Annotated in this window: 54 protein-coding genes and 1 tRNA gene; 38 read left to right on the top strand and 17 right to left on the bottom strand. The window is 68.8% G+C overall.

The genetic code is table 11. The annotated features are described in order from the left end of the window. Positions 1-77: 77 nt before the first annotated feature. Both ACFWQC_RS23290 and ACFWQC_RS23295 read right to left on the bottom strand, forming a co-directional pair. Positions 78-254 (bottom strand): DUF6104 family protein, encoded by a 177-nt coding sequence (locus ACFWQC_RS23290; RefSeq protein ID WP_183543693.1) that lies wholly within the window; start codon positions 252-254, stop codon positions 78-80. A gap of 12 nt (positions 255-266) precedes the next feature. After that, a complete protein-coding gene (locus ACFWQC_RS23295) occupies positions 267-953 on the bottom strand; it encodes a TetR/AcrR family transcriptional regulator (protein ID WP_378683557.1) in 687 nt (228 codons plus the stop codon). An 86-nt stretch (positions 954-1,039) separates the two neighbouring features. Between ACFWQC_RS23295 and ACFWQC_RS23300 the strand changes: the two genes are divergently transcribed. Next, positions 1,040-3,211 carry an MMPL family transporter gene (locus ACFWQC_RS23300; RefSeq protein ID WP_378683560.1) on the top strand — a complete coding sequence of 724 codons (2,172 nt, stop codon included), beginning with the start codon at positions 1,040-1,042 and terminating at the stop codon, positions 3,209-3,211. Positions 3,212-3,377: 166 nt separating this feature from the next. Here ACFWQC_RS23300 and ACFWQC_RS23305 read toward each other — a convergent pair whose 3' ends face one another. Continuing rightward, positions 3,378-7,121: a multifunctional oxoglutarate decarboxylase/oxoglutarate dehydrogenase thiamine pyrophosphate-binding subunit/dihydrolipoyllysine-residue succinyltransferase subunit gene (locus ACFWQC_RS23305; RefSeq protein ID WP_378683563.1), complete on the bottom strand. Its 3,744-nt coding sequence runs from the start codon at positions 7,119-7,121 to the stop codon at positions 3,378-3,380. A 292-nt stretch (positions 7,122-7,413) separates the two neighbouring features. On the opposite strand from ACFWQC_RS23305, the gene ACFWQC_RS23310 reads away from it, so the two are divergent. After that, positions 7,414-8,007, top strand: coding sequence for a hypothetical protein (locus ACFWQC_RS23310; RefSeq protein ID WP_378683566.1), 594 nt, complete (start codon positions 7,414-7,416; stop codon positions 8,005-8,007). Next, positions 8,004-8,951: an LCP family protein gene (locus tag ACFWQC_RS23315; protein ID WP_378683569.1), complete on the top strand. Its 948-nt coding sequence runs from the start codon at positions 8,004-8,006 to the stop codon at positions 8,949-8,951. Before ACFWQC_RS23310 ends, ACFWQC_RS23315 begins: the two co-directional genes overlap by 4 nt. A gap of 1 nt (position 8,952) precedes the next feature. Here ACFWQC_RS23315 and ACFWQC_RS23320 read toward each other — a convergent pair whose 3' ends face one another. Further along, entirely contained in the window at positions 8,953-9,801 is an 849-nt protein-coding gene (locus ACFWQC_RS23320; RefSeq protein ID WP_378683572.1) for an alpha/beta fold hydrolase, read from the bottom strand. Between the two features lie 51 nt (positions 9,802-9,852). On the opposite strand from ACFWQC_RS23320, the gene ACFWQC_RS23325 reads away from it, so the two are divergent. Next, complete coding sequence (locus tag ACFWQC_RS23325; RefSeq protein ID WP_378683574.1) at positions 9,853-10,629, top strand: lysophospholipid acyltransferase family protein; 777 nt, start codon at positions 9,853-9,855, stop codon at positions 10,627-10,629. 31 nt (positions 10,630-10,660) lie between these two features. On the opposite strand, the gene ACFWQC_RS23330 is transcribed toward ACFWQC_RS23325, so the two are convergent. Genes ACFWQC_RS23330 through ACFWQC_RS23340 form a run of 3 tightly spaced genes read right to left on the bottom strand, consistent with a single transcriptional unit; the run spans position 10,661 to position 12,005 of the window. Beyond that, positions 10,661-10,948, bottom strand: coding sequence for a MazG-like family protein (locus ACFWQC_RS23330; protein WP_378683577.1), 288 nt, complete (start codon positions 10,946-10,948; stop codon positions 10,661-10,663). A 54-nt stretch (positions 10,949-11,002) separates the two neighbouring features. Next, a complete protein-coding gene (locus tag ACFWQC_RS23335) occupies positions 11,003-11,350 on the bottom strand; it encodes a VOC family protein (RefSeq protein WP_378683579.1) in 348 nt (115 codons plus the stop codon). A 49-nt stretch (positions 11,351-11,399) separates the two neighbouring features. After that, positions 11,400-12,005: an acetoacetate decarboxylase family protein gene (locus tag ACFWQC_RS23340; RefSeq protein WP_378683581.1), complete on the bottom strand. Its 606-nt coding sequence runs from the start codon at positions 12,003-12,005 to the stop codon at positions 11,400-11,402. 106 nt (positions 12,006-12,111) lie between these two features. Here ACFWQC_RS23340 and ACFWQC_RS23345 point away from each other — a divergent pair, with 106 nt between their 5' ends. After that, positions 12,112-12,318 carry a DUF4287 domain-containing protein gene (locus tag ACFWQC_RS23345; protein WP_355019021.1) on the top strand — a complete coding sequence of 69 codons (207 nt, stop codon included), beginning with the start codon at positions 12,112-12,114 and terminating at the stop codon, positions 12,316-12,318. 26 nt (positions 12,319-12,344) lie between these two features. On the opposite strand, the gene ACFWQC_RS23350 is transcribed toward ACFWQC_RS23345, so the two are convergent. The 4 genes from ACFWQC_RS23350 to ACFWQC_RS23365 form a co-directional block, all read right to left on the bottom strand. Further along, entirely contained in the window at positions 12,345-12,980 is a 636-nt protein-coding gene (locus tag ACFWQC_RS23350; RefSeq protein WP_378683583.1) for a mobile mystery protein B, read from the bottom strand. Further along, positions 12,977-13,357 (bottom strand): helix-turn-helix transcriptional regulator, encoded by a 381-nt coding sequence (locus tag ACFWQC_RS23355; protein WP_378683586.1) that lies wholly within the window; start codon positions 13,355-13,357, stop codon positions 12,977-12,979. Before ACFWQC_RS23355 ends, ACFWQC_RS23350 begins: the two co-directional genes overlap by 4 nt. A gap of 94 nt (positions 13,358-13,451) precedes the next feature. Then, positions 13,452-14,120 (bottom strand): HAD family hydrolase, encoded by a 669-nt coding sequence (locus ACFWQC_RS23360; RefSeq protein ID WP_378683589.1) that lies wholly within the window; start codon positions 14,118-14,120, stop codon positions 13,452-13,454. Positions 14,121-14,211: 91 nt separating this feature from the next. Next, positions 14,212-14,284, bottom strand: a tRNA-Arg gene (locus ACFWQC_RS23365). 86 nt (positions 14,285-14,370) lie between these two features. Here ACFWQC_RS23365 and argS point away from each other — a divergent pair. Both argS and lysA read left to right on the top strand, forming a co-directional pair. Next, positions 14,371-16,035 (top strand): arginine--tRNA ligase, encoded by a 1,665-nt coding sequence (gene argS, locus ACFWQC_RS23370; protein WP_378683591.1) that lies wholly within the window; start codon positions 14,371-14,373, stop codon positions 16,033-16,035. After that, positions 16,035-17,420: a diaminopimelate decarboxylase gene (gene lysA, locus ACFWQC_RS23375; RefSeq protein ID WP_378683594.1), complete on the top strand. Its 1,386-nt coding sequence runs from the start codon at positions 16,035-16,037 to the stop codon at positions 17,418-17,420. The genes argS and lysA overlap by 1 nt, the downstream gene beginning before the upstream one ends. A 19-nt stretch (positions 17,421-17,439) precedes the next feature. On the opposite strand, the gene ACFWQC_RS23380 is transcribed toward lysA, so the two are convergent. Next, positions 17,440-18,012, bottom strand: coding sequence for a hypothetical protein (locus ACFWQC_RS23380; RefSeq protein ID WP_378683597.1), 573 nt, complete (start codon positions 18,010-18,012; stop codon positions 17,440-17,442). Between the two features lie 177 nt (positions 18,013-18,189). On the opposite strand from ACFWQC_RS23380, the gene ACFWQC_RS23385 reads away from it, so the two are divergent. From ACFWQC_RS23385 to prfA, 8 genes are all read left to right on the top strand, one after another. Next, a complete protein-coding gene (locus ACFWQC_RS23385; protein ID WP_378683599.1) occupies positions 18,190-18,756 on the top strand; it encodes a hypothetical protein in 567 nt (188 codons plus the stop codon). Positions 18,757-18,826: 70 nt separating this feature from the next. Beyond that, positions 18,827-19,771, top strand: a complete 945-nt coding sequence (locus ACFWQC_RS23390; protein ID WP_378683601.1) for an alcohol dehydrogenase catalytic domain-containing protein — start codon at positions 18,827-18,829, stop codon at positions 19,769-19,771. A 75-nt stretch (positions 19,772-19,846) separates the two neighbouring features. Beyond that, positions 19,847-21,160: a homoserine dehydrogenase gene (locus tag ACFWQC_RS23395; protein ID WP_378683604.1), complete on the top strand. Its 1,314-nt coding sequence runs from the start codon at positions 19,847-19,849 to the stop codon at positions 21,158-21,160. Then, positions 21,160-22,263, top strand: a complete 1,104-nt coding sequence (thrC, locus tag ACFWQC_RS23400; RefSeq protein WP_378683607.1) for a threonine synthase — start codon at positions 21,160-21,162, stop codon at positions 22,261-22,263. Before ACFWQC_RS23395 ends, thrC begins: the two co-directional genes overlap by 1 nt. Before the next feature lie 5 nt (positions 22,264-22,268). After that, positions 22,269-23,246 (top strand): homoserine kinase, encoded by a 978-nt coding sequence (thrB, locus tag ACFWQC_RS23405; protein WP_378683609.1) that lies wholly within the window; start codon positions 22,269-22,271, stop codon positions 23,244-23,246. Positions 23,247-23,459: 213 nt separating this feature from the next. Then, positions 23,460-25,283 carry a transcription termination factor Rho gene (gene rho, locus ACFWQC_RS23410; protein WP_378683611.1) on the top strand — a complete coding sequence of 608 codons (1,824 nt, stop codon included), beginning with the start codon at positions 23,460-23,462 and terminating at the stop codon, positions 25,281-25,283. Between the two features lie 132 nt (positions 25,284-25,415). After that, a complete protein-coding gene (rpmE, locus tag ACFWQC_RS23415) occupies positions 25,416-25,628 on the top strand; it encodes a 50S ribosomal protein L31 (protein ID WP_350832694.1) in 213 nt (70 codons plus the stop codon). An 87-nt stretch (positions 25,629-25,715) separates the two neighbouring features. After that, positions 25,716-26,795: a peptide chain release factor 1 gene (gene prfA, locus ACFWQC_RS23420; RefSeq protein ID WP_355019010.1), complete on the top strand. Its 1,080-nt coding sequence runs from the start codon at positions 25,716-25,718 to the stop codon at positions 26,793-26,795. A 66-nt stretch (positions 26,796-26,861) separates the two neighbouring features. Here the strand turns inward: prfA and ACFWQC_RS23425 are convergent, their stop codons facing one another. Next, positions 26,862-27,791: a hypothetical protein gene (locus tag ACFWQC_RS23425; RefSeq protein ID WP_378683615.1), complete on the bottom strand. Its 930-nt coding sequence runs from the start codon at positions 27,789-27,791 to the stop codon at positions 26,862-26,864. A gap of 175 nt (positions 27,792-27,966) precedes the next feature. Here ACFWQC_RS23425 and prmC point away from each other — a divergent pair, with 175 nt between their 5' ends. The 15 genes from prmC (at position 27,967) to ACFWQC_RS23500 (ending at position 41,095) form a co-directional block, all read left to right on the top strand. Continuing rightward, positions 27,967-28,824 (top strand): peptide chain release factor N(5)-glutamine methyltransferase, encoded by an 858-nt coding sequence (prmC, locus tag ACFWQC_RS23430; protein ID WP_378683617.1) that lies wholly within the window; start codon positions 27,967-27,969, stop codon positions 28,822-28,824. After that, positions 28,821-29,567: an L-threonylcarbamoyladenylate synthase gene (locus ACFWQC_RS23435; protein WP_378683619.1), complete on the top strand. Its 747-nt coding sequence runs from the start codon at positions 28,821-28,823 to the stop codon at positions 29,565-29,567. Before prmC ends, ACFWQC_RS23435 begins: the two co-directional genes overlap by 4 nt. 161 nt (positions 29,568-29,728) lie before the next feature. Next, positions 29,729-30,904 carry a glycosyltransferase family 4 protein gene (locus ACFWQC_RS23440; protein ID WP_378683621.1) on the top strand — a complete coding sequence of 392 codons (1,176 nt, stop codon included), beginning with the start codon at positions 29,729-29,731 and terminating at the stop codon, positions 30,902-30,904. A 162-nt stretch (positions 30,905-31,066) separates the two neighbouring features. Next, a complete protein-coding gene (locus ACFWQC_RS23445; RefSeq protein ID WP_378683624.1) occupies positions 31,067-31,435 on the top strand; it encodes a hypothetical protein in 369 nt (122 codons plus the stop codon). Between the two features lie 113 nt (positions 31,436-31,548). Further along, positions 31,549-32,355 carry a F0F1 ATP synthase subunit A gene (gene atpB, locus ACFWQC_RS23450; protein ID WP_378683627.1) on the top strand — a complete coding sequence of 269 codons (807 nt, stop codon included), beginning with the start codon at positions 31,549-31,551 and terminating at the stop codon, positions 32,353-32,355. 85 nt (positions 32,356-32,440) lie between these two features. Continuing rightward, the gene (locus ACFWQC_RS23455) at positions 32,441-32,647 is read left to right on the top strand and encodes an ATP synthase F0 subunit C (RefSeq protein WP_091047785.1); all 207 of its coding nucleotides are present in this window, start codon (positions 32,441-32,443) and stop codon (positions 32,645-32,647) included. Between the two features lie 26 nt (positions 32,648-32,673). Further along, a complete protein-coding gene (locus ACFWQC_RS23460; protein WP_378683630.1) occupies positions 32,674-33,210 on the top strand; it encodes a F0F1 ATP synthase subunit B in 537 nt (178 codons plus the stop codon). Further along, complete coding sequence (locus tag ACFWQC_RS23465; RefSeq protein ID WP_378683632.1) at positions 33,210-34,022, top strand: F0F1 ATP synthase subunit delta; 813 nt, start codon at positions 33,210-33,212, stop codon at positions 34,020-34,022. The genes ACFWQC_RS23460 and ACFWQC_RS23465 overlap by 1 nt, the downstream gene beginning before the upstream one ends. Positions 34,023-34,103: 81 nt before the next feature. Further along, positions 34,104-35,744, top strand: a complete 1,641-nt coding sequence (gene atpA, locus ACFWQC_RS23470) for a F0F1 ATP synthase subunit alpha (protein ID WP_378683635.1) — start codon at positions 34,104-34,106, stop codon at positions 35,742-35,744. A gap of 3 nt (positions 35,745-35,747) precedes the next feature. Next, a complete protein-coding gene (locus tag ACFWQC_RS23475) occupies positions 35,748-36,674 on the top strand; it encodes a F0F1 ATP synthase subunit gamma (RefSeq protein WP_350659686.1) in 927 nt (308 codons plus the stop codon). A 26-nt stretch (positions 36,675-36,700) separates the two neighbouring features. After that, the gene (atpD, locus tag ACFWQC_RS23480) at positions 36,701-38,137 is read left to right on the top strand and encodes a F0F1 ATP synthase subunit beta (protein ID WP_350659687.1); all 1,437 of its coding nucleotides are present in this window, start codon (positions 36,701-36,703) and stop codon (positions 38,135-38,137) included. Beyond that, positions 38,137-38,529 carry a F0F1 ATP synthase subunit epsilon gene (locus ACFWQC_RS23485; protein ID WP_045547377.1) on the top strand — a complete coding sequence of 131 codons (393 nt, stop codon included), beginning with the start codon at positions 38,137-38,139 and terminating at the stop codon, positions 38,527-38,529. The genes atpD and ACFWQC_RS23485 overlap by 1 nt, the downstream gene beginning before the upstream one ends. Positions 38,530-38,580: 51 nt before the next feature. Beyond that, entirely contained in the window at positions 38,581-38,997 is a 417-nt protein-coding gene (locus ACFWQC_RS23490) for a DUF2550 domain-containing protein (RefSeq protein WP_355019000.1), read from the top strand. Positions 38,998-39,111: 114 nt separating this feature from the next. Then, entirely contained in the window at positions 39,112-39,729 is a 618-nt protein-coding gene (locus ACFWQC_RS23495; RefSeq protein ID WP_378683640.1) for a DUF1707 domain-containing protein, read from the top strand. A gap of 205 nt (positions 39,730-39,934) precedes the next feature. Further along, positions 39,935-41,095, top strand: a complete 1,161-nt coding sequence (locus tag ACFWQC_RS23500; protein WP_378683643.1) for an MFS transporter — start codon at positions 39,935-39,937, stop codon at positions 41,093-41,095. Positions 41,096-41,185: 90 nt separating this feature from the next. On the opposite strand, the gene ACFWQC_RS23505 is transcribed toward ACFWQC_RS23500, so the two are convergent. Beyond that, positions 41,186-44,356, bottom strand: coding sequence for an SNF2-related protein (locus ACFWQC_RS23505; protein WP_378683646.1), 3,171 nt, complete (start codon positions 44,354-44,356; stop codon positions 41,186-41,188). 378 nt (positions 44,357-44,734) lie between these two features. On the opposite strand from ACFWQC_RS23505, the gene ACFWQC_RS23510 reads away from it, so the two are divergent. Beyond that, positions 44,735-45,730 carry a helix-turn-helix domain-containing protein gene (locus tag ACFWQC_RS23510; RefSeq protein WP_378683649.1) on the top strand — a complete coding sequence of 332 codons (996 nt, stop codon included), beginning with the start codon at positions 44,735-44,737 and terminating at the stop codon, positions 45,728-45,730. A gap of 12 nt (positions 45,731-45,742) precedes the next feature. Here ACFWQC_RS23510 and ACFWQC_RS23515 read toward each other — a convergent pair whose 3' ends face one another. Next, entirely contained in the window at positions 45,743-46,315 is a 573-nt protein-coding gene (locus tag ACFWQC_RS23515) for a cob(I)yrinic acid a,c-diamide adenosyltransferase (protein WP_045547381.1), read from the bottom strand. 162 nt (positions 46,316-46,477) lie between these two features. Here ACFWQC_RS23515 and ACFWQC_RS23520 point away from each other — a divergent pair, with 162 nt between their 5' ends. From ACFWQC_RS23520 to ACFWQC_RS23545, 6 genes are all read left to right on the top strand, one after another. Further along, complete coding sequence (locus ACFWQC_RS23520) at positions 46,478-46,786, top strand: STAS domain-containing protein (RefSeq protein ID WP_091047808.1); 309 nt, start codon at positions 46,478-46,480, stop codon at positions 46,784-46,786. A gap of 92 nt (positions 46,787-46,878) precedes the next feature. Beyond that, positions 46,879-48,906, top strand: coding sequence for a protein meaA (locus ACFWQC_RS23525; RefSeq protein ID WP_378683653.1), 2,028 nt, complete (start codon positions 46,879-46,881; stop codon positions 48,904-48,906). Positions 48,907-49,027: 121 nt separating this feature from the next. After that, on the top strand, positions 49,028-49,465 hold the full coding sequence (locus tag ACFWQC_RS23530; protein WP_378683656.1) for a DUF6069 family protein: 438 nt from the start codon (positions 49,028-49,030) through the stop codon (positions 49,463-49,465). Positions 49,466-49,488: 23 nt separating this feature from the next. Next, a complete protein-coding gene (locus tag ACFWQC_RS23535; RefSeq protein ID WP_378683659.1) occupies positions 49,489-50,382 on the top strand; it encodes an NAD(P)/FAD-dependent oxidoreductase in 894 nt (297 codons plus the stop codon). A 21-nt stretch (positions 50,383-50,403) separates the two neighbouring features. Continuing rightward, on the top strand, positions 50,404-50,580 hold the full coding sequence (locus tag ACFWQC_RS23540) for a hypothetical protein (protein ID WP_008362162.1): 177 nt from the start codon (positions 50,404-50,406) through the stop codon (positions 50,578-50,580). 80 nt (positions 50,581-50,660) lie between these two features. Then, entirely contained in the window at positions 50,661-52,496 is a 1,836-nt protein-coding gene (locus tag ACFWQC_RS23545) for a bifunctional metallophosphatase/5'-nucleotidase (protein ID WP_378683662.1), read from the top strand. Between the two features lie 24 nt (positions 52,497-52,520). Here ACFWQC_RS23545 and ACFWQC_RS23550 read toward each other — a convergent pair whose 3' ends face one another. Further along, positions 52,521-52,769, bottom strand: coding sequence for a hypothetical protein (locus ACFWQC_RS23550; RefSeq protein ID WP_350659698.1), 249 nt, complete (start codon positions 52,767-52,769; stop codon positions 52,521-52,523). An 89-nt stretch (positions 52,770-52,858) separates the two neighbouring features. Then, complete coding sequence (gene nucS, locus ACFWQC_RS23555) at positions 52,859-53,533, bottom strand: endonuclease NucS (protein WP_378683669.1); 675 nt, start codon at positions 53,531-53,533, stop codon at positions 52,859-52,861. An 88-nt stretch (positions 53,534-53,621) separates the two neighbouring features. Here nucS and ACFWQC_RS23560 point away from each other — a divergent pair, with 88 nt between their 5' ends. Further along, a complete protein-coding gene (locus tag ACFWQC_RS23560; protein WP_378683672.1) occupies positions 53,622-54,803 on the top strand; it encodes a 3-hydroxyacyl-CoA dehydrogenase NAD-binding domain-containing protein in 1,182 nt (393 codons plus the stop codon). Positions 54,804-54,899: the final 96 nt, after the last annotated feature.

Below are 54,899 nucleotides of genomic sequence, written 5' to 3' on the forward strand. Positions count from 1 at the left end.
GTCGAGTTGGCATCTGACTGCCAACTCGACCGACCTACGTGACGTCTCGGCCTGCGTAGGTGACGTCTCGGCGGGGGTCAGTCCTCGGGGTCGTCGAGACGGGCCAGCCAGGTGGCGAGGCGCTCGATGGGGGTCTCGTGCTCGGGGTGTACGTCGACGAAGGCCTGGAGCTGCTCGGCCAGCCAGGCGAGGGTGACCTCCTCGTCGCCCCGACGGGTGACGAGCTCCTCGATGCCGCGGTCGGTGAAGTACATGGGCTCAGTCTTTCATTCTGCGTTCAGTGGTGCGTCGGAGGCCGGACCTCCGGAGAGGCCGCGTACGACCATGCCGAGGGTGACGTTGATGAGGCGATCACGCTCGGAGTCTGGGCAGGTGCGGTAGGGCCCGTCGATGAGCAGGACCGCGAGGCCGTGGACGGCGGACCAGGCTGCCGTCTCGGCCTCGGGGCGTAGCTCCGGGGCCAGCCAGCCGGCCGCGACAAGGTCGTCGAGAGCCGTGGTGAGGAAGGCGTAGGGCGGGGCTTCGGCGAGGATCGCGGACATCTCCCCGGGCGGGTGTGGGTCTCCGTCGTGGGGACGGAGGAAGGCGGTCCGGAACAGGCCGGGCTGGGCGAGCGCGAAGCGGATGTAGCCGCGCCCGGCCGCGGCGAGGCGCTGCACCGCGGCCTCGGCCGGATGCGGTGCAGTCTTCTCGGCAGCCAGGAGGTCGAGGATCGTCGCGGCCAGCCGGTCCATGGCCTCGTGCTTGGCGGCGACGAGCAGGTCTGCCTGGTTGGCGAAGTGGCGGTAGGTCGCGGTCGGGGTCACGCCGACCGCGCGGGCTGCGGCTCGGATGGTCACCGCGTCCGGGCCGCCTTCCTCGGCAAGCGTCGCGGCCGCATCGACCAGCGCGTTCCGGAGGTCGCCGTGGTGGTAGGGCCGGGCGCCCTCGTCCGAGCTCTCTGAGGGTTTCACGGAATTCATGTTGACACCTGCCCACATCAAAGGGAAAGTTAACACCTGCAAAGTTTACGCCTGCACACATTCATTCTGGAGGAATCGTGTTCCACCGACTCGGCACCCTCGTGGTGCGAAATCCGCGCCGGGTCATGGTGATCGGCCTGGTCGCCCTGCTCGGCGCGATCTATCTGGCCACCTCGGCCTTCGGCAAGCTCGACGACGCCGGCTTCGACGACCCCGCCTCGGAGAGCAGCCGCGCGGCCACCGCGCTGGAGGAGGGCTTCGGCAACGGGGCCGGCTTCCTCCTGACCGTCAGCGCCGCCGATGGCGCGGTGACCGAGGGCGCCGCCGCGAAGGACGCTCAGGCGCTCGTCGACCGCCTCCGAGCCGACGACGACCTGACCGACGTCGTCTCCTACCTCGACGCCCCTGGTCCCGGCATGATCTCGGACGACGGCTCCCACGGCCTGATCTCGGTCGGCGCGAAGGACCCGGACACGGTCGACGCCGCCGCGGTGATCGACCGCTACACCGACGAGACCGCAACCGGAGATGCCACGACGGTCCACGTCGGCGGCCAGCTCGCGACCTTCGAGGAGGTCGGCAGCCAGATCGGCGCAGACCTCGCCCTTGCCGAGGCGATCGCGATCCCGCTGATGATCGCGCTGCTGGTCCTCGCCTTCGGCAACGTCGTCGCCGCCCTCGTCACCATCGGAGTCGGCGGGTTCGCCATCGCCGGCACCTTCGCCGAGCTCTCGGTGCTCGGCAACTTCACCGACGTGTCCATCTACGCCCTCAACCTGACGACCGGCCTCGGGCTCGGCCTCGCCGTGGACTACGGCCTTCTGATGGTGGCGAGGGTCCGCGAGGAACGAGCCGCTGGAGTAGAGCACGCCGATGCCGTCGTGCGCGCCGTGGAGACCGCCGGCCGGACGATCGTCTTCAGCGCCACCACCGTCGCGGTCTCACTGGCCTCGCTGCTCGTCTTCCCGCTCTACTTCCTGCGCTCCTCGGCGTACGCCGGCATCGGGGTCATGGTGATCACCGCCGTCGTCGCGGTGGTGCTGCTCCCCGCCACGATCGCCCTGTTGGGCGACCGGATCGACGCCCTCCGTGTCCCGGGCGTCCGCGGTCTCCGCGGTGGCGCCGCCCCGTTCTGGACCCGACTGGCAGGCTTCGTCACCAGGCGGCCGTGGGTTGCGCTCCCGGTCGTCGCCGTCCTGCTCGCGATGGCCGCGCCGCTGGTAGCCATCGAGTTCGGTACCCCCGACGACCGGGTCCTCCCGGCATCGGCGGGGAGCCGTCAGGCCGGCGACCTGCTGCGCGAGGAGTTCGACGGCGACGGCACCAGCCCCATCCGCGTCGTGACCACCTCGACCGTCGATGACGAGAGCCTGGCGATGTACGCCGCCGACCTCTCGCGGGTCGACGACGTCGATCGTGTCGACACCCGCGTCGGGACGTACGTCGACGGCACCCTCGCCTCGAAGACACCGGCCCTCCCGCCCGGCGACGGCGCGGACGAGCTCGCCGTCGTCAACCAGCTCGACCGCCAGTCCGAGGAGGCGCGTGACCTGGTCCGCGACGTACGCGCCGTCCCGTCACCAGCCGGGACAGACGCGCTCGTAGGTGGCGGCGCCGCGGAGCTGCTGGACTCCCTCGACGCGATCGGCGCCAAGCTTCCGTACGCCGTCGGCGGACTCGCGATCGCGATGGTCGTGATCCTGTTCCTGTTCACCGGCAGCCTGGTGCAGCCGCTGCGGGCGCTGGTGCTCAACGTCATCGGTCTCGGCGCGACGGTCGGGACGACCGTGTTGATCTTCCAGGAGGGATTCGGCGCCGATCTGCTCGGCTTCACCGCGATGCCGCTGAACGTCTCGATGGTCGTCCTGCTGCTGGTGATCGCGTTCGGGCTGTCGATGGACTACGAGGTCTTCGTGCTCGGCCGGATCACCGAGATGCGCCGGCGCGGCCTCGGCAACGTCGACGCGGTCGTACAGGGGCTGGCTCACACCGGCCGGATCGTCACCACGGCCGCCGCCCTGATCGCGACCAGTTTCTTCGCGTTCATGGTCAGCGACATCAGCTTCATGAAGTTCTTCGGCCTCGGGGTCGGGCTGGCGATCCTCATCGACGCCGTCCTGATCCGCGGCATCCTCCTCCCGGCAGCCATGCGGGTGCTCGGGGAGGCGGCCTGGTGGGCGCCGCGGCCGCTGCGGCGCCTGCACCGCAAGGTCGGCCTGAGTGAGGAGCCGGTCCCGGTCCCCGCCTGAGCCAGGACGTACGAAGCCCCCTCGGCCTTGTGGCCAAGGGGGCTTCGCGTGTGCTGATGTGTGGGTTTCGACTCGCGGTCACGGCCTCGCAAGCTCGGCCGTGCGCTCGCTCAACCCGCCAGGCCTACGCGGAGCGCTCCTGCGTCGCGCTCCGCTGGCCAGGCGATCAGGAGAAGGCGCGGTCGATGAGCTCCTTCTGCTCGACCGTGTGCCGCTTGATGGTGCCGACGGCGGTGGTGGAGGAGGCGGTGCGGGTGATCGGCTCGACCTCGCGGCCCAGCTCGGGGACCACGTTGAGGTAGTAGCTCGGCCACGGGCCCTGGTTGAAGGGCTCGTCCTGGACCCACTTGACCTTCGCGTTGGGGTACTTCGCGAGCTCGGTGGCCAGTGGGTCGGTCGGCCACGGGTAGAGCTGCTCGACGCGGACGATCGCGACGTCGTCGCGGTCCCGCTTCTTACGCTCGACCGTGAGGTCCCAGGTCAGGCGGCCGGAGACCAGCAGGACGGTGCTGACCTTCGCGGCGTCCGCCTCGGTGTCGGGGATGACCGGCTGGAACGAACCCGAGGTGAAGTCGGCCGGCTGGGAGGCGGCCTCCTTGCGGCGCAGCATCGACTTCGGGGTGAAGACGATCAGCGGCCGGTGCTCGGCACCGAGGGTGTGCGTACGAAGCAGGTGGAAGTAGGAGGCCGGCGAGGACGGCTGCGCCACGACCATGGCCTCGTCGGCGCACAGCGTGAGGAACCGCTCGATGCGCGCCGAGGAGTGGTCGGCACCCTGGCCCTCGTAGCCGTGCGGCAGCAGCAGCACGACACCGGAGTCCTGGCCCCACTTGGTCTTGCCCGCGGAGATGTACTCGTCGATCACCGACTGGGCGCCGTTGACGAAGTCACCGAACTGCGCCTCCCACAGGACCAGCGAGTCCGGCCGTGCGACCGAGTAGCCGTACTCGAAGCCGAGCGCGGCGTACTCCGAGAGCAGCGAGTCGTAGACGTAGAACTTCGCCTGATCCTCGGTGAGGTTGTTGAGCGGCGTCCACTCGTCGGCGTTCTTGCGGTCGATCATGGTGGCGAAGCGCTGCACGAAGGTGCCGCGACGCGAGTCCTGACCGGCCAGACGCACCGGGCGACCGTCCATCAGGAGCGACCCGAACGCCAGCGTCTCGCCCGTGCCCCAGTCGATGCCGCCGTCGATGATCTGGGTCGCGCGACGCTGCAGCTGCGGCATCACCTTCGGGTGGACCGTGAAGCCCTCCGGCGGGGTGACGTACGCATCCGCGATCCGCTTCAGCACATCGTTGGTGATCGCGGTGACGGTCTCGCCGGCAGGCTTCTCGGGGTAGTCCGGGACGGTCTCCCAGGCCTGCGGCATCTTGTCGGCCTCGCGCACCTCGGTGAAGACCTGCTCCAGGCGAGCCTGGTAGGCGGCCAGCACCTGCTCCGCCTCCTCGATCGTGATGTCACCACGACCGATCAGCGACTCGGTGTAGAGCTTGCGGACCGAGCGCTTCTGCTCGATCAGGTCGTACATCATCGGCTGGGTGAACGACGGGTCGTCGCCCTCGTTGTGACCGCGGCGGCGGTAGCAGATGAGGTCGATGACGACGTCCTTGTTGAACGCCTGGCGGTACTCGAAGGCGAGCCGCGCGACGCGCACGCAGGCCTCCGGGTCGTCGCCGTTCACGTGGAAGATCGGCGCCTGCACCATCCGCGCGACGTCGGTGGCGTAGAGCGAGGAGCGCGACGAGCCCGGCGAGGTGGTGAACCCGACCTGGTTGTTGATGACCAGGTGGACGGTGCCACCGGTGCGGTAGCCACGCAGCTGGGACAGGTTGAGCGTCTCCGCGACCACACCCTGGCCGGCGAACGCGGCGTCACCGTGGACCAGCAGCGGCAGGACCGGGAAGACCGCGCCCTGGTCGAGCACGTCCTGCTTGGCGCGGGCGATGCCCTCCAGGACCGGGTCGACGGTCTCGAGGTGGGACGGGTTGGCGGCGACGGAGACCTTGATCGTGTCGCCCAGGTCGGAGAGGAACTCGCCCTCGGCGCCGAGGTGGTACTTCACGTCACCGGAGCCCTGGACCGTGCGCGGGTCGATGTTGCCCTCGAACTCGCGGAAGATCTGGTTGTAGGACTTGCCGACGATGTTGGCGAGCACGTTGAGACGGCCGCGGTGGGCCATCCCCATCGTGACCTCGTCCAGACCGGCCTCGGCGGCGGCCTCGCAGACCTCGTCGATGACCGGGATCGCGGTCTCGCCGCCCTCGAGGGAGAACCGCTTCTGGCCGACGAACTTCGTCTGCAGGAAGGTCTCGAAGGCCTCGGCCTCGTTGAGCTTCGACAGGATCCGGAGCTGCTCCTGGCGCGGGGTCTTGTCGTAGGGCCGCTCGACGCGGTCCTGGATCCACCGGCGCTGCTCGGGGTCCTGGATGTGCATGTACTCGATGCCGGTGGTGCGGACGTAGGAGTCACGCAGGACACCGAGGATCTCGCGCAGCTTCATGAACGGCTTGCGGCCGCCGGCGAAGGAGCCGACCGGGAACTCGCGGTCGAGGTCCCACAGGGTCAGCCCGTGCGACTCGATCTGCAGGTCGGGGTGCGAACGCTGCTTGTACTCCAGCGGGTCGGTGTCGGCCATCATGTGACCGCGCACGCGGTGGGCGTGGATGATCTCGCCGACCTTGACCTGCTTGGAGATCTGGTCGTCGTGGGTGGTGTCGATGTCCTGGTTCCAGCGGATCGGCTCGTAGGGGATCCGCAGCGACGCGAAGATCTCGTCGTAGAAGTCGTTCTCACCGAGCAGGAGCCGGTGGACGGTGGCCAGGAACTCGCCGGACTGGGCGCCCTGGATGACCCGGTGGTCGTACGTCGAGGTCATCGTCATGATCCGCGAGACGGCGTTCTGGGCGAGCTTCGAGGGGGAGGCGCCCTGGAACTCGGGCGGGTAGTCCATCGAGCCGACGCCGATGATCGCGGCCTGGCCCTGCATCAGCCGCGGCACCGAGTTGTTGGTGCCGATGCCGCCGACGTTGGTCAGGCTGACCGTGGTGCCGGAGTAGTCGGCCATGGACAGCTTGTTGTCCTTGGCCTTGCGGACGATGTCCTCGTACGCGGTCCAGAAGCCGGCGAAGTCCATCAGCTCGCAGCCCTTGATGGAGGGTGCGACCAGCTGGCGGGTGCCGTCCTTCTTCTGCTGGTCGATGGCCAGGCCGAGGTTGATGTGCGGCGGGGTCACCTGGGTCGGCTTGCCGTCGACCTCGGCGTAGGTGTTGTTCATCGCCGGCATCGCCTTGATCGCCTTGATGATGGCGTAGCCGATGAGGTGGGTGAAGGAGACCTTGCCGCCGCGAGCGCGCTTGAGGTGGTTGTTGATGACCGTGCGGTTGTCCCACAGCAGCTTGACCGGCATGTTGCGCACGGAGGTCGCGGTCGGCACCGCGAGCGACACGTCCATGTTCTTGGCCGTGGCGGCGGGGATGCCGCGAAGGGTGGTGTAGGTCGGCTCGTCGGTGACGGCGACGGCGGTCGGCTTCGGGGCGTCCTTGGGGGTGGGCGTCGCGGTGCCCTTGGCCGGCTCGGCGGCCTGCGCGGCAGGGCGCGGCTTCGCCTTGGGGGCCGGAGCCGCCTTGGAGGCCGGCGCCTCTGCGGAGGCGGGGGTGGTCGGCGCGGGCGCGGTGGCCGGCGCGGGGGAGACCGGAGCCTTGGCGGGCGCGGCGGCGGGCGTCGCCGGGGCGGCGGCGCCGTTCGGCGACGCGCCAGGCTGTCCGTTGGTCTCGAAGAACTTCACCCACACGGGGTCAACACTGCTGGGATCCTTCGTGTACTGGTCGTACATCTCCTCGACCAGCCACTCGTTGGCGCCGAATTCCGCTGGGATGTCGGCAGTGTTGGGGGACGGGGTGCCTGAGGACACGGCTTGATTCGCCTCTTCCGAATTTTCGCACTGTAAGAAATGGGTTGCCCACGGGCAAGGCTATCCCCCCGAACACGCAAATGCCCGATGCAGGTTCTCCCTGTGGACAGGATGTAATCCGTCCCACATCTTGCGTTACCGACCGGGTGTACGCGCAACCCGGGTCGGTGTGCGTACAGTGGCCCGGTCCCGGAGCAGGTCTATGAGGCGGAATCCCCACATGACGAGCAGCAGTACGAGGCGCCTTTCGCGCGTCGCAACGGCACTCACGGCGGCGGCCCTGAGCAGCACCTTGGCACTCACCGGGTGCGGTCGCGAGTCCGACGAGCCGGCCGCCTCGCCGTCCCCGTCGCCGACCCCGGCGGCCACGGTGAAGTCGGCCGCGAAGCTCGTCCACGTGCAGGGCAAGTTCCCCAAGAGCCGGCGCCAGGCGGTCTCGGCCAACGTGGCCAAGGTCGTCGACCGGTGGCTGCAGGCGGCGTACGTCGGGGGTGACTACCCGCGCGCGACCTCGACCTTCACCGCGAAGTCCTTTCCGGGCTTCTCCAAGGTCACGATCGCTCAGGCGGGCAAGCAGATGACCCAGATGAGCAACGCCACGATCGCTCCTCAGATCGACGGGGTCGAGGTCGTCGCCAGCGACGTCCACGTCGATCTGCTGGCCAACAACAACTACCCGGTCGGCGCGGTCGCCCGGGTGCGGCTGGTCTACGACACCACGGGGGACCGGGAGTCACGCCAGACCGTCCGCGGCACCCTGGACATGGTGCCGACCAAGACCTCCTGGGCCGTCTTCGGCTTCAACATCACTCGCGAGGAGAAGCTGGCGCCGGACCCGTCCTCGGCGCCGTCCGCCTCGCCGAGCCCCTCGGGAGACAAGTCATGAGCCGCCTGACGACGCCCGTTCGCCGCCGCCTCCTGACCACGCTCGCGCTGGGCGTGGTGCTCGCGCTGACCGCGGTCCTGGTGCCTGACGCCGAGGTCGCCGAGCCACGCGCGGAGCTGATCGCGACCAAGTGGGCCAAGGGTCTCGACGTCGCCAAGTTCACCCGTAAGGGCGGCACGATCTGGGTCCTCGCGGTCGGTTCGGACGCCCGCCCCGGCCAGAAGGTCACCCGCAGCCGCGGCGACGCGCTGCACCTGATCGGCTTCAACCCGTCGTCGGGCTATGCCACCGACATCAGCATCCCGCGCGACTCCTACGTCAACATCCCCGGCCACGGGCGCGACAAGATCAACTCGGCGCTGCTCTACGGCGGCCCGAAGCTGATGGGCCGCGCCGTCGGCAGCCTGGTCGGCGTACAGCCGCAGTACGTCTTCGTCACCTCCTTCTCGGGCATGAGCGACATGGTGATCGGGGTCGGCGGCGTCGACGTCGACAACCCGCGTGCCTTCAGCGATCCGTACGTCGCGCGCTACGGCTTCAAGAAGGGCCGGATCCACATCAGCGGCCCGCACTCGGTCGACTTCGCGCGGGCCCGCAAGACGCTGCCCGGCGGTGACTTCGACCGCTCGGCCAACCAGTCCCGCGTCATCCGCGGCATCCACCGCAAGATCGTCGCCCGGCAGTACGACATCGGCTTCAAGGCCAAGGGCGTCTCGCTGGTGATGAAGAAGATGCACACCACCGGCCTCTCCGGCCGCGACCTCTACCAGCTCGCCAACGCCGTCGCCGCGATCAACCCGGGCAAGGTCCGCACCTGCGTCGTTCCCGGTGGGATCGGCAACGCCGGCGCCGCCAGCGTCGTCTTCCCCAACGTCGGGGCGGCCCGGGCGATGGGCAACGACGCGCGCAACGACGGCCGACTCAACCGCGGCTGCCGCGGCTGAGTCACTCGTGCGCGACGACGAAGTCGCGCACCAGCGGGGCGATCCGCTCGGGATGATCGGCGACCACCCAGTGTGAGCCGGCGACCTCGCGGATCGTCAGGTCCGCGACGTACGGCTGCGGGGCCTCGGTCGCCAGCGCCCGGCTGACGTAGACGTCACCGGTCGGGGCGATGACCTGGACCGGGACGGTGACCGGTCGCGGCTGAGGATGCCCCATCCGGGCGATCGCGTTGGCGCGGTAGAGCTCGAGGCCGTTGATCCGATCGGCCTGGGTGCGGTCGACGGCCGAGCCGCCGACGATCCGGTCGAGGAACCCGGAGCGCCATGCGAGCTCGGGGAGCAGCGGCGCCTGGAAGAAGCCGATGTAGGTCGACTCGGCACCCTGCTTGAGACGCTCGAGGACGCCGCGGGCGGTCCGTGCCGGCGTACGCAGCCAGGTCCCGGTCTGGTCGAGGCTCGGCCCCGAGATCGAGGTGAACGACGCGATCCGCTCGGACGGCACGTTGCCGGCGACGGCCTCCCACGTCTGGGTCGAGCCCCAGTCGTGGGCGAGCAGGTGCACCGACGCCGACGGGCTGACCGCGTCGATGACGGACTGCAGATCCGCGTTGAGCTGCTCGATCAGATAGCCCTCGCGCGTGGCCGGAGCCTGCGAGCTGCCATGGCCGCGTACGTCGTAGGTCACGATCCGCAGCTCGCTGCCGAGGATCCTCACCAGCGGGAGCCAGACGCTGGCGTTGTCGGGGTAGCCGTGAACGCAGACCAGCGTGGGGCGGGTGTCGCCGGGAGACCCGAAGTCGGTGACGGCCAGCCTGAGCCTGTCGGTCGTCGCCACGTCGAGGGTGCTCACCCGCCCGAGGGTAGTCCGGCGCCGTTCACGCCGACGTGACACGATTCGCCCATGGACATCAGCTATCCGGTCACGATCGCCGCGGCTCGCACCTGGTTCAAGCTCGGCGACATCAAGATCAACATGACCGGTGCGGAGCACATCCCCGAGTCGGGTGGTGCCCTGCTGGCGGTCAACCACCTCTCCTTCGTCGACTACGTCATGGCCGGGTTCCCCGGGGCCGAGCGCGGCCGGCTGACCCGGTTCATCGCCAAGAAGGAGGTCTTCGACCACCCCGTCGGCGGCCCCGTGATGCGCTCGTTCCACCACATCCCGATCGACCGCAGCTACGGCGCGGCCGGGATGAAGAAGGCCGTCGACTACCTCCAGGACGGTGAGGTCGTCGGGATCTTCCCCGAGGCCACGATCTCGCGCTCGTTCCTGATCAAGGACCTCAAGACCGGCACCGTACGCATCGCCGCCGACGCCGGCGTCCCGCTGATCCCCGTCGTGCTGTGGGGCACCCAGCGGATCATGACGAAGGGTCAGAAGGTCGACCTGTCGCGCCACAAGACGATCGGGATCGAGATCGGCCCGCCGCTGCCGGTGACCGGGGAGGACCCGGCCGCCGAGACCGCTGCGCTCAAGGCGCAGATGGAGGCGATGCTCGACCGGCTGATCAAGGCGCACCCCGCCGAGGAGCAGCCCCCGGGCTCGTGGTGGCTGCCGGGGGCGTACGGCGGCTCGGCCCCCACGCTCGAGGAGGCCGAGGCGATGTACGCCGAGGAGCGCAGGCTTCGCGCCCAGCGGAAGGCCGCGAAGCGGCTGGCCAAAAAGGGCAGGGCCTGAGGACTCTCCTGAGCTTGTCGAAGGGCGCGACCTAGGTCGGAGCGCCGGCGCGCTCGGCGCCGGCCATGTGCTCGACCGCGGTCATCGCAACATCGAGGAGCCCATCGACGACGTCGTCGTAGCTGTGGGTGTTGCCCACGAATGGATTCAGTCGGGGATCCTGGCCGGTGGCTCCGATGATTGCGGCGATGGCTTCGCCTGCCTCTTCGGTCACCTTCGCGACTCTCCCCCAGAGAACGGCTTCGGCGTCGCGATCGCCCTGGGACTCATCGAGCCACCGGGACAGATACGCGAGCAGAGCCGGCGTAGCGTCGGTCATGCGGTCGGAGTCTAGGGCGCTCCCGGTAATTCGGTCGAGCCTTAGGTTTAAGGGCTACTCAGCAGGCTGATAGACCCCGAGCCGATTTCCGGACGGGTCGGTGAAGATGAACCGACGCCCACCGGGGTAGTCGTAGGGCGCTTCGGTGATCGTGCCGCCGGCCTTCTCGACGGCCGTCACCGCGGCCTCCAGGTCGGTCGTGCGGATCAACGGAAGCGGGGCGACGGGGGCCTCGGAGGCGTACATCCCGCCGTTCTCGTCCTTGCCGTCGGGCCCGACGATCCCGGCGTACATCCCGCCGTAGTCGTTGAAGGACCAGCCGAAGGCGGACTCGTAGAACGTGCGGGAGCTCGGGAGGTCGGTGACCGCGAGCTCGAGGTAGTCGATGTGGAGTGCATTCATGCCCATCGACGCTACCCGCGACCGCCGACACTCTCGCTCGGTCGAAGGCTCAGCCGAAGGCGATCTCGAAGCCCTTGCCGCGGAAGGAGCCGAGCTTGGTGGCGTCGCGGAGGTAGGCGAGCGGGCCGTCGGGGTCGAAGACCCAGGTGCCGTGCGCGGGCAGGAGCTTGGCGCGGCCCTTCATGGTGAGCCAGGCGGTGTCGGGGTGCTCCTCGATGCCGGGCTGCTCGACGTTGCCCCGCATCGGCACGCGCGGGGCGAGCTGGGTGACGTCGTTGAACTTCGCCGTCGCGATCGGGCCGTCGTCGTGGCTCGCCTCCCAGGTGTGGGTCGACAGCGGCCCCTTGGTGGACGACCCTCCGCTGAACTTGGCCAGTCCCTTCGGGATCGCCCACAACGTACGCCCGCCGGCAACGGAGTCGGGGGAGTCCACCCAGATGTCGACGACGCTCACCGCCTTCTTCCCGTTGGACGCGGTGATCACCCGGGCGGAGAGGAGCTCGTGGTAGGTCAGCGGGCTCGGCTCGGTGTAGTCGACCAGGGCGACCGCGTAGATACCCTTCGGGCGCAGCTCGTCGACGTCGTGGGCGAGCCGGTAGACCGAGAGCCACATCGATCCGTGCATGTGCCAAGGGGCTGGGGGATAGCTGGTCACGTGGGTCTCCCGAATTTCTGTTGTGGTCCGTGTCGAAGCGGTCATGCTCGGTTCGACGCGTAGGCGTGTGGCGATCGTCGCCACGCTTTACCCAAGGAGACCAGAGATGACCGACCAGGTGAAGGGCCCCGCCGCCTACTTCCCGTCCATCGAGAAGAAGTACGGCCGCCCGATCGCGGAGTGGCAGCAGATCATCCGCGACAGCGGGATCACCAAGCACATGGAGCTCGTGACGCATCTGAAGACCGAGTACGCCCTCGGGCACGGTCACGCCAACGCCCTCGTCGCCCACACCCTCGCCGAGGGTCTCTGACCCGATGGTGAGAGCGGGCTGACGGGCTACGAGCCCGCAGGACGTAGCGCCAGTTCGACCAATACTCGGTAGTCGCCTCCGTCTGCCGTGTGCAGCGCGTCGAGATACGCCCTGCGGGACGACTCGCGCTTGGCGGGCGTGGCATCGAATCCCCACTCGTAGCGGTATCGCCCAGGGGTAGAGAGCCCGAGCGACTCGGCCAGTTTGTTCGCGGTGACGCGCGCATGGCGACCGTTACCGTTGGTGAACGGGTGGATTGACGCGAGCCGATGGTGAAGTCGTACGCAGATCTCATCGGGCGAGTAGGCCTCGTACTCGATCCAGCCTCGTGCCTGATCGAGAAGTTGGGCCCAGCGTTCGGTGATGACGCCGGGGTCGACTCCGATATTGGTCTGCCTGGTGCGATTCCTGCCTGCCCAGGTCCACACCCGGCCGAACATGTTGCGATGCAGATCGCGAAGGAACCACTGGTCGAGGACCTCCTCCGCCTGAAGGTGGCCAGCCCGGTTCAACCACCTGATACCGAACACGATGTTGGTCGCCTCGGCGAGGTTCAACTCGTCACGAGTGGTGATGTGTGCGTAGGCGGGCATAAGAAACTCCCGATCGTCCTCATCGATCGGGGTCTCGCCGTCTTGGGTCTCGTGTATCTGGGTGTTCACGCTGCTGAGTGGGCTTGGCCATCAGCGGTGAGCCGCTCGCGCACGATGCCTGTCAGAAGGCGGTCCTTGGCGTTCTCGGTGAGGTGTTGACCTTCAAGGCCCATGTTGATCACGACGGTACGCAGCAGGGCATGGTCCTCGGCTGTGGCGAGGTCGTTCCAGGTCGGTGTCTGTCGAGTGGTGAACGAGATCCCCACGGCGTTGGCGGCGCGAAGTGCCTTGTCGAGCTCGACCCTGGGCGCGCCGGCCTCAAGGCGACCGATCCACTCGCGTGTCGTGCCGATCTGGGCGGCGAGCTCTGCCTGCGAAAGGCCGCGCCGGACCCGCTCGTCGCGGATTGCGGCGCCGAGGTCAGCAGTAGCGGTGTGGGTGGTCATGACACAAGGCTACCACTCGCATGCGACAGAACTGTCGCATCCAACTGTCTTGAAACTGATGCTGCAGCCGTCGGTGCAGCCGTGCGCGAAAGGGTCAGGGGCGTACGCCGTGTGCTGCCAGCTGTTCGCAGAGCGCGGCATGACTGATGTGGTCGGCTGGTGCATCGGTGCCCGCCGCGGAGGCCTCTGGGTGGGAATCGAACGTCCAGTGGACAGTGGCCATGCCGATAGATCGGGCTGAGGCGACGTTGCTCGCCTTATCATCGACGAAGACGATCTCGTGCGGGTCGGCGCCGATCCGCGCGGCGGCGCGGTGGAAGAACTCAGGCTCGGGCTTGGCCACGCCGAGGTCGAAGGAGTAGCAGCTCACGTCGAAGAGGTCGTCGTGCCCGAGCGCGGTGCGCATGAAGGTGCCGCGGTGCGCGGCCTGGTTGGTACCGAGGTGCACGCCGTAGCCAGCTGCTCGCAGCCGACGTACGACATCGGCCGACTCCGGGTGGACCTCCACCCGGTTCCACACCGCGGCATACACCTCCTCGGCAGACGCGGTCGCGCCGAACTCGTCCAGCAGGTCGGCGAGGATGGCGAGAAAGTCGCCGTCCGCGCCGGCTTGCAGCGGAGCCTCCTTCGCCCACGCGGCAAGGAAGAACTCTTCTGCGCGGTCCCCGAGGAATGGCTCGGCCGCTGCGTACCAACCTCCGGGGAGATGTTGGAGGACACCGTCGGCGTCGAATAGAACGTGGCGTATTACTACTGTTTCCATGCTGCAGGCAGCGTGACATACCCGCCCGAATGCGCACCGCAGGTTCCGGTGGAAATAAAAGAAACCGCTGGTCACCCAGCGGTTTCTTCTGTGCCCCCGGCAGGAATCGAACCTGCGGCCTACGGTACCGGAAACCGGCGCTCTATCCCCTGAGCTACGGAGGCAGTGCACCGCCTGAGCAGTGCAGATGGAACCCTACAGGCTGGGACGGATAACGGTGAAACCGACTGGCGCTTATACGCTGGACCTCGTGACTCCTGAGCAGCTTTCCACCGCGGTCGTCGATGTCCTCACCGCGCTCGTCGATGAGGGTGCGATCACCCTTCCCGACGGCGTTCCGAGCACTGTCACGGTGGAGCGACCCCGGCAGAAGGGGCACGGCGACTACGCCACCAACGTGGCGCTGCAGCTGGCCAAGAAGGCGGGGATGAACCCGCGTGCGCTGGGCGAGCAGGTCGCCGAGAAGCTGAAGGCGACCGACGGGATCGCGGACGTCGAGATCGCCGGTCCGGGCTTCCTGAACATCTCCGTCGAGGCTGGTGCCCAGGGCAAGCTGGCGGGCGAGATCGTCGCCGCGGGGGCTGCGTACGGCAACAACAGCTCCTTCAACGGCCACAACATCAACCTGGAGTTCGTCTCCGCCAACCCGACCGGCCCGCTGCACCTCGGCGGTGTCCGCTGGGCCGCGGTCGGGGACGCGCTCGGTCGTGTCCTGGAGGCGTCCGGCGCCGAGGTCACCCGGGAGTACTACTTCAACGACCACGGCGGCCAGATCGACCGCTTCGCGCGCTCGCTCCTGGCGTGGGCCCAGGGCCAGCCGGTCCCGGAGGACGGCTACGGCGGCGCGTACATCGAGGAGATCGCCAAGCAGGTCCTCGCCAAGGAGCCCAACGCGCTCGAGAGCGACGACCCGCAGGAGGTCTTCCGCTCGATCGGCGTGGAGCTGATGTTCGCCGAGATCAAGCAGAGCCTGCACGACTTCAACGTCGACTTCGACGTCTACTTCCACGAGGACAACCTCCACAAGTCCGGAGCCGTGGAGCGCGCCATCGAGAAGCTCCGCGAGCTCGGCAACGTCTATGAGAAGGACGGCGCGATCTGGCTGGCGACCGAGAAGTTCGGTGACGACAAGGACCGCGTCGTCATCAAGGCCGACGGTCAGGGTGCCTACTTCTCCGGCGACCTCGCCTACTACCTCGACAAGCGCGAGCGCGGCTTCGACCGCTGCTTCATCATGCTGGGCGCCGACCACCACGGCTACGTCGGCCGGATGATGGCGATGTGCGCCGCCTTCGGCGACACGCCCCACGAGAACCTCGAGATCCTGATCGGCCAGATGGTCAACCTCCTCAGGGACGGCCAGCCGATGCGGATGTCGAAGCGTGCCGGCACCGTGGTCACCATCGACGACATCGTCGAGGCGATCGGGGTGGACGCGGCCCGCTACGCGCTGGCGCGCTACTCCAGCGACTCCAACATCGACATCGACCTCGACCTGTGGGCCAAGGCCGACAGCGCCAACCCGGTCTACTACGTGCAGTACGTCCACGCGCGCACCTGCCGGATGATGGCCAACGCGGCCGACCTGGGCATGCAGATCGACCTCGACACCTTCGAGCCGGAGCTGCTCACCCACGAGCGCGAGGGCGAGCTGCTGCGGGCGCTGGCCGAGCTGCCGCGCGTGGTCGCGACCGCCGCCGAGCTGCGCGAGCCGCACCGCGTCGCCCGCTACCTCGAGGACACCGCCGGGATCTTCCACCGCTGGTACGACGATGACGACTGCCGCATGCTGCCCAAGGGCGACGAGCCGGTGGCGCCCATCAACCTGGCCCGGCTGGCACTCGTCTCCGCCGCCCGCACCGTCTTCGCCAACGGCCTCGGGCTGCTCGGCGTCTCGGCCCCGGAGCGCATGTGATGACGTCCCACGCATCGCCGGGCTCGTTCACCGGCACCTCCCCGGTATGGCTGAAGACCCCCGACGACGTCAACGCCCTCGTACCGGCGCTGTGGTCGGCGACGGCCGAGAAGACCGACGGTGTCCTCACCGTCGGGGGTGTCGCGGTGCCCGACCTGGTCGCGAACATCAACACCCCTGCGTACGTCCTGGACGAGGCCGACTTCCGCGAGCGCGCCCGCGCGTTCCGTGACGCCTTCACGGGCTATGACGTCTATTACGCCGGCAAGGCGTTCCTGTGCACCGAGGTGGCGCGCTGGGTGGCGCAGGAGGGGCTCTGCCTCGACGTCTGCTCCAACGGTGAGCTCTCGGTCGCGCTGCGCGCCGAGGTGGACCCGGCCAAGATCGGCTACCACGGCAACAACAAGACCCCGATGGAGCTGCGCCGGGCGATCGTCGCGGGCGTCGGGCGGATCATCGTCGACTCCTTCGACGAGGTCGAGCGGGTCGCCGCGATCGCCGCCGAGACGGGTATCACCGCCCGGGTGATGGTGCGGGTGACCGCCGGCGTCGAGGCCCACACCCACGAATACATCGCCACCGCCCACGAGGACCAGAAGTTCGGCTTCTCGATCTCGTCGGGCGACGCCTTCGAGGCCGTACGCCGGCTGCTGGAGGCCCCGAACGTCGAGATGCGCGGGCTCCACTCCCACATCGGCTCCCAGATCTTCGACTCCTCCGGCTTCGAGGTCGCCACCCGGCGGGTGCTCGCGCTGCAGGCGCGGATCCGGGACGAGCTCGGCACCGAGCTTCCCGAGATGGACCTCGGTGGTGGCTTCGGCATCGCCTACACCACCCAGGACGACCCCTCGACTCCCAAGGCGCTGGCCGAGGAGCTCACCGCGATCGTCGAGCACGAGTGCCGTGGCTTCGGTCTCGCGGTGCCGCATCTCTCGATCGAGCCGGGTCGCGCCATCGTCGGCCCCTCGATGTGCACCGTCTACACGGTCGGCACGGTCAAGGAGGTCGCCCTCGACGGCGGCGTCACCCGCACGTATGTGAGCGTCGACGGCGGGATGAGCGACAACATCCGCACGGCTCTCTACGACGCCGACTACTCCGCCACCCTCGCCGGCCGGTCCTCGTCCGCCGGTCCCGTGCTCGGCCGCGTCGTCGGCAAGCACTGCGAGGCCGGCGACATCGTGGTCAAGCACGAGTTCCTGCCTGGTGACATCGCTCCCGGTGACCTGATCGCGGTCCCGGGCACCGGCGCCTACGGCCGCTCGATGGCCTCCAACTACAACCACGCCCTGCGGCCCCCGGTCGTCGCCGTACGCGACGGTGAGTCCCGGGTGATCGTCCGGCGGGAGACCGAGGACGACCTCTTCGCGACCGACCTCGGCTGATCGGGCGCGAAGGGACAGCTCAAGCCCGCAACGCCCGCAGCACCGCCCGCCCGCGCGGTGAGAGGCGGTAGCCGACCGGGAGGGACTCGGTGAGCCCCAGCTCCTTGAGCCGGCGGATGTCGGCCTTGAACGGCTTCTTCTCCCGCCCGATCGAGGCCGCGATGGTCTCGGCCAGCTCACCGGGCCGAGCCTCGATGAGCTCCAGGTGCTCCCGAGTCCACGGTCCCCGGCGGCTGCGCTGGTCCATGTCGGCCAGCTTCGCGACCAGCGCGGCGGTCGCGGTCTTTCCCGGGCGCTTGGTGCGCAGCGCGACCCGCTCGTCCTCCCCGGCGTAGCGCATCTCGATCCGGTAGACCTCGCCGTCCTTGCGGGACAGGAAGGCGAGCAGGTCGTCCAGGGTGGTGCCGGCCCGGCGGGCGTCCTCGTCGGTCAGCGTGTCGCAGGACACGGGTGAGACGGAGACGAACTCGACCACACCCATCCGGGTGCGCTGGCGGCCGCCGGCGACATGCATCGGACGTTTCCAGCGGCGGAAGGCGAGGTCGACCTCGCCGGTGCGGATGCGCTCGAGGTCGGCGTTGGGGAACAGCACGCACCCATCAAACCGCGTGGCGTACGAAATTCGGTTTCGCCTTCCCGAAATCCCTGGGTCCGTGAGCCTACGATGGGGCGCATGCCGAGGGGGGTCTACTCAGAGAGACCGCTCGCGACGCCGTCCCAGGTGCCGCGAGCGTCTGTCGCCCGGCTGACGAAGGAGCGGCGGGACAGCGTGTCCCGAGCGGCGCACACGTTCGGCTGGCAGGTGGTCACCGGCAAGGCCGCCGCGCAGCGGCCGGTGCGGTGGGAGGTGCTGGGGCCGGACGTACGCGCCGAGCGCTGCGACCTCGTCGTCGACGGCACCTGCGACGGGATCCTGGTCGAGTACTGGCACGGCAAGGCGTCCCCCGGGAAGGGGCCCTGGCGTCCGGCGCGCTGGGTGGTGGTGCGGGTCCCCGCCCACCTGCCGAAGACGGCCGCGATGATCGGGCTCTCGCCGGGTTCGGGCAACACCGGCACCGGCCGGGTGCCCACGCCGATCTTCTTCCCGCCGGAGTTCCGCGCCAAGACCAACGTGACCACCCCCGACGGTGCCGTCATCGCCGCCGACGAGGAGCATGCGCGCTCGCTGTCCCGGTTCGCCAGCCATGTCGTCGACGAGCGGCTGTGGGTGGTGGCCCGCGACGATGCCATCACGGTCACCACCGACGTGGAGCCGGACGCGGAGGAGCTGCTCCGTCGCGTACGTCTGGCGCGTGATGTCGCCGCGGTGCTGCGGCCGATCCCGGAGCTCGCCTGACGGCTGAGCTGATCCAAGGCTTGGGGAAAGCCCTTGACCTCAAGTGAGCTTGAGCATGTTGACTCGAGTCATGCGAGCGATCAGACAGCACGAGTTCGGCGGCCCGGAGGTCCTGCGACTCGGGGAGGTGCCCGACCCGACACCAGGTCCGGGCCAGGTACGCATCAGGGTGGAGGCCGCAGGGATCCACCGTCTCGACACCTCGATCCGAGCGGGCGACCTGCCGGCGACGATGCCGCGACCGGAGCTCCCGATGACTCCCGGCCGCGAGGTCGCCGGCGTGGTCGACGAACTCGGTGAGGGCGTCGACGAGACCTGGCGGGGCGCGAGGGTCGTCGCGCATCTCGGTCCGGGAAGCAGCGGCGGCTACGCCGAGCTCGCGGTTGCCGACGCGACCCGGCTCTACCGACGTCCCGACGGGCTGGAGTCGGCCGAGGCCGTGGCTGCGATCGGCACCGGTCGCACCTCGGCCGCGGTGCTCGAGGCCGCCCAGATCGGTTCCGACGACGTCGTCGTGGTCACCTCGGCCGCCGGTGGCATGGGCGCGATCCTGCTCCAGGGCATCCGAAACGCGGGCGCCCGCGCGGTCGGGCTCGCGGGCTCTGACGCCAAGCTCGAGATCGCCCGCGGCTTCGGCGCGCAGACGGCGATCGACTACCGCACGGACGGCTGGCTGGAGCGGCTTCGCGCGGAGGAGCCCCGGATCACGGTCCTTCTCGACGGGCTCGGCGGTGACGTACCCAGGCGGGTCCACGCCCACCTCGAGCCGGAGGGACGGATGGTCCGGTTCTCCGGCGACCAGGACGGCTACGAGGGTGCCGCGAAGATCATCGACATCCTCGGACCTTGGGTCCAGGGCCGGATCAAGGAGTTCGAGCAGGCCTCGCTCGAGGCTGCCGCGGACGGCGCCCGCAGGCCGTACGTCGGCACCGTGTTCCCGCTGGCCGAGGCGGCGGCCGCCCATCGTGCGCTCGAGGCCCGGGAGACCACCGGCAAGGTCGTGCTGCTGACCTGAGCCGAAACCCGGCGGAGGTGTCCGCGCCTAGAGCGGAAGTCGGACCCCGGAGCCTGTCCCGGATACCCTTGGCGCGTGAGCAGCAACAAGACGACCGCGCACGCCGTCGATCCCTTGGGCGTCGCCGTCCTCGGCTGCGGTGTGGTGGGGTCCCAGGTGGTCCGGCTCCTGCTCGAGGGCGATGCGGATCTCGCCGCCAGAGTGGGTGCGCCGCTGGAGATCAGGGGCGTGGCCGTACGCCGCCTCGACGCCCCTCGCGACGTCGAGGTGCCTGCGGAGCTGCTCACCACGGACGCCCAGGGCCTGGTCGCCCGCGATGACATCGACCTCGTGGTCGAGGTGATCGGCGGCATCGAGCCGGCCCGCGGCCTCATCCTCACCGCGCTGGAGAACGGCGCCAGCGTCGTCACCGCCAACAAGGCGCTGCTCGCCGAGGACGGCCCGACGCTCTACGAGGCCGCCGAGAAGGCCGGCACCGACCTCTACTACGAGGCCGCGGTCGCCGGCGCGATCCCGATCCTGCGCCCCCTGCGCGACTCGCTCGTCGGCGACCACGTCACCAAGGTGATGGGCATCGTCAACGGCACCACCAACTACATCCTCGACAAGATGGACACCTACGGTGCCGGCTTCGAGGAGGCCCTCGCCGAGGCCCAGGAGCTGGGCTACGCCGAGGCCGACCCGACCGCCGACGTCGAGGGCTTCGACGCCGCCGCCAAGGCCGCCATCCTGGCGAGCCTCGCCTTCCACACCCGGGTGACCGCCAGCGACGTCTACCGCGAGGGCATCACCGAGGTGACCGCCGGCGACGTCGCCTCGGCTAAGGCCATGGGCAGCGTCGTCAAGCTGCTCGCGATCGCCGAGCTCGAGGACGACGACGTCTCGGTGCGCGTCCACCCGGTGATGATCCCGCGCACCCACGCGCTGGCGACCGTACGCGGCGCCTACAACGCCGTCTTCGTCGAGTCCGCCTCGGCCGGCGACCTGATGTTCTACGGCCAGGGCGCGGGCGGAGATCCCACCGCGAGCGCCGTCCTGGGCGACCTGGTCACGATCGCCCGCAACAAGGTCCTCGGCACCCGCGGCTTCGGCGAGTCCGCGTACGCCGACCGCGCGGTGCGCCCGATGGGCGAGACCGTCACCCGCTACCACGTCAGCCTGGACGTGGCCGACAAGGCCGGTGTGCTCGCCGCCGTCGCGACCGCCTTCTCCGAGCACGGCGTCTCGATCAAGGCCGTACGCCAAGAAGGCAGGGGAGAGGACGCCCAGCTCGTCGTCGTCTCCCACGAGGCCCCCGATGCCGCGCTCGCGGCGACCGTGCAGCACCTGCGCGAGATGGAGTACGTCCGCGACGTCGCCTCGGTGATGCGCGTAGAAGGAGCAGTCTGATGGCCGAAGCGAAGCCCGAGGCAATGAACAGAGTCGGCCCGACAAAGCAGTGGCGAGGCGTGATCGAGGAGTACCGAACCCTCCTCGACATCCCCCAGGACACCCCCGCGGTCACGCTCGGCGAGGGCGGCACCCCGCTGGTCCACTCCGAGTGGCTCTCCGGCGCCACCAAGGGTGAGGTGTGGCTGAAGGTCGAGGGCCAGAACCCGACCGGCTCGTTCAAGGACCGCGGCATGACCGCGGCCATCTCCGTTGCCGTCCACGAGGGCGCCAAGGCCGTGGTCTGCGCCTCGACCGGAAACACGTCGGCCTCGATGGCCGCGTACGCCGCCAAGGCCGGGATCACCCCGGTCGTGCTCGTCCCCAACGGCAAGATCAGCGCCGCCAAGATGGCCCAGGCGCTGGTCCACGGCGCCGAGGTGGTCAAGGTACGCGGCAACTTCGACGACTGCCTCAAGCTGTCTCGCGCCCTCGCCGACAGCTACCCGGTCGCGCTGGTCAACTCCGTCAACCCGGTCCGTCTCGAGGGCCAGAAGACGGCGTCTTTCGAGGTCGTCGACCGCCTGGGCGACGCCCCTGACTACCACCTCATGCCCATCGGCAACGCCGGCAACCTCTCCGCCTACTGGCTCGGCTACGAGCAGTACGCAGCGGCCGGCCACGCCACCAAGACCCCGGTCATGCGGGCCTTCCAAGCCGAGGGCGCCGCGCCGCTCGTGCTCGGCCACCCCGTCGAGCACCCCGAGACCAAGGCGACCGCGATCCGCATCGGCAACCCGGCCTCGTGGCAGCTCGCCGAGGCCGCGGCCGCCAAGTCCGGTGGCCGCTTCCGCGCGCTCTCCGACGAGCAGATCCTCTCCGCCCAGTCGCTGCTGGCCCGCAACGACGGCGTCTTCGTCGAGCCCGCCTCGGCGGCCGGTGTCGCCGGGCTCCTCGCCGACCTCGAGGCGGGGGAGACCTACGCCGGAGCCACCACGGTCATCACCGTCACCGGCCACGGTCTCAAGGACACCGCCACCGCGCTGGAGTTCTTCGGTGAGCTGCCCGAGACCATCATCGACGCCGACCTCGAGGCCGCGGCGGCCGCAGCCGGGCTCGTGTAGCACCGATGACGTTCGTAGAAGGCCCGGTGACCGTCACCGTCCCGGCCACCTCCGCCAACCTCGGCCCCGGCTACGACTCGCTGGGGCTGGCGCTCGACCTGCGTGACGAGCTCACCGGCGAGGTGATCTCGACAAGCTCGATCCACCGCGTGCCGGGCGGGACGTTGGAGGTCACCGTCGAGGGTGCGGGCGAGGGTACGGTCCCGCTCGACGAGTCCCACCTCGTCGTGCGCTCCATGCGGGCCGCCTTCGAGATCATCGGCAAGCAGCCGGCCGGTCTGCGGCTGCACTGTCGCAACCGGATCCCGCACGCGCGCGGCCTGGGCTCGTCCTCGGCCGCGATCATCGGCGGCCTCGTGCTCGCTCGCGCCCTGGTCGCCGGGGGAGAGCTGATCCTCGACGACGACACCCTGTTCCAGAAGGCGGCCGAGATCGAGGGCCACCCCGACAACGTGGCGCCCGCATTCCACGGCGGCTTCACGATCGCGGGTGACGACGACGTCTCGCCGACAGGCCCTTCGACAAGCTCAGGAGGGTCCGCAGGACAGCACTGTTTTGCTGTCCGCACCGCCGTCGACCCGAGGGTCAGCGTCGTGGTCTTCGTCCCCCCGACCGGCGTCGAGACCAAGGCCGCCCGCGGGCTGCTGCCCGACACCGTCCCGCACTCCGACGCGGCGGCCGACGCGGGACGTACGGCTCTGCTGGTCGCGGCTTTGAGCGATGCACCCGAACACCTGCACCGCGCAACCCGCGACTTCCTGCACCAGGAGTACCGCCGACCCGCCATGCCGGAGTCGCTCGCCCTGGTCGACGAGCTGCGCGCCGACGGCGTCGCGGCGATCGTCTCGGGCGCGGGGCCCACGGTCCTGGCGTTCAGCAGCGGGGTCGAGTCCGCCGAGACCAGCAAGCTCGCCGCCCGCTGCCCCGAGGGCTGGGCCTGCCATGCGTTGAGCGTCGACATGGACGGCGTACGCATCCTCTGACCCGCGTTCCGGGCCCCTGCTGTGAGGGGTGCCATGCGTGTTAGCCTGGGGATACATCCGTTGGGCCGTTCAGGTCTGCGAATGTGCGATCCCCCTTTCGTGCCGTGCCACTTCGTTTGGCGCGCATCGGCGCGTCAGGGGTTCTGACAAACGAGCCGTCGGCGTCGTACGCCGATCGGCGATACGTGGGAAAGGACTCACGTGACTGAAACCATGGAATCCACTGCGCCGGAGCCGAACGGAGCCCCGAAGAAGCGCGGTGGCCTTGGCGGAATGCTCCTCGCCGACCTCAAGGCGATGGCGAACGGTATGGGTATCACCGGGGCGAACTCGATGAAGAAGGCCCAGCTGATCGACGCGATCAAGGCTGCACAGAGCAGCCGGGCGCAGTCGGCGCCGGCGGAGCGGGCCGAGAAGCCTGTCGCCGCCGAGAAGCCTGCCGCTGAGAAGCCTGCCGCTGAGAAGCCTGCGGAGAAGACCGCAGAGAAGCCGGCCGAGAAGCCGGCCGAGAAGGCCGAGAAGCCCGCGGAGAAGTCCGCCGAGGCTGCTGACGCCGGTAACGAGGGCACCCAGCGCCCGCGTCGCCAGCGCAACCAGAACAAGACCGGCGGCCAAGGCCAGGGCGGTCAGTCGGGTCAGTCCGGCCAGTCGGGTCAGTCGGGTCAGTCCGGTCAGTCCGCCGGTGGTGGCCAGAACAAGGGTCCGGCCAAGGCCGGCCAGCCTGCCGCCGAGAAGAAGAACGAGGACGCCCAGAAGGAGCGGCCGGCCGACTCGGCCGACGACGCTGGCGATGACGACGGCGAGGGCGGCAGCCGCCGAAACCGGCGCCGTCGTGGCCGCGACCGCGACCGCAGCCGCCCGGGTCGCGGCGAGCCGGACACGACCGTCCTCGAGGACGACGTGCTCGTGCCCGCGGCGGGCATCCTGGACGTACTCGACAACTACGCCTTCGTCCGCACCTCCGGCTACCTGCCCGGACCCGACGACGTCTACCTCTCCCTGTCGCTCGTCAAGCGCCTCGGCCTGCGCCGTGGTGACGCGATCGTCGGTCAGGTGCGCCAGCCCCGCGAGGGCGAGCGCAAGGAGAAGTACAACCCGATGGTGCGCATCGACTCGGTCAACGGTGCCGACCCCGAGGTCGCCAGGCACCGCGTCGAGTTCGACAAGCTCGCCCCGGTTCACCCCGACCAGCGGCTCCGCCTCGAGGGTGGCTCCGACCCGGTCACCGGCCGGGTCATCGACCTGGTCGCGCCGATCGGCAAGGGCCAGCGTGGCCTGATCGCCTCGCCGTCGAAGGCCGGCAAGACGACCGTCCTGCAGGCGATCGCCGGAGCGATCACCGCCAACAACCCCGAGTGCCACCTGATGGTGGTGCTCGTCGACGAGCGCCCGGAGGAGGTCACCGACTTCGAGCGCAGCGTCAAGGGCGAGGTCATCGCCTCCACCTTCGACCGGCAGCCCGCCGACCACACCGTGGTCGCCGAGCTGGCCATCGAGCGGGCCAAGCGCCTGGTCGAGCTCGGCCACGACGTGGTCGTCCTGCTCGACGGACTCACCCGCCTGGGCAAGGCGTACAACCTCTCGGTCCCGGCGTCGGGCCGGATCCTCGGTGGCGGCGTCGACTCCGCGGCGCTCTACCCGACCAAGCGGTTCTTCGGTGCGGCTCGCAACGTCGAGGACGGCGGTTCGCTGACCATCCTGGCCACAGCCGCGGTCGAGACCGGTTCCAAGACCGACGAGATCATCTTCGAGGCCTTCAAGGACACCGCCAACTCCGAGCTGCGCCTGAGCGAGGAGTACGCGGAGGCCGGAATCTTCCCCGCCGTCGACGTCAACGCCTCCGGCACCCGCCGCGACGACCTGCTCTTCACCGGTGGCGAGGGTGACGCGGTGCGCAAGCTGCGCGCCTCGCTGGCCACCCTCGAGGGCGCCAAGGCCGCCTCGGTGCTGGTCGAGAAGGTCGCCGGTTCGGCCACCAACATGGTGCTGCTCAACGAGGTCATCTCGACGAGCTCGACACAACGCGCCAAGAGCTGATTGCGATGTGCGTCGGGGCCGCCGGGAATTATTGGCGGCCCCAGGCGTTCACATACACTGAATCCTCGGTGCCGGTTCACGTCTCGCAACCTGCGGTGGCGACCCGGAACCCAATGTCTTGAGAGGAACCTCATGAAGACCGACATCCACCCGACTTACGTCGAGACCCAGGTCACCTGCACCTGCGGCAACTCGTTCACCACCCGCAGCACCGTGGCCGAGGGCGCCATCCGCGCCGACGTGTGCTCCAACTGCCACCCGTTCTACACGGGTAAGCAGAAGATCCTCGACACCGGCGGTCGCGTGGCTCGCTTCGAGGCTCGCTTCGGCAAGCGCAACAAGTAGCTGCTTCTCAGCGCCGGCCCCTGCATCCGCGGGTGGCCGGCGCTGGTGTGTTTGAAGGGTTTCACAGGCGTACGAAGCGAGGCGGAGATGTCACAGTTCGAAGCGGTCGAAGGGCTGATCGAGGAGCACGAGGGCCTCGAGAAGCGGCTTGCCGAGCCCGAGACCCATGCCGACGCGCGCCTGGCGAAGAAACTCAACCAGCGGTACGCCGAGCTGAGCTCGATCATCGACGCCTACCACTCCTGGCAGCAGCTCGGTGACGACATCGAGGCCGCCCGTGAGCTGGCGGGGGAGGACCCCGCGTTCGCCGAGGAGGCCGACGCGCTGGTGCCTCAGCGCGAGGAGGCCGAGGAGCGGCTGCGTCGCCTGCTCGTGCCCCGCGACCCGACCGACGACAAGGACGCCATCCTCGAGGTGAAGTCGGGGGAGGGCGGTGAGGAGTCGGCGCTGTTCGCCGGGGACCTGCTGCGGATGTACACGCGCTATGCCGAGCGTCAGGGCTGGAAGCTCGAGTTTCTCGATGCCAACGAGTCCGACCTCGGCGGCTACAAGTCGGTCACCGTCGCGGTGAAGGCGAAGGGGACCTCCGAGCCCGGCCGGGCGCCCTACGCGCTGCTCAAGTTCGAGGGCGGCGTACACCGTGTCCAGCGGGTGCCGGTCACCGAGTCGCAGGGCCGCGTGCACACCTCTGCCGCCGGTGTCCTGGTGGTTCCCGAGGCCGAGCCCATCGATGTCGAGATCAACGACAACGACCTCCGCATCGACGTCTACCGCTCTTCGGGCCCCGGCGGCCAGTCGGTCAACACCACCGACTCGGCGGTCCGGATCACCCACATCCCCACCGGCATCGTCGTCTCGATGCAGAACGAGAAGTCGCAGCTGCAGAACAAGGAGCAGGCCATGCGTGTGCTCCGCTCGCGCCTGCTCCAGGCGGCCCAGGACGCTGCCGACGCGGAAGCCTCCGACGCCCGCCGCTCCCAGGTGCGCACGGTCGACCGCTCCGAGCGCATCCGCACCTACAACTTCCCGGAGAACCGCATCTCCGACCACCGCACCGGCTACAAGTCCTACAACCTCGACCATGTCCTCGACGGCGACCTGGAGCCGGTGATCGGCAGCGCCGTGGACGCCGATCTGGCGGCCCGCCTGGCCTCGCTCGACTCCTGAGGCCTTTCGCAAACTCGAAGGTCGCAGTCACCGGGTGACTGCGACCTTCGATTGTTTAGCGGTGGATCAGGCGTTGGCCTTCTTCTTGAAGCCCACGACGAAACCGGCGGCCTCGGCGGAGGCCTCGCTGTCGAACCAGACCTCGGGCTGGGTCCGCTTGAAGGCCGTGCTCGCGGAAGTGTGGTAGCGCTTCGCGCCGTCCTTGCGGATGTTGCCCTTCACGACGTACGCCGGGTGCGGGCTGGAGCCGTCCTCGAGCGGGTCGGCGCTGCCTGCGCCGTAGCTGCTCGCCGGCGGCAGCGGCTGGTCGGTCTCGGCGGTGTCGGCCTTCTTGCTGCGGTCGTAGAAGTCGCTGCTCGCCCCGATGAACCCGGCCGCCTCGGCCGACTCCACGGAGTCGAAGTAGACGGCTGCCTTCGTACGGCCGTAGTAGGGGCTCGCCGTCGTGTGGTACTTCTTCCCGCTGCTGCCCTTGATGTCGTACGCCGCGTCCGAGCTGCTTCCATCAGCAGCCGGCAGCACCGCGCCGGGGTAGGGAGCGTCCTTGGTCGCGGCGGGCGCCTCGGCGGCCGGGGCGGCCTCCGGCTCGGCCGCAGCGGGGACATCCTCTTCCGGAGCCTCGGTCGCGTCAGCGGCGGCAGCGGCCGCGGTGACGCTCTCGGCCTCCGCGACGACAGCCGCGGTGTCCGCTTCGGTCACGTCGGCCGTGGCGGTCTCGGTGACCTCGGCCTCGACGGCAGCCTCGGTGGACTCTTCGGCTGCGGGCTCCTCAACCGCGGGAGCCTCGGTAGCAGGAGTCTCGTCAGCCGGCTCGGCCACGGACGCCTCGGCGGGGACGGCGGCAGCGGCGACGGGCGCGCTGGTGTCCTCGGCGGTCGGGTGGTCCTTGTCGACTCGGTGTGCGGCCTTGGCGTCCTTGCGGATCGGGCGTCCGAAGAAGAACCAGATCAGGAGGGCGAGGACGAGGATGAGTGCAAGCAGCAAAAGCCACTTCATGGGGTGATGTTTCCTTCCGGGGGAGATCTCGGGTGTGATGGTGGGGCAGCACAGCGCCCGACGAGGTGTGCGGCCAGTCCCGCGTTCCCCGATATGACCGGAAGAACCGTTGAGGCGCCCGAACGTTACCCTCAGCCGGGTAAAGCATGACTAACACATTCAGGAGCAGTTGCCCATGACCGCCCCGCGAACACTTCTGGCAAGTGCCCGAAAGCAGCTCGCAGATGCCGGAGTCGAGAGCCCGGACGCCGATGCGGCCATCTTGTTGGCCCATGTCCTCGACACCGACCGCAACCGCCTCTTCCTCGTCGACGACGTGGCGGAGCACCAGGAGAAGGCCTACGCGGACCTGCTCGCCCGCCGCGCGGAACGCGAGCCGTTGCAGCACCTGACCGGGGTCGCGTACTTCCGGCACGTCGAGCTCGCGGTCGGTCCGGGCGTCTTCGTGCCGCGGCCCGAGACCGAGCTGCTCGCCGGCTGGGCGATCGACCGGGCCACCGCGATCGACGCACCCGTCGTCGTCGACCTCTGCACCGGATCGGGAGCGATCGCCAAGAGCATCGCCGACGAGGTCCCGAGCGCCGAGGTGCACGCGGTCGAGCTCTCCGAGGACGCCTACCCGTGGGCCGTACGCAACCTGACCGGCACCGGCGTGGACCTCCGGCAGGGCGACATGGCCGACGAGTTCGCCGACCTGGACGGCAGTGTCGACGTGCTCGTCTGCAATCCGCCGTACATCCCGCTCGAAGCCTGGGAGTCGGTCGCCGCCGAGGCGCGCGACCACGACCCCGACCTCGCGCTCTTCTCCGGACAGGACGGGCTGGACGCGATCCGCGTCCTGGAACGGCGGGCAGCCGAGCTGCTCAGGCCCGGGGGAGTGGTCGGCTTCGAGCACGCCGACGAGCAGGGCCCGGACGGTCACAACGGTGGCGCTCCGGCGGTCTTCGCCGCCACCGGAAGATGGCAGGATGTACGCGATCATCTCGATCTGGCAGGCCGTCCGCGCTTCACGACCGCACAACTGGCAACATGAGCACTGTGACTGAGCGCTACCCGATCGCGACCGAGGACGAGCAGACCGAGGCGATCGATGCTGCTGTGGCTGCCCTTCAGGCCGGCGAGCTCGTGGTCGTGCCGACCGACACGGTCTACGGCATCGCCGCCGACGCGTTCGACAAGGGTGCCGTGGCCGGTCTGCTCGCCGCCAAGGGCCGCGGCCGCTCGATGCCGCCGCCGGTGCTGATCTCCAACGTCGCCACCCTCGACGCCCTCGCGACACGGATCCCCGACTGGGCGCGCAGTCTCGTCGAGGAGCTGTGGCCCGGCGCCCTGACGGTCGTGTTCCACCAGCAGCCGTCGCTGCAGTGGGACCTCGGCGAGGCCCGCCAGACCGTGGCCGTACGCATCCCCGACTCCGACATCCTGCGCCGCATCATCGACCGGGTCGGTCCACTGGCGACCAGCTCGGCCAACCGCACCACGAAGCCCGCTGCCACCAACGCCGACCAGGCCGACGAGATGCTCGGCAAGATGGTCAAGGCCATCATCGACGGGGGCGAGTCGCCGGTCGGTGAGGCGTCCACGATCGTCTCCGCCACCGGTGACGAGCCGAAGGTCCTGCGGGAGGGTGCGATCAGCATCGACCGGATCAACGAGATCCTCGCCAAACATGACGTCGCCATCCGTCGGCCGGGCGATCCGGACCCCGCCAACATGCCCGAGACCGACGGTCCCGAGACCGACCTGCCCGCCACGGACGCCGACACAGAAGTGTGACCCGAACCCATGACCAGCCACCTGCTACGCGCCGCCATGCACGCACGCTCGCGGCGTTGCCGCCGCTCGACGGTGCAACCAGACCGCCTTCGCAGCGGCGCCTTGCGAGCGTACGCGCCTGACGACGCTCGCGACGGCGGCTGTTCACGGGTTCGGGTCTGATGCGCGCCTACGTCCTCCTCTTCCTGGTCGCCGCCGTGGTGACCTACCTGCTCACCGTCGTCGCCCGCGAGTTCGCGATGCGCACGGGGGCCGTCGCGAAGGTCCGCGACCGCGACGTACACGCCGTTCCGATCCCCTACATGGGCGGTGTGGCGATGCTGGGTGGGCTGGTGGCCGCCTACCTGGTCGCCCGTGAGCTGCCGTTCCTGGCCGATGCTCCGGACTTCGTGCTCCAAGACACCGGCGTCGTGATCCTCGCCGGCGCGCTGATCTGCATCGTCGGCGTCGTCGACGACATCTTCGAGCTCGATGCCCTCACCAAGCTGGGCGGCCAGGTGCTGGCGACCGCGATCCTGGTGGGCTTCAACCTGCAGTACAGCCTGATCACCTTCCCCGACGGCACCCAGTTCTCGATCGACCCCGCCCAGGGCGCTCTGCTCACCGGGCTCGTCGTGATCACCGTGGTCAACGCGGTCAACTTCATCGACGGTCTCGACGGTCTGGCCGCGGGCGTCGTCGGTATCGGCGCGCTGGCGCTGTTCCTGTTCTGCTACCAGTTCACCCGGATCAACGACATCGGCCGCGCCTCGACCGCCGCTCTCCTGACCGTCGCGCTCGCCGGAGCCTGCGTCGGCTTCCTCATCCACAACTGGCATCCTGCCCGGCTGTTCATGGGCGACAGCGGCTCGATGCTGATCGGCCTGATCCTCGCCGCCAGCGCGGTCACCCTCTCGGGCTCCTACAACGCCGGCGGCCTGAACGTGAACGCCTTCGACGCCTCCACCGCGCTCCTGGTCACCTTCCTGCCCCTGCTGCTCCCGCTGACGATCCTGGTGGTCCCTCTCGTCGACCTCGTGCTGGCCGTCGTACGCCGCACCCGCGCCGGCCGGTCACCCTTCGCCGCGGACAAGAAGCACCTCCACCACCGCCTCCTGGAGATCGGCCACTCCCAGCGCCGTGCCGTGTTGATCATGTGGCTCTGGGCCGGCCTGATGTCCTTCGGCTCGGTCTTCGTGACCCTCTACCGCGGCCCCGTCGTCATCGTCGGCGTCATCGTCGCCACCGCCCTCATCGTGCTCCTCACCTTCGCCCTCCCCAAGATCCGCGGCGAGCGCACCGACAAGCTCCTCGAGGTCCCCGAGGACATCACTCCGCTGGAGAACCAGACTCACTAGTGGTGCCTTGATCGATCAATTAGGGCACCCAAAGACGCTTGTGATAGTTTTCACGAGCGTTCAGGACACGCTCCTGAACGCGTGAAATGCCCCCAGAGAGAACGGCCGCCGACGATGACGACCGCAACCAGCAAGTCCAAGGTGCTGCGAGGTTCTGCCGCAGTGTCCGCAGTTGCTGTGCTCGCGGCCCTCGTGGTGGCCTTTGTTCTTGCCGGGACTGATGGTCTGACTGGTGCTGCGATCGGATCGATCGCCACCGTTGTCGTGCTGGCGGTCGGCTCTTGGGCGATGTTCTGGATCGCGGCGAAGTCGCCCGCGATGTCGTTGCCCGCGGCTGTCGGTGTCTTCACGCTGTCAGGCATGGTTCTCTTCGTTGTCCTGCTGGTCGTTTCGCAGACCGGGGGAGACGCTGTCGTACGTCCGGCAGCCTTCTCGGTCATGGCGCTCACCGTCGCATGGACGACCACGTTCGCGTTCCTGGTGCGACGCGAGCGGATCCCGCTCTTCGACCTGCCCGGGGCAGACTCGTGACCCGCCAGTAGCGCCTGATATCGTCCGGGCCGTCGGGGGCGGCCGCCGGGATGATGCCCGAGCCTTTGAAGCTCGCCACCCAGAATCGTAAGTTCGAACAAACAGGAGACAGCGTGAAGTCGCTTGCCGCCACCGTTATGGCGTCGGAGTCGGGGCCTCATATCCCGGGGCCCGCGGACTTCTTCCTTCCGCCGATCGTCGGGTCCGGCGACTGGGCCCTGACCAAGGTGAGCCTCCTGGTCCTGCTGTCCGTCGTGATCGGTTTCGGCTTCTTCTACGCCGCCTCTCGCAAGGCCGCTGTGGTTCCGAGCCGTCTGCAGTTCGCCGGTGAATACGTCTACGGGATGGTCCGCAACTCCATCGCCCGCGACATCATCGGGTCGAAGGACTACATGAGGTTCGTTCCGTACCTCTTCACGGTCTTCATCTTCATCATCATCAACAACTTCTACGGGATCATCCCGTTCGTCCAGTTCCCCACGATGTCGCACATCGGCTTCACGGTGGCCCTGGCGGCCATCACCTGGCTGGTCTACAACATCGTCGGCATCGCGAAGCACGGTTTCGTCGGCTACCTCAAGCTCCAGACGGTGCCCAGCGGCGTGAGCGGACCGATCCTGCTCATGATGGTCCCGCTGGAGTTCCTCTCCAACATCGTCGTGCGCCCGTTCACGCTGGCCATCCGTCTCTTCGCGACCATGTTCGCCGGTCACCTGCTGGTGGCGCTCTTCTCCATCGGCGGCGCCTGGCTGATCCTGCACTACGCTCCGACGTGGCAGGGCATCGCGGCCGGCGTCTTCGCCTTCCTGCTCGGCATCTTCGTGTCCTTCCTGGACATGCTGATCATGTTCCTGCAGGCCTATGTCTTCACCCTGCTCTCGGCGATGTACATCGCCGGTGCAGTCGCGGACGAGCACTGACCCGTTCAGGCTCGGACCAACAGCTCAACCACTACGACGCACAACAACCGACGCATATCGCGTCGCAACCGAAAGGAAAATCCCCATGGAGGGACAGCTCGGAATCATCGGCCTCGGCCTCTCCGCCATCGGCCCGGGTGTCGGTGTCGGTCTGATCTTCGCCGCGTACGTCGCCGGTGTCGCCCGTCAGCCGGAGGCCCAGAGCCGCCTGCAGGCCATCGCCATCCTCGGCTTCGCTCTGTGTGAGCAGTTCTTCATCATCTCCCTGGCTCTCGCCTTCGTCCTTCGCTGACGTAGGGAACTACTGAAGGTTCCGACATGATCCTTACCCAGGTAACCGCTGCGGAGACCGAGATCAACCCGTTGGTCCCGCACGTGCCGGAGATCATCCTCGGTGTCATCGTCATCGCCATCCTCTTCGTGGGAGTAGCGAAGTTCATCGTTCCGAACTTCGAGAAGGCGTATGCCGATCGAACCGCGGCGATCGAAGGCGGCATCGAGAACGCCAACGCCAAGCAGGCAGAGGCGGACACCAAGCTCGCCCAACTGGAGGCCCAGCTGGCTGACGCTCGTCACGAGGCTGCCCGCATCCGCGAGCAGGCTCGCGAAGAGGGCGCTGCGATCAAGGCCGAGATGCGCCTCGAGGCGCAGGCCGAGGCCGAGCGCATCATCACCGCCGGCAAGGCGCAGATCGAGGCCGAGCGCCAGGCGGCGGCTTCGTCGCTGAAGACCGAGGTCGGCTCGCTGGCCACCGGTCTCGCCGGTCGCATCGTGGGCGAGTCCCTCGACGACGACGAGCGTGCCAGCCGTGTGGTCGAGCGGTTCCTCGCCGACCTCGAGGCAGGGGTTCACTGATGGACTTCCGTGGAGCGTCGGCCGACGCCGTTGCCGCCCTGACCGAGGAGCTGAAGACCGCTGTCTCCGCCTCTCCTGAGGCGGCGGCCAAGGCGGCCGACACCCTCTTCGAGGTCTCCCAGACCTTCCGCGCCGAGGCAGCTCTGCGCCGCTTCGTCACCGACGCCTCGGTGCCGCAGGAGGCCAAGACCGGCCTCGTCGGTGAGCTGTTCGGCGGGAAGGTCGACGCAACGGCCCTCGGTGTGGTCGAGTCGGCGGTCAAGCACCGCTGGACGCACGCCGGTGACCTGAGCGACGCGCTCGAGCGACTGAGCGAGATCGCCGCGGTCCTCAGCGCCGGCGGCGAGGCCAAGCGCCTCGCCGACGAGCTGTTCGCGGTCCAGCAGGCCGTGCAGGAGACGCCGGAGCTGCGCGACGCGCTCTCCGACCCGGCCCGTACGACCGAGGACAAGGCCGCGCTGGTCGACACGCTGCTCGGGGGCAAGGCGCTTCCGGCGACCGTGACCCTGACGAAGCAGGCGCTGGCGGGCACCTACCGCACCGCATCGGCCGCTCTCGGTGAATACCAGAAGGTCGCGGCATCCGTCGCAGGCGAGGGCACCGCGGTCGTCCGCGTTGCGGCCCCGCTCTCGGAGGCCGAGACCACCCGTCTGGCGGCAGCACTGGCGAGGAAGTACGGCCGTGAGGTCCACCTCAACGTGGTCGTCGACCCGGCTGTCGTCGGTGGCATCAAGGTATCGATCGGTGACGACGTCATCGACGGCACCGTCTCGAGTCGCCTCGAAGGGGCGCAGCGAGCCCTGGCCGGCTGATCCGGCACCGCGGCCGTCAACTGGCCGTACGACCCCTGTGTGACACAGACTGACTTGTACGAACTGAGAGAGAAGGCACAGATGACGGAGCTCTCCATCCGTCCCGACGAGATCCGGGACGCACTGGCAAAGTACGTCGCGGACTACAAGCCGGAGGCGGCGAAGACCGAGGAGGTCGGCGCCGTCGCTTCGACCGCGGACGGCATCGCCCGCGTCTCGGGTCTGCCCTCGGCCATGACCAACGAGCTCCTCGAGTTCGAGGACGGCACCCTTGGTCTCGCCCTGAACCTGGACACCCGCGAGATCGGTGTCGTCGTCCTTGGTGACTTCGACAAGATCGAGGAGGGCCAGTCGGTCCGACGTACGGGCGAGGTTCTCTCGGTCCCCGTCGGTGACGGCTACCTCGGCCGCGTCGTGGACCCGCTCGGCAACGCGATCGACGGCCTCGGCGACATCGAGACGGTCGGCCGCCGCGCCCTGGAGCTCCAGGCTCCCGGCGTGATGGCCCGCAAGTCCGTGCACGAGCCGCTCGCCACCGGCATCAAGGCGATCGACGCGATGACCCCGATCGGCCGCGGCCAGCGTCAGCTGATCATCGGTGACCGCTCGACCGGTAAGACCACGGTCGCGATCGACACGATCATCAACCAGAAGCAGAACTGGGAGTCGGGCGACCCCGACAAGCAGGTCCGCTGCATCTACGTAGCCATCGGCCAGAAGGGCTCGACCATCGCCTCCGTGCGTGGCGCCCTCGAGGAGTCCGGCGCGCTGGAGTACACGACGATCGTCGCGGCTCCGGCCTCCGACTCCGCCGGCTTCAAGTACCTCGCCCCCTACACCGGCTCGGCCATCGGCCAGCACTGGATGTACGAGGGCAAGCACGTCCTGATCGTCTTCGACGACCTGACCAAGCAGGCCGAGGCCTACCGCGCCGTGTCGCTGCTGCTGCGCCGCCCGCCGGGCCGTGAGGCCTACCCGGGTGACGTCTTCTACCTGCACTCCCGGCTGCTGGAGCGCTGCGCGAAGCTCTCCGACGAGATGGGCAAGGGCTCGATGACCGGTCTGCCGATCATCGAGACCAAGGCCAACGACGTCTCGGCGTTCATCCCGACCAACGTCATCTCCATCACCGACGGTCAGATCTTCCTGCAGTCCGACCTGTTCGCGGCCAACCAGCGCCCGGCCATCGATGTCGGCGTCTCGGTCTCCCGCGTCGGTAGCGCCGCGATGACCAAGGCCCTCAAGGGCGTCACCGGCTCGCTCAAGGTGGAGCTCGCGCAGTACCGCGCGATGGAGGCCTTCGCGATGTTCGCCTCCGACCTGGACGCGGCCTCGAAGCAGCAGCTGGCCCGCGGTCAGCGGCTGATGGCGCTGCTCAAGCAGCCGGCCTACTCGCCCTACCCGATCGACGAGATGACCGTCTCGCTGTGGCTGGGCACCTCCGGCAGCCTGGACATCGTCCCGGTCGAGGACGTGCTCAAGTTCGAGCGGGAGTTCATCGACTTCCTGCGTCGCTCCCACGACGGCATCCTCGCCGGGATCCGTGAGTCGCTGAAGTTCGAGGACTCCACCGAGTCCGAGCTGAAGAAGGCTTACGACTCCTTCCTCGACCAGTTCGAGACCTCGGAGGGCCACTCGATCAAGCCGGGTTCCGCCAAGGAGCAGGCCCTGGCTGACGAGGACGTCGAGCAGGAGCAGATCGTCAAGCAGAAGCGGGGCTGACCCATGGCCGTGTCAGTGCGTGAACTCCGCGCGCGGATCAAGTCGACGGAGTCGATGAAGAAGATCACGCGTGCCATGGAGCTCATCGCTGCGTCCCGGATCATCAAGGCGCAGCAGCGGGCCAATGCGGCCGCGCCGTACGCCCGTGAGCTCACCCGCGCCGTCTCGGCGGTGGCGACCTACTCCAACGTGGACCACCCGCTGACCACCGAGCCGGAGGCGCCCACCCGCGCCGCCGTGCTGGTGGTCACCAGCGACCGTGGTCTGGCCGGCTCCTACTCCTCGAGCGTGCTCAAGGAGGCCGAGGGTCTGGTCGAGAAGCTCAAGGCCGAGGGCAAGGAGGTCGACCTCTACGTCACCGGACGCAAGGCGGAGGCCTTCTACAAGTTCCGCGGTCGTTCCGTGGCGCAGGCCTGGACCGGCTTCTCCGACCGTCCGGAGTTCGAGGCGGCCAAGGAGATCGGCGAGAAGCTGATCGAGGTCTTCGTCGAGGGCACCGAGGCCGAGAAGGCCGCCGCTCCCGGCGTCGACGAGGTCCACGTGGTCTACACGCGGTTCATCACCATGATGACGCAGAAGCCCACCGCCGTACGTCTCCTGCCTCTGGAGGTCGTGGAGGGCACCGAGGCTCCGGCCGAAGGCGACGTCCTGCCGCTCTACGAGTTCGAGCCGTCGGCCGAGGCCGTGCTCGACTCACTGCTCCCGCAGTACGTCGTGAGCCGGATCTGGTTCGCGCTGCTGCAGGCCGCCGCCTCCGAGCTGGCCCAGCGTCAGAAGGCGATGAAGTCGGCTACCGACAACGCCGACGAGCTCATCAAGAAGTTCACCCGGGTTGCCAACCAGGCTCGCCAGGCAGGCATCACCCAGGAGATCAGCGAGATCGTCGGCGGCGTGAACGCGCTCGCCGACGCCCAGGCTGCGAACGACTGAGAACCCACAGAAAGACTGACTAGAAAATGACCGCACAGGTTGACGAGAAGACCACGACGGGCCGCATCGCCCGCGTGATCGGCCCGGTCGTCGACGTGGAGTTCCCCGTCGACGCCATGCCGGACATCTACAACAAGCTCGAGGTCGAGGTCACCATCAGCGGTGAGACGACGACCCTGCCGCTCGAGGTTGCCCAGCACATCGGTGACGGCATGGTCCGCGCGATCTCGCTGAAGCCGACCGACGGCGTCGTACGCGGCTCCTCGGTGCGTGACACCGGTGGCCCGATCACGGTTCCCGTGGGTGATGTCACCCTCGGCCACGTGTTCAACGCGACCGGTGACATCCTCGACGTCGACCCGGCCACGGTCGAGGTCAACGAGCGCTGGGGCATCCACCGCAAGGCTCCGGCCTTCGACCAGCTCGAGTCCAAGACCCAGATGTTCGAGACGGGCATCAAGGTCATCGACCTCCTCACCCCCTACGTGACCGGTGGAAAGATCGGCCTCTTCGGTGGTGCGGGTGTCGGCAAGACCGTCCTCATCCAGGAGATGATCGCCCGAGTCGCCAAGAACCACGGTGGTGTCTCGGTGTTCGCCGGTGTCGGCGAGCGCACCCGTGAGGGCAACGACCTCATCCACGAGATGCAGGAGGCCGGCGTCTACGACAAGGTCGCCCTGACCTTCGGCCAGATGGACGAGCCGCCGGGCACGCGTCTTCGCGTGGCCCTCTCGGCGCTGACGATGGCGGAGTACTTCCGCGACGTCCAGGGCCAGGACGTGCTGCTGTTCATCGACAACATCTTCCGCTTCACCCAGGCGGGCTCCGAGGTCTCGACCCTGCTGGGCCGGATGCCTTCGGCCGTGGGCTACCAGCCCAACCTCGCCGACGAGATGGGTCAGCTCCAGGAGCGGATCACCTCGACGCGTGGTCACTCGATCACCTCGATGCAGGCGATCTACGTGCCGGCCGACGACTACACCGACCCGGCTCCGGCGACCACGTTCGCCCACCTGGACGCGACCACCGAGCTCTCCCGCGAGATCGCGTCGCTGGGTATCTACCCGGCCGTGGACCCGCTGACCTCGACGTCGCGAATCCTGGACCCGCAGTACATCGGTCAGGACCACTACGACTGCGCCGTCCGCGTCAAGCAGATCCTCCAGCGCAACAAGGAGCTGCAGGACATCATCGCGATCCTGGGTGTCGACGAGCTCTCCGAGGAAGACAAGATCATCGTCTCCCGCGCTCGCCGGATCCAGCGGTTCCTGTCGCAGAACACCTACGTCGCCAAGCAGTTCACCGGCATCGAGGGTTCGACGGTTCCGGTCAAGGACACCATCGAGGCGTTCAACAAGATCGCCGAGGGTGAGTACGACCACGTCGCCGAGCAGGCGTTCTTCATGTGCGGTGGCCTCGACGACGTCGAGGCGAAGTGGGCCGAGATCCAGAAGAGCCTCTGATGACGGACGCACTTCAGGTGGAGCTCGTCGCTGCAGACCGCGTGGTCTGGAGCGGCGGGGCCACCATGGTCATCGCCCGAACGGTCGACGGTGATGTCGGCGTCCTGCGCGGTCACGCGCCGGTGCTGTCGGCTCTCACCGAGGCGGTCGTGGAGATCACTCCGGAGGAGGGCACCGAGGTCATCGCGACCGTTGACGGTGGCTTCCTCTCGGTGGCCAACGACCGCGTCTCGATCCTGTCCGAGCACGTGCTGCTGGCCCACGAGATCGACCTCAGCCAGGCTGAGGTCGAGCTCGAGGAGGCCCGTCGCCTGCTCGGCACCAACAACGACGCCGAGAAGCGCATCCGTCGTGCCGAGGCACGCATCCGCGCTGTCGAGAAAGCCTCCTAGGGAAAGAGGGGCGATACCCGGATGGCATGGTGGGAGCTGCTCTTGGTCGTTGTGGCCGCATCGCTTCTGCTTGTCCTCGCCTATGGCATCGGGATCGCCGTACGCCGCCGTCTGCTCGCTCGCAACGGCGGCGTCTTCGAACTGAGCCACCGCGTCCGGGACACCAGTCCCGGGCGCGGTTGGGTCATCGGCATCGGCCGCTACTCCGGCGATGCGCAGCTGGAGTGGTTCCGGATCTTCTCGCTCTCGCCCAAGCCCAAACGGGTCTGGCGCCGGGTCGAGATCGTCTATGTCTCCAGCCGCTCTCCCGAGGGGATCGAGGAGCTCGTCCTCTACCCCGAGAGCCTGATCGTGACCTGCGACGTCAAGGGCGAGCACATCGACCTGGCCATGGATCAGCAGACCCTCATCGGCTTCCAGGCCTGGCTGGAGTCTCGCCCCATGCGGTCCACCTGGACCGTCTTCTGAGCGCCCCCTTCGATCCCGTCTCCGACCGCCTCCGGCACAAGACCGGGGTCGGTCGGTTTGCATTCGGGGGCTTCCCTGATTGTCCGGAAGGCGTTCGCGGCGGATCGTAGAGGTATGTCCTCAACCGCTCCCACTCCTGATCCCACTCAGCCGACCCCGCCCGCTCCACCTGCTTCTCTCGCCGGTGACGAGCTCCGCTGCACCGATGCCGATCGCGACCGCGTGATCGACGTCCTCAAGTCCGCCTACGCCGACGGCCGGCTCGACCAGGCCGAGTTCGACCTCCGGTTCGACCTGACCATGAAGTCGAAGACGTACGCCGCTCTGGAGCCGATCACCCGCGACCTGGTCGCGCAGCCGATCCCGTCTCCGGCGCCAGCGAAGCCCGCCCGCGACCTGCTGCCGCCGCCGACCACCGAGGAGCGGCTCCTGGGCGCCCTCGCCCAGGCCACGACCTTGGTGCCGATCGTGGTCGGCCCGGCGATCCTCTACTACACCGTCGGCAAGCGTTCCGAGTTCGTGAAGCACCACGCCGCCGGTGCCCTCAACCTGCAGCTCACCCTGCTCGCCGTCACGATCGTGACCTTCGGCCTCGGCGGCGCGCTCTACGGGATCGCCTGGGTCCTCGCGGCCGCCTTCGCGGTCGTCGCGCTCGCGGGTGCCCCGCTGCGCCAGCCGTGGGTGCTGCCGATCTTCGGCCGCGGTGGGCCGTACGAGAAGAAGCGGGACTGATCCCCGCACCTGGACCAGGCTCGACGCGCCCAGCGGCGCGTCCTGGAAGTTCCTGGGCGCTTCGCGCCGCCATGGCACGCACCTGGCGGCGTTGGCGCCGCTCGAGAGACGCCCGGTATGACTTCGCGACGCCGCCTTGCCATGCACGCACCCTGACGACGCCAAGCATTCAGGAACTTCCAGGACGCGCCACTAGCCTTTACTCGTGACGCCTCTCCGCCGTGCCCAGGCTGGATCGGTGGTGGCGTTCGCCACCAACGGTCTGCTGTCCGCGACCTTCATCTCCCGCATCCCCGCGCTCCGCGAGAGCCTCGGCCTGAACAACTCGGCCGTCGGCCTGATGCTGCTGGCGATGGGCATCGGCTCCGTCGCCGCGCTGCCGCTCGCCGGGGGGCTGGTGATGCGCTGGGGCGCAGCCCGGGTCGTACGCGGCTGTGCGGTGCTCTGTGTCGCCGCCCTGACCCTGGTGGCGATCTCCGGCAGCTGGCTGGAACAGGCGTGGCTGGTGGCGCTGTTCCTGGTGGCGTACGGCGTCGGCTACGGAATCTGGGACGTCGCCATGAACGTCGAGGGGGCCGCGGTCGAGCGGCTCGGCGGCAAGACGCTGATGCCGCAGCTGCACGCGATGTGGAGCGTAGGCACCGTGCTCGGTGGACTGCTGGGCATCGCCCTGGTGGGCACGCTGCCGACCGTGTGGCACATCGCCGGGGTCGCGGTCGTCGCACTGGCGGTCTGCTGGTGGGGGACCCTGGGGTTTCTCCCGGCCGAGGCGCCCCCGGAGGGGCACTCGCCGCGGCGTGAGCTGATCGCCGCCTGGCGCTCGCCCCAGACACTGCTGCTCGGGCTCATGGTGCTCGCCTTCGCCGCCGCCGAGGGGAGCGCCAACGACTGGGTCGCGCTGGCGATGATCGATGGCTACGACGTGAGCCACCGGGCCGGGGTGGCCTGCTACGCGGCGTTCGTCCTCTGCATGAGCGTGGCCCGCTTCGCCGGCGCGAAGGTGATCGACAGGGTCGGCAGGCAGCCGGTACTGATCACCTCGGCGGCGCTGGCGGGCATCGGGATCGTGCTGACGGTGTTCGCCGGCTCGTTCGGGATCGCGCTGGTCGGGATCGTCCTGTGGGGCTTCGGCGCGGCCCTCGGCTTTCCCCTGGGGATCAGCATCGCCGCCGACGACGAGACTCGCGCCGCTGCTCGCGTCTCGGTCGTCTCCACGCTGGCCTATGGGGCCTTCCTCGGCTTCCCGCCGATCCTGGGCGCCGTGGGCGACCAGTTCGGCATCCTGAGGGCACTCCTGGTCGTCGCCGTCCTCATGCTCCCCGCTGCGGCGCTGGCCGCGACCGTGGCGCGGCGGCGGGCCGTGTAACACGCTGTTCGTAGGTCTATCCGGTCGTTCAGATAGGGCGAGTAGTCCTACGAACGACGTGTTACACGCGGAGCGACGCCGTCTAGCGGCTCAATCGAAGAGGGCGCGGATGTCGTCGGCGCCGATGGTGGAGCCCATGGCGCCTTCGCCGTCGACGACCTTCGCGAAGAGCTCGGCCTTGCGCTCCTTGAGCTCCATGACCTTCTCCTCGATCGTGTCGGTCGAGACCAGGCGGTAGACCATGACGTGCTGGGTCTGGCCGATGCGGTGGGCGCGGTCGACGGCCTGAGCCTCGGCGGCGGGGTTCCACCAGGGGTCGAGGACGAAGACGTAGTCGGCCTCGGTCAGGGTCAGACCGACGCCACCGGCCTTCAGGGAGATCAGGAAGACCGGGGCATCGCCGTCGCGGAAGCTCTCGATGACCGCGCCGCGGTCGCGGGTGGAGCCGTCGAGGTAGGCGGCGTCGATGCCCGCCTCGTTGAGCCGGGTGCGTGCCCGGCCGAGGAAGGAGGTGAACTGGCTGAAGACCAGCGCCTTGTGACCCTCGGCGGCGAGCTCCTCGATGTGGTCGACGAGGGTGTCGAGCTTGGCGGAGCCGACGTCGTCGTCATCGGGGTCGACGAGGCCTGGGTCGAGCGAGAGCTGCCGCAGCCTGGTCAGCGCACTGAGGATCGCGACCCGGTTGTCGTTGAAGTCGTCGAGCAGATGCAGGATCCGCTGCCGCTCCTTGGCCAGGTGGGCGTCGTAGATCTTGCGGTGCGCCGGGTTGAGGTCCACGCCGAGAACCTGCTCCTGCTTGGGCGGCAGGTCGTCGGCGACGAGCTCCTTCGTACGCCGCAGCAGGAACGGACGCAGCCGGGTCCGGAACCGGCGCAGCGCCGCGTCGTCGCCCGACTTCTCCACGGGGGAGACCACCGTGTCGCGAAACAGCCGCGGGCTGGGGTAGAGCCCCGGGGCCGTGATCGAGAGCAGCGCCCACAGCTCCATCAGCCGGTTCTCGAACGGCGTGCCCGTCACCGCGAGACGCCAACGGGCGTCGATGCGGCGGGCCGCTGCGTACGTCTTGGACTGGTGGTTCTTGACCTGCTGGGCCTCGTCGAGGACGAGACCGGCCCAGGGGCGCCCGGCGAAGGCGTCCTGCTCGAGCCGGAGGATGGCGTAGGTCGTGACGACGACGTCGGCGCCCTCGCGGGCCTCGGCGACGGAGTCGATGCGCTTGCTCACCGTGCTCACCCGCAGGCCGGGGGTGTGGCGGCGGGCCTCCTGCACCCAGGCGGGTACGACGCTGGTGGGCGCCACCACGAGATAGGGGGTGCGCGTCTCCGGCTGGGTGTGCACGGCATGGGAGATCGTGGCCAGCACCTGGAGCGTCTTGCCCAGGCCCATGTCATCGGCGAGGATCCCGCCGAGACCCTGCTCGTGCAGGAACGCCAGCCAGTGGAAGCCGTCGAGCTGGTAGTGGCGCAGCTCGGTCGCCAGCCCGGTCGGCTCCGGCCGGGGGATCTCGCGCAGGTCGCGCAGCGCCTGGGCACGCTGGACCCACTCGGCGGCCTGCTGGTCGACCACGCCGAGCTCGGCGAGCTCGGCCCAGACGCCGAGGTCGTGCTTGCCGACCGCGATCCCGTCGCCGGTGCGCTCGTGGAGCTGTCCGGCGGCCTCGACGACGTTGCGCAGCCGGTCGAGCTCGGGGCGGTCGGTGGTGATGTAGGTGCCGCTGGGGAGGATCAGGTGGTCGTCGCCGCGGGTCAGCGCGCCGAGCACGTCGGGAAGCGGCACGGCCTCGGCGCCGATTCGGATCACGACCTGCAGGTCGAGCCAGTCCTGCCCGGCCAGGGCGGCACCGTCGGGCGAGGTGATCTCGAAGGAGATCTCGGGGTCCTCGTCGGTTTCGCGGAAGTCGGGCCGCTCGACCTCGGTGACCTCTACGCCCTCGACCTCACGCAGCGCCGGCAGGTCGTGGATGGCGAGCGCGAGCGCGTCGCCGTCGCGTACCTCCTGCTTGCGGAGCAGCTCGGTGGAGACCTTCGCGCGCAGCGCGGCCTCCTCGGCCGGGTTGCGGACCAGGCCGAGGTCCTCGCGGGAGTCCACCGGGTAGTGACGTACGCCGTAGGCCCAGGTCCAGCCGAGCGTGGCATGCGTCGAGCTGCGCCAGGTGACCGTCAGGGTCAGGCGCGGAGCGGGAGGCTCCGGGATGTCGAGGGAGTCGTCGGCCGAGCGCAGCGGCACCAGCCGGGCCAGCGGGCCCAGCAGGGCGCTCAGCGTGCCGATCTCGGCCTCGGGGACGGTCAGCGGGTCCCGGGCGGTCACCAGACGCTGCGCGTGGGTCGACAGCGGTCCGGACAGGTCAGCGAGATGGAGGACCCCGGCATCGAGCACGCCCACCGAGCGGGTCGGGCGACCGATCGGGAGCACCGTCGGGCCGGCGTAGACCCGGTCAGCCTGGGCCAGGCCGAAGCGGAGGACCGCCTCGCCGTCCTCGCGACGCAGCTCCCCGGCGAGCGAGAGCGGCTCGTCGAAGATCACCACGCCGCGTACGTTCTCACCGGGCAGGAGGGTCACACCGCCGCGGATCGCATCGCGGAGCAGGCTGACCGCGTGCTCGCCGAAGTCGGCGAGGCTGAGCGAGGAGCCGCGCGCGTAGAGCAGCCGGTCGGACCGCAGCTGGCGGGCCAGCTCCTGCAGGGGGAGCAGCTGGCTGCGGGGGAAGTCCTTGCCGGGCACCGCGTTGGGGATGTTGGCCCAGTCGGCACCGGTCTTCGCCCAGCGCTCGCGGTTGCCCATGCGCATCGGGCGCAGCTCGACGGTGGGGGAGCCCGCCACGGCCGACCGCGGGCTGTGCACGTCGATCTCGAGCGCCAGCGCCGGCAGGTCGTCCTCGGGCTTGTTGTCCTCGGCGAGCTGACCCAGAAGCGTACGCAGCTCCGTCTCCCACGACGGGCCCATCGGAGTCGCCGCGGTGCGCGTGCCGGCGAGGACCAGGCCGAGCGCGGCACCGTGCTTGCAGTTGTTGTGCACGGGGCAGCTGCACGAGCTGGTCGCTCTGACGACGCCGTTCCGGGAATCAAGGTTGAGGGTCACGCGGTAGGGAGCCGGGCTGGTGCCTCTGACCTCGGCCGACGCTCGCAGCGCACTGCTGCCGATCTCGGTGACCCGGGGCTCACCGACCCGGCCCTGGGCCGCGTAGGCCTCGCCACGCTCGATGGTCTGGGGGTCGAAGGTCTCGCGGAGCAGGTCGTTCGTGAGAGCTTCGAGCAAGGGCACCCGATCTATTCTTCCAGCATGAGGCGGGTTCTGCGACTTCGTGGACGCTCGTGGTGAGCAGCGTCTCGTTCGGTGCGGTGGCAGTGGTCTAGACCAGCAGCGCACGACCACGGGGTTGCGGTGCATTCATCGGCCTGCATAGACGCACGCCCGACATCGCGTCCCGGCCAACCGGATGCGAACCGATCGCGACAACTTTGTCGCGTAAAAGTAAAGCCACCTCGATCCGAGCGGGGGGATCCGGACCGAGGTGGCGATGAATACTTTCGGCCAAGTTGCCGGTGAATGCAAGTCGAACCGCCATGGCGGGAATGTGACGTGTCGTATATCTGCCATGATGACCGTCGTTCGTTCCCCCGCCACGGAAAGGCATCTCGGATGCTCGATGCGCTCGGTCTCGACAATCTCGAGGAGACGGTCTACCGCCAGCTGGTCGCCGCGCCGTCGGCCAACCTCGAAGAGCTGGCCGAAGCGGCCGACCTGGACGCCTACGCGGTCTCGGCGGTGCTGTCCGCGCTGGAGGGCAAGGGCTTGGTCGCCCGCGCCTCGGCCGGTCAGGATCGCTACGTCGCCTCCCCGCCGGCGGTGGCGCTCGGGGCGCTGCTCGTCCAGCGCCAGGACGAGCTGCGCCGCGCGCAGGTCGAGATGACCGAGCTCGCCGGGCTCTATCGCGGCTCGGTCGCCCGTCGGGACGTGGCCGACGTCGTCGACGTCGTGCACGGCACCGAGGCGATCGCCCAGCGGTTCGCGCAGCTGCAGTACTCGGCGAAGAAGTGCATCCAGGCGCTGCAGAAGCCGCAGGCCGCGGTCGTCACCCGGGAGGACGCCGACGAGGCCGAGCGGGCCGCGATCGAGCGAGGCGTCCGGCACGACATCGTCCTCGAGCGCTCCGTCTTCGACACCCCCGGCATCTACGAGACCATCGACTCCGGCCTCGAGATCGGGATCGAGCTGCGGGTGGTGCCGACGGTGCCGCTGCGCGCCTTCATCGTCGACCGGGAGATCGCCCTGATCCCGTTGATGCAGGGCTCGTTGCCATCGGGCGAGCACAACACGGTCCAGGACGCCCTGCTGCTCCACCCCAGCGGTCTCCTCGACGCGATCATCGCCCTCTTCGACCTGATCTGGACCTCGGCCCCCAAGCTCGTCGCGACCCCCGAAGGTACGGTCGAGACGGCCGCCGATCGCCTCGAGCCCCTGGACACCAAGGTGCTCTCGCTGCTGCTCGCCGGCCTGACCGACGCCTCCATCGGGGCGCAGCTCGGGCTGTCGCTGCGTACGGTCCAGCGGCGGGTGCGCCAGATGATGGACCGCGCGCGGGTCGACACCCGCCTCCAGCTCGGCTACGAGGCGGGGCGTCGCGGCTGGCTGTGAGGTTCGTGCGCCTCAGCGCTCGCCGCCCGGCACCCACAAGACGTCGCCCTGCTCGCGGTTGGCGTGCCGGGCGAGGATGAAGAGCAGGTCGCTGAGGCGGTTGAGGTAGGTCAGGGCGAGCTTGTTCATGGTCTCGCCGTGGACCTCGTACGCAGCCCAAGCCGCCCGCTCCGCGCGGCGCACGACGGTGCGGGCGACATGCAGGTGGGCCGCGGCCACCGTGCCGCCGGAGAGGATGAACGAGCGGAGCTTCTCCAGGGGCTCGTTGTAGTCGTCGCACCAGGCCTCGAGCCGGTCGATGTAGGCCTGCTCGACGCGGAGCGGGGGATACTCGGGGTCGGCCACCACCGGGGTCGAGAGGTCGGCGCCCACGTCGAAGAGGTCGTTCTGGACGGTCGTCAGCACCTTCACGACGTCCTCGTCGATGCCGCCATGAGCCAGCGCGACACCGATCGCCGCCCCGGCCTCGTCGGTCGTCGCGTACGCCTCCAGCCGCAGATCGGTCTTGGCGGTCAGGCTCATGTCGCCGAGCCGGGTCTCACCGGCGTCGCCGGTGCGGGTGTAGATGCGCGTCAGGTTGACCATGCGCTGAGCCTATTCGGACCGCCCATTTTCGGCGAACGTGGTCGATCGATAGAAAATTGGGACAAGGGTGACGAATGAGGCTGGTGAGGTGCAACCAATCGACGCGACCGCGCGTCATAGTGGGCGAGAGGGAATCCACTTCCTGGGGGATGGAGGCAGGGCATGGAGATCTTGATCGACGGGCCGACGCTGGTGCTGAGCGGAGATTTCGACGTACGCAGCACCTGGATGGCACGCAGCGTGATCTATGACCATCTCGACTCGGTGGAGGGTGACGTCGTGCTCGACGTCTCCGGCGTCAACAGCGCCGATGTGACGGCGCTGAAACTGCTCGCCGTCGCGACCCGACAGGCCCATGCCGAGGGCCGCCGACTCACTCTGCAGGGCTGCACCCCCGCGGTGCGCCGGATGCTCCACCTCTCGAGGCTCTATCGTGTTCTCGAGGTGGAGAACTCACCGCTCATCGCCTAGCGGCGTAGCGGGTAAAGGAGTGGCCCGGTGAGTGACATCTTCCACACCGGAGCCGGTTACTGATCGGTAACCGAGGGGCTAGCATGCCTCTTATGACGGACACCACGCCTTCGGGACAGAGCCGCCCGGCGAAGGATCGCTCGTGGCTGATGCGGACGTACGCCGGCCACTCGACCGCCGAGGCGTCCAACCAGCTCTATCGCAACAACCTCGCCAAGGGCCAGACCGGTCTCTCGGTCGCCTTCGACCTGCCCACGCAGACCGGCTACGACCCCGACAGCGTCCTCGCGCGCGGTGAGGTCGGCAAGGTGGGCGTGCCGATCATGCACATGGGGGAGATGCGCAAGCTCTTCGACCAGATCCCGCTCACCGAGATGAACACCTCGATGACGATCAACGCGACCGCCATGTGGCTGCTCGCGATGTATCAGGTCGCCGCCGAGGAGCAGAACCCGGGGATGGACCCCACCGAGGTGGCCGCGAAGCTGGCCGGCACCACCCAGAACGACATCATCAAGGAGTATCTCTCCCGGGGGACGTACGTCTTCCCGCCGGAGCACTCCCTGCGGCTGATCAGCGACATGATCGCCTACACGGTCCACCAGATCCCGAAGTGGAACCCGATCAACATCTGCAGCTACCACCTGCAGGAGGCCGGGGCCACTCCGGTGCAGGAGATCGCCTACGCGATGTGCACCGCCATCTCGGTCCTCGACCAGGTCAAGGCCTCTGGTCAGGTGTCCGAGGAGGACTTCGGCAAGGTCGTCGGCCGGATCTCGTTCTTCGTCAACGCGGGCGTGCGGTTCGTCGAGGAGATGTGCAAGATGCGCGCCTTCGTCGAGCTCTGGGACGAGATCACCCGTGAGCGCTACGGCGTCGAGGACCCGAAGATGCGCCGGTTCCGCTACGGCGTACAGGTCAACTCCCTCGGCCTGACCGAGGCGCAGCCGGAGAACAACGTCCAGCGCATCGTGCTGGAGATGCTCGCGGTGACGCTGTCCAAGAACGCGCGGGCGCGCGCGGTGCAGCTGCCCGCCTGGAACGAGGCGCTCGGCCTCCCGCGTCCGTGGGACCAGCAGTGGTCGCTGCGCCTGCAGCAGGTGCTGGCCTACGAGTCCGACCTGCTGGAGTACGGCGACCTCTTCGACGGCTCGCCGGTCGTCGAGGCCAAGGTGGCCGAGCTCGTCGCGGGTGCCAAGGAGGAGATCGACCGGGTCCAGGCCATGGGCGGGGCGATCGCCGCGGTCGACACCGGCTACATGAAGTCCGAGCTGGTCTCCTCGCACGCGCGCCGTCGCGCCGCCATCGAGTCCGGCGAGGAGGTCATCGTCGGCGTCAACAAGTTCACCACCACCGAGCCGAGCCCGCTGACCGCGGACCTGGACGCCGCGATCATGGTCGCCGACCCTCGCGCCGAGGAGGCCGCCAAGGCCTCCCTCGAGGCGTGGAAGGCCGAGCGTGACGAGACGGCCGTCTCCGAGGCGCTGGCCGCGCTCGCCACCGCCGCGAAGACCGACGCCAACCTGATGTCGGCGACCCTGGAAGCGGCCCGTGCGGGCGCGACCACGGGGGAGTGGGCCGGCACCCTGCGTGAGGTCTTCGGCGAGTTCCGGGCGCCCACCGGCGTCTCCGGCGCCGTCGGTGCGGCGGAGGCCGGCGCCGAGCTGTCGGCCGTACGCGACCGGGTCAAGGCCACCGGCGAGGAGCTCGGCGTCAAGCTGCGCATGCTCGTCGGCAAGCCGGGTCTGGACGGTCACTCCAACGGTGCCGAGCAGGTCGCCGTCCGGGCCCGTGACGCCGGCTTCGAGGTCATCTACCAGGGCATCCGGCTCACCCCGGAGCAGATCGTCGCCGCGGCGGTCGCCGAGGACGTACACGTCGTCGGGCTCTCCATCCTCTCCGGCTCGCACATGTCGCTCGTGCCGTCGGTGGTCGAGGGGCTGCGCGAGGCGGGCCTGGGTGACGTGCCCGTCATCGTGGGTGGCATCGTGCCGGAGTCCGACGCCAGGACGCTGATCCAGTCGGGGGTTGCGGCGGTCTACACGCCCAAGGACTTCAGCCTCACCGAGATCATGGCCGACATCGTCGAGGTCATCCGCAAGGCCAACGACCTCTCCTGAGTCGAGGATCGACACGGCGCCCGAAAAACTTCGGGAGCCGTGTCGATCCCGGTGCGTCGCCATTCGTGAAAGGGGCAGAGGGAGGCGGACAGCGCCTCCCGCCACTTCACGGGAGTACGAGATGTCCACGATCACCACCGCCCAGCAGACCACCCGCTCGACCCGCGCCGCCGCCCGGCTCTCCGATCGGCGGACCCTCTGGCTCCATGGCCTCGGTGCCACGGTCGTCGCCAGCGCGGTCGTCACCGTCCTCGCTGTCGCTGCCTCGGCGGCCGGGGTGAGCTTCGAGACCGCCAGCGGGACGATCCCGCTCGCCGGCTACGCCCAGCTGACCGCCCTCTTCTCGCTCGTCGGGGTCGTGATGGCCGCGGTGATGGCCCGTGTGGCCCGCCGCCCGCGACGTACGTTCGTGGTCACCACCGTCGTGCTGAGCGTCGCATCGCTCGTCCCCGACGTCACCTTCGGCTTCGACGCCGCCAGCGCGGTCGTCCTGATGCTCCTCCACGTCGTCGCCGCTGTCATCGTCATCCCGGTGCTGGCGCGTCGCCTCGCCCGATGACCGGGCCTAGTAGCCTGCCGCGCATGCGAGTAACGGTGGTCGGAGCCGGAGTCATCGGGCTCTCGTGCGCGGTACGGCTGCTGGAGGCCGGTCACGAGGTCAGCGTCATCGGCCGGGAGCGGACGAGCGGGACCACCTCGGCGGTGGCCGGCGGATTCTGGTTCCCCTACCTCGCCGAGCCGCGCGACCGGGTGACCGCCTGGGCGGTCGAGACCTTCCGAGAGCTCGCTCGGCTGTCCGAAGAGGAGCCGGAGGCCGGCGTACGCATGGTGTACGGCACCCAGCACAACCCCGAGGCCGACCTGTGGTGGGCCGAGCCGCTCACGGACCTGACCGTGACCGAGGGCCGTGCCGAGTTCACCGTCCCGATAGCCGAGATGCCGGTCTACCTGCCCTGGCTCGAGCGGCGGATCACAGCGGCGGGAGGGAACATCGCGACCGGGACCGTCGAAGACCTGGCGAGTCTGGACGCCGACGTCGTGGTCAACGCGACCGGACTCGGCTCGCGGGAGCTGGTCGGCGACGTCAGCCTCTACCCGGTCCAGGGCCAGATCGTCGTCCTCGGGCCGGGCGCCACCGAGGAGTGGCTGGAGGCCGAGGGCGACGCCCCCTCCTACGTCTTCCCGCGCGGTGGTGACACCATCGTCGGGGGTACGTCGGTGCCGCACGCCTGGGACCAGAGCCCGGACCCGCGTACGGCTGAACGGATCCTGGCCGACGCCACCGCAGCCGTGCCGGAGATCGCGAATGCCGAGGTCAGGGCCCATCTGGTCGGCCTCCGCCCGGCCCGGCCCTCGGTCCGGCTGGAGCGCGAGGGGCGGGTGGTGCACTGCTACGGCCACGGCGGCGCCGGGGTGACGCTGAGCTGGGGTTGCGCCTCCGAGGTGGCCTCGCTCGTCGAAGTAAGGCACGCCTAACCCTGCTGTTACCCTTCGAGCGTGGGCAAGAAGAGGAAGCCTCCCAAGACGGAGTGCTGCGTGTCGAAGTCGCGCTGCAAGCGGTGCCCGATCCGCATGCTCAAGGAGGGCACCCTGCCCGAGGGAATGACGGTCAAGAAGCGCCGTCTGGTCACTCTCGACGGCAAGCCGGTCAAGAAGAAGCATCTGGCTGCTTGACGGAAGGCGCCGCCAAGTTGCGTCCGAGGTGGTAGGAATTGCCTTGCATTCGATTACCTACTCGCGCAAGGACGTTACCGATGCCTCACGCCACCCGCCGTTCTGTCCTGTCCGGTGCTGCTGTCACCGGCGCCGCGGCGCTGAGCGCTGCCGGTTACACCGCCGCCCCTGCCCATGGTGCGAACGGCGCGGGCAAGCCCGACACCGTTCGGCTGACAGTGCTCGGCACGACCGACCTGCACGGCAACGTCTTCAACTGGGACTACTACAAGAACGCCGAGTTCTCGAACAGCGCCGGCAACGAGATCGGCGTCGCCAAGGTCAAGACGCTGATCGACGCCGTCCGCGAGGATCGTCGCGGCGAGCCGATCCTCACCATCGACGCCGGTGACACCATCCAGGGCACCCCGCTGGCCTACTACTACGCCCGGATCGACCCGATCACCGAGGGCGCGATCCACCCGATGGCGCGGGCGATGAACCTGGTCGGCTACGACGCCGCCGCGCTCGGCAACCACGAGTTCAACTACGGCATCGACACGATCCGGAAGTTCGAGGAGCAGGTGAACTTCCCGATGCTCGGCGCCAACGCGGTCGACCCGTCGACCAAGCTGCCGGTCTTCCCGCCCTACATCATCAAGGACTACGACCTGGGCCGCGGCCGCCGTCTCCGCGTCGGTGTGCTCGGTCTGACCAACCCCGGCATCGCGATCTGGGACAAGGCCAACGTCGAGGGGAAGATGGAGTTCCCGGGGCTGGTCGAGCAGGCCAAGATCTTCGTGCCCGAGCTCAAGAAGGCCGGCTGCGACCTGGTCATCATCAGCGCCCACTCCGGCGCCGACACCTCCAGCTCCTACGGCGACGAGCTGCCCCCGGAGAACGCCTCGACCCTGGTGGCCGAGCAGGTGCCCGACGTCGACGCGATCCTCGTCGGCCACGCCCACCGCGAGATCACCCAGCGCTACGTCACCAACACCGAGACCGGCAAGCAGGTGCTGCTGACCGAGCCGCTCTACTGGGGCATGCGCGTCTCCGTGATGGACCTGGTCGTACGCCGCGAGAAGCGTCACGGCCGGCCCCGCTGGGTCCTGCAGTCGGCGACCTCGCAGACGCTCAACTCCAACACCGTGGACCCCGACCCGGAGGTCTCGGCCGCCGTGCGGGAGCAGCACGACGTAGTGGTCTCCTACGTCAACTCCGTCGTCGGCACCTCGGCGGTGGAGATGCTGGCCGCGCGGGCGGTCGTCGAGGACGTACCCATCATCGACTTCGTCAACTTCGTCCAGGCCGACGCGGTCAGGGCGGCATTGACCGGCTCCGACGCGGACCTGCCGGTCATCTCGATCGCGGCCCCGTTCAGCCGCGCTGCGGCCTTCCCCGCAGGCGAGGTGACCGTACGCGACGTGGCCGGCCTCTACATCTACGACAACACCCTGATGGCGGTGCGCATCACCGGCGCCCAGCTCAAGGACTACCTCGAGTTCACCGCCCGCTACTTCAAGCAGGTCAGCGGTACCGGCCCCTTCCCGATCGACGCCGTGACCAACGCGCCGACCGACACCGCGCCCAACGGCACGCCCGATTACAACTTCGACACCATCGCGGGCCTGGACGCGGCTCTGACCTACGACATCGACATCTCGGTCGCGGCGGGCTCGCGGATCACCGACCTCGCCTACGACGGCGCCGCGGTGACCGACGCGCAGGAGTTCGTGCTCGCGGTCAACAACTACCGCCAGTCCGGTGGCGGCGGCTTCCCGCACGTCACCGACGCCACGGTGGTCTACAACCAGCAGGTCGAGATCCGGCAGCTGCTCATCGACTGGGTCACCGAGCACCAGGTCATCGACCCGGCCGCGTTCGCCTCCGTCGACTGGCGCCTCGTCTCCGGCGGTGAGCCGATCACCGTGGAGTAGCCGCCGCGGTGGTTGGGCGACGGGTCAGCGGGGGTTGGCCCAGTTGAGCAGCTGGCTCATCGAGATCAGCAGGTCGTCCAGCCGCCGCTCCACGCTGTCCAGGCGCGCGTTGACGCTGTCGATCGCCGCGTCGGTGCGCTCCATCCGGCTCTTGATCGCATGGAACTCTGCCGTGTGCATCTGCTGCATCGTCAGGAGATCGATCATGATCGCCTCGACGTCGCTCACGGACAGGCGGCCCCCAACGCCATGCCCCGAGTAGTTCATGGACATGACGTGAATCTTGTCACGCCATCACATATGAAAGATATGGAAAGGTGTTTCCCTGACGTGAACTTGCCTGACCGTGCACCAACTGTTGGTCAGAAGAGTCTCTCGGTCGGATCGTCGAGGCCGCGGAGCGCGTCGTAGTCGACGATTGCGCAGGTGATACCGCGATCCTCCGCCAGTACGCGGGCCTGCGGCTTGATCGCCTGAGCGGCGAAGATGCCGCGTACCGGGGTCAGCAGCGGGTCGCGGTTGAGCAGCTCGAGATAGCGGGTCAGCTGCTCGACGCCGTCGATCTCGCCGCGCCGCTTGATCTCGACCGCCACCGACTTCCCGTCGGCGTCGCGGCACATCAGGTCGACGGGTCCGATCGCGGTCGGGTACTCGCGGCGTACGAGGGTCAGGCCTTCGCCCAGGGTCGACGGGTGGTCGGCGAGGAGCTCCTGGAGGTGCTTCTCGACGCCGTCCTTCTGCAGGCCGGGGTCGATGCCGAGGTCGTGGGAGGTCTCGTGGTGGATCTCGTCGATCAGGATGCGCAAGGTGTCATCCGTCTTGGATGTGACCGTCCACTCGACGCGGCCGTCCTCAGACTTGCCCTCCGAGAGGGTGCAGGGCGGCGACATCCAGTTGAGGGGCTTGTAGGAGCCCCCGTCGGAGTGGACCAGCACCGATCCGTCGGCCTTGAGCATCAACACCCTGGTGGCCATCGGGAGGTGGGCGGTGAGCCGCCCCGCGTAGTCGACCTGGCAGGTGGCAACGACGAGTCTCACCGGGAGAACGTATCGCATGGCCCCATGTGAGCAGCGTCACGCCACTAGGGGTTACTCATGGGTAATAAATTTGGCAGTCTTCCGTCGCATGACGGTTTCGACCCAGGGTTCCATCCACGACGTGCTCGTGCTGCCCTACCTCAACCACGCCATTCGCATGCTCGAGTCGGGCTACGCCACCGCCACCGACATCGACAACGCCATGTGCTTCGGCTGCGGCTACCCCCAGGGGCCGCTGGCCACGGCCGACGAGATCGGCGCCGCCGCCGTACGCGACGCGCTGCTCGCCCGGTTCGAGGAGACCGGCGACAACCTGCACAAGCCCGCCGATCTGCTCATCAAGGTCGCCGGCGAGGCCGGGACGTTCGCCGCGGTGGCCGGGGACCACTCCAAGGCTCCGGAGCTGCGCCACACGATCGAGAAGATCGGCGTGGTCGGCACCGGCACGATGGCCTCGGGCATCGTCCAGGTCTTCGCCCAGGCCGGGTACGACGTCGTCTTCGTCGGCCGGTCCCAGGAGAAGCTCGACGGAGTCGTCGCCGGCATCACCAAGTCGCTCGACAAGGCCATCGCGAAGGGCCGCTCGGACGAGGAGACCAAGGCCGCGGTGCTCGGCCGCCTCACCGGCAGCACCTCGCGCGAGGATCTCGGCGAGGCCGACCTGATCGTCGAGGGCATCGCCGAGGACCTCGAGATCAAGACCCAGCTCTTCAAGGACCTCGACCGGATCGCGCTGCGTGGAAATAATGGCCGTGGCGCCATCCTGGCAACCACGACCAGCTCGATGCCGATCACCGAGCTCGCCAAGGTGACCGCACGCCCCGGTGACGTCATCGGGATGCACTTCTTCAACCCCGCGCCGGTCATGAAGCTCGTCGAGGTGGTCACCACCGACCTCACCTCGCCCGAGGTCGACGAGACCGTGCGCGCACTGTCCGCCGCGGTCAAGAAGGTCCCGGTCTCCTGCGGCGACCGCTCCGGGTTCATCGTCAACGCGCTGCTGTTCCCCTACCTCAACGACGCGGTCAAGCTGCACGAGTCCGGCGTCGCCATCGCCGAGATCGACGCCGCGATCAAGGAGACCGCGGGCTTCCCGATGGGCCCCTTCGAGCTTCTCGACGTCGTCGGCAACGACGTCTCCCTGGCCATCCAGTCCGAGCTCCGCAACGAGTTCGGCGAGCCCGGCTTCGAGCCCGCCGCCCTCTTGGTCGAGAAGGTCCAGGAAGGCAAGCTCGGCCGCAAGACCGGCGAGGGCTTCCACAGCTACTGATCCCGGCCCGGCCGAGAAGTCACCTACGTCGGCCGAGGGGGGACCAAAGCCAAAAGAGGACGCCCATGGGGGGCGGAGACCTAACCCGCATGGAAG

The organism is Nocardioides sp. NPDC058538, assembly GCF_042719275.1.
In the GTDB taxonomy this organism is placed as follows: Bacteria; Actinomycetota; Actinomycetes; order Propionibacteriales; family Nocardioidaceae; genus Nocardioides.

Coding starts and splice junctions, on each gene's coding strand:
- ACFWQC_RS23440 (WP_378683621.1), top strand. CDS start 29,729: ATGCGCGCCTACGTCCTCCTCTTCCTGGTCGCCGCCGTGGTGACCTAC.
- ACFWQC_RS23335 (WP_378683579.1), bottom strand. CDS start 11,350: ATGAATGCACTCCACATCGACTACCTCGAGCTCGCGGTCACCGACCTC.
- lysA (WP_378683594.1), top strand. CDS start 16,035: ATGACGTCCCACGCATCGCCGGGCTCGTTCACCGGCACCTCCCCGGTA.
- ACFWQC_RS23520 (WP_091047808.1), top strand. CDS start 46,478: ATGGAGATCTTGATCGACGGGCCGACGCTGGTGCTGAGCGGAGATTTC.
- rpmE (WP_350832694.1), top strand. CDS start 25,416: ATGAAGACCGACATCCACCCGACTTACGTCGAGACCCAGGTCACCTGC.
- ACFWQC_RS23435 (WP_378683619.1), top strand. CDS start 28,821: ATGAGCACTGTGACTGAGCGCTACCCGATCGCGACCGAGGACGAGCAG.
- ACFWQC_RS23530 (WP_378683656.1), top strand. CDS start 49,028: ATGTCCACGATCACCACCGCCCAGCAGACCACCCGCTCGACCCGCGCC.
- thrB (WP_378683609.1), top strand. CDS start 22,269: ATGACGTTCGTAGAAGGCCCGGTGACCGTCACCGTCCCGGCCACCTCC.
- ACFWQC_RS23460 (WP_378683630.1), top strand. CDS start 32,674: ATGATCCTTACCCAGGTAACCGCTGCGGAGACCGAGATCAACCCGTTG.
- atpA (WP_378683635.1), top strand. CDS start 34,104: ATGACGGAGCTCTCCATCCGTCCCGACGAGATCCGGGACGCACTGGCA.
- ACFWQC_RS23290 (WP_183543693.1), bottom strand. CDS start 254: ATGTACTTCACCGACCGCGGCATCGAGGAGCTCGTCACCCGTCGGGGC.
- prfA (WP_355019010.1), top strand. CDS start 25,716: ATGTCACAGTTCGAAGCGGTCGAAGGGCTGATCGAGGAGCACGAGGGC.
- ACFWQC_RS23330 (WP_378683577.1), bottom strand. CDS start 10,948: ATGACCGACGCTACGCCGGCTCTGCTCGCGTATCTGTCCCGGTGGCTC.
- ACFWQC_RS23465 (WP_378683632.1), top strand. CDS start 33,210: ATGGACTTCCGTGGAGCGTCGGCCGACGCCGTTGCCGCCCTGACCGAG.
- ACFWQC_RS23425 (WP_378683615.1), bottom strand. CDS start 27,791: ATGAAGTGGCTTTTGCTGCTTGCACTCATCCTCGTCCTCGCCCTCCTG.
- ACFWQC_RS23390 (WP_378683601.1), top strand. CDS start 18,827: ATGCGAGCGATCAGACAGCACGAGTTCGGCGGCCCGGAGGTCCTGCGA.
- ACFWQC_RS23325 (WP_378683574.1), top strand. CDS start 9,853: ATGGACATCAGCTATCCGGTCACGATCGCCGCGGCTCGCACCTGGTTC.
- prmC (WP_378683617.1), top strand. CDS start 27,967: ATGACCGCCCCGCGAACACTTCTGGCAAGTGCCCGAAAGCAGCTCGCA.
- ACFWQC_RS23545 (WP_378683662.1), top strand. CDS start 50,661: ATGCCTCACGCCACCCGCCGTTCTGTCCTGTCCGGTGCTGCTGTCACC.
- ACFWQC_RS23355 (WP_378683586.1), bottom strand. CDS start 13,357: ATGACCACCCACACCGCTACTGCTGACCTCGGCGCCGCAATCCGCGAC.
- ACFWQC_RS23455 (WP_091047785.1), top strand. CDS start 32,441: ATGGAGGGACAGCTCGGAATCATCGGCCTCGGCCTCTCCGCCATCGGC.
- ACFWQC_RS23475 (WP_350659686.1), top strand. CDS start 35,748: ATGGCCGTGTCAGTGCGTGAACTCCGCGCGCGGATCAAGTCGACGGAG.
- ACFWQC_RS23550 (WP_350659698.1), bottom strand. CDS start 52,769: ATGTCCATGAACTACTCGGGGCATGGCGTTGGGGGCCGCCTGTCCGTG.
- ACFWQC_RS23495 (WP_378683640.1), top strand. CDS start 39,112: ATGTCCTCAACCGCTCCCACTCCTGATCCCACTCAGCCGACCCCGCCC.
- ACFWQC_RS23345 (WP_355019021.1), top strand. CDS start 12,112: ATGACCGACCAGGTGAAGGGCCCCGCCGCCTACTTCCCGTCCATCGAG.
- ACFWQC_RS23515 (WP_045547381.1), bottom strand. CDS start 46,315: ATGGTCAACCTGACGCGCATCTACACCCGCACCGGCGACGCCGGTGAG.
- atpD (WP_350659687.1), top strand. CDS start 36,701: ATGACCGCACAGGTTGACGAGAAGACCACGACGGGCCGCATCGCCCGC.
- ACFWQC_RS23535 (WP_378683659.1), top strand. CDS start 49,489: ATGCGAGTAACGGTGGTCGGAGCCGGAGTCATCGGGCTCTCGTGCGCG.
- ACFWQC_RS23510 (WP_378683649.1), top strand. CDS start 44,735: ATGCTCGATGCGCTCGGTCTCGACAATCTCGAGGAGACGGTCTACCGC.
- thrC (WP_378683607.1), top strand. CDS start 21,160: ATGGCCGAAGCGAAGCCCGAGGCAATGAACAGAGTCGGCCCGACAAAG.
- ACFWQC_RS23485 (WP_045547377.1), top strand. CDS start 38,137: ATGACGGACGCACTTCAGGTGGAGCTCGTCGCTGCAGACCGCGTGGTC.
- ACFWQC_RS23315 (WP_378683569.1), top strand. CDS start 8,004: ATGAGCCGCCTGACGACGCCCGTTCGCCGCCGCCTCCTGACCACGCTC.
- ACFWQC_RS23560 (WP_378683672.1), top strand. CDS start 53,622: ATGACGGTTTCGACCCAGGGTTCCATCCACGACGTGCTCGTGCTGCCC.
- rho (WP_378683611.1), top strand. CDS start 23,460: ATGGAATCCACTGCGCCGGAGCCGAACGGAGCCCCGAAGAAGCGCGGT.
- ACFWQC_RS23360 (WP_378683589.1), bottom strand. CDS start 14,120: ATGGAAACAGTAGTAATACGCCACGTTCTATTCGACGCCGACGGTGTC.
- ACFWQC_RS23525 (WP_378683653.1), top strand. CDS start 46,879: ATGACGGACACCACGCCTTCGGGACAGAGCCGCCCGGCGAAGGATCGC.